Origin of the sequence: Stenotrophomonas veracruzanensis (assembly GCF_032911525.1) — a bacterium.
Lineage (GTDB): Bacteria > Pseudomonadota > Gammaproteobacteria > Xanthomonadales > Xanthomonadaceae > Stenotrophomonas > Stenotrophomonas africana.
Genome location: NZ_JAWJTI010000001.1, coordinates 1 through 56,576, shown reverse-complemented (window position 1 = coordinate 56,576; position 56,576 = coordinate 1). Strand labels below are relative to the sequence as shown.

The following is a 56,576-nucleotide window of genomic DNA, read 5'->3' as shown; positions in this document are numbered from 1 at the left end:
TTGATGTACTGCTGGGAATCGATCACGCCTGGCGACTCCGAGAGGAGGCGCAGCAGAAGGAGAGTGTCCGTGCCGTTGCGCACCCTCTGACCTGTATTCGCCACCCACAGTCGCTGTTCGAACTCGTCCAGGCCAGCCGGCATGTTAGTGACGATAGCGGCCTGCGGAACGACGATGCATTCGTGCAGGGCGCGAGCCTCCACCTGTGCGCTCGCAAGGTAGAGAAGGAGACCACTGGCGTGGAAGCAGTGCGTGCGTTTCATCATGTACAGCACGTTCGTGCGGATTCAGTTGCGCGAACGTCTGGAGGGGTGTGCCTGTTCGAAGGGGGATGCCTCCGGATCATGCACTCCCGTCCATGCATCAAGCTGCTCCAGAGACAATGGCTGGGCTCTCAGATGCTCTGACACCGTGGTCGGTGCCTCGCACTCTCCCGGCCATTGCAGTGGGCTTGCAGAGCGAAACGTTGCATCGACCTGGACCTCGATGCCGGAGTCTCCTGCGGAAACCACGGTAATCTGCCCTGCGACCGGCACTGCGTAGCAGCCCGTCTTTCCGGCAAACGCGCTGGACCCTCTGCTATGGAACATCCGTACTCGATCATTTGGGACAGAGAACCGGTCGCCTGCTTTCGCATCAGCGGGGAGCTGGATCGTGAGCTTGCTGAAGGTGGAACGGTCGGTCCTCCACGACGAGCGGAATCGTCTCAGCCCGATCACTCGGCTGTCCCCGGCAACGATCTGGTGACAAGCGAAGAGTCGCTGGCGCGGCTCGACCGTAAGGCAGGCGGGGCCGTGCATGGCAGCGTCTTCAACCACAAACGCACGGGCAGCCTCTGCATCGGTACCACAGAAAAGCAGAAACGCACCACAGCTGAAGGCATGTGAGCGCTTCATGTGCGAACCGATTCGTCGTCAAGCGAACGGCATCGCACTGTAACGGATCCTGGGTCATCCATCTGCATCCCTCCCTGGCTTGCAGGCCATCCGGCCAAGCGCAGATTGTTGCCGGTAAGCCGGGCAGCGGTCCAGCGTTCTAGAACAGACTTCCCTGCGGCGAATCCTTCTTCGGCGGCAGCGGCTTCAGGAACCGGCTGCAATCCAGCTTAGGCCAATGGCTGTTCTGTGCATTGAACCCGAGACGCTTTCGCGCCAGCTTGAAGCGGTTGTTCAACAGATCGGCATACACGCCCTGGCCACGCATGCGGGTGCCGAACTGGCTGTCGTAGTCCTTGCCGCCGCGCAACTGCTGGATGGTGCTCATCACGTGCGCAGCGCGATCGGGATGATGCGTATCCAGCCAGTCGCGGAACAGCGGTGCCACTTCCAACGGCAGGCGCAGCAGCACGTAGCCGGCGGTGCTCGCACCTGCGTCGTGCGCGGCCTCCAGCACGGCTTCCAGCTCGCTGTCGTTGATCCACGGAATCACCGGCGCCACCATCACACCGACCGGAATGCCAGCGTCATGCAGGCGCTTCATCGCGCGCAGCCGTGCATGTGGCGCTGATGCGCGCGGTTCCAGCTTCGCGGAGAGATGCGGATCCAGCGAGGTCACCGAGAAGTGCACGCTGACCAGGTTCTCCGCGGCCAGCGGCGCGAGCAGATCGATGTCGCGCTCGACCAGTGCGTTCTTGGTGATCAGCGAGAACGGATGCCGGGTCTCCAGCATCACTTCAATCAGCTGGCGGGTCAGCTTGAACTTGCGTTCGATCGGCTGGTACGCATCGGTGTTGATGCCCAGTGCGATCGGCTGCGGCACATAGCCCGGTTTCGACAGTTCCTTGCGTAGCAGCTGCGGCGCATTGGTCTTGGCGAACAGCTTGGTCTCGAAGTCCAGCCCCGGCGACAGGTTCAGATAGGCATGCGAAGGGCGGGCGAAGCAGTACGAGCAGCCGTGCTCGCAACCGCGATACGGATTCACCGATTGACTGAAGCTGACGTCCGGCGAGTTGTTGCGGGTGATGATGCTGCGCGCGGTTTCGGCGCGTACTTCGGTGCGCAGGCGCGGGGCGAGGAATTCTTCGCTTTCGTCGACCGCCCAGCCGTCGTCCACCGCCTCGCTGACGGTGCTTTCAAAGCGCCCGGCAAGGTGGGACGTGGAACCTCGGCCCTTGATCGCAATACCCATTGCGTCAAGGTACGCCAAGGCTGTCTCAATGGCTGCGACGGCCGCCTGAAGGGTTCAGGGCGGTGCTGAGCCGAGCATGGGCTCGGCTCTACAGTTGATGCAGAGACCTTGTAGAGCCGAGCCGACGCTCGGCTGCAATGCATCAAAGCAACGCCAGATACCCGCGCACCGTGGCATCCAGTCCGTCATACAGCGCCTCGCCGATCAGCGCGTGGCCGATCGACACCTCCAGCACCTCCGGCACGTGGGCCAGGAAATCGCGCAGGTTGTCCTGTGACAGGTCATGGCCGGCATTCACGCCCAGGCCAACGGCCTGCGCGCGGCGCGCGGCGGTGGCGAACAGCGCCAGCATCGCGTCGGCATCGCCCGCCGCATGCGCGTCTGCGTAAGGGCCGGTATAAAGCTCGATGCGGTCTGCTCCTACCTCGGCTGCCTGCTCCAGCAATGGGTTGCCCGCGTCGACAAACAGGCTGACGCGGCAGCCCAGTGCTTTCAGTTCCGCAACCACCGGGCGCAGTCGCTCGGCATCGCGCTCGAAGTCAAAACCGTGATCGGACGTGATCTGCCCATCGCCATCCGGCACCAGGGTGGCCTGCGCCGGGCGGGTCTGTTCGCACAGCGGCAGCAGGCCCGGGTAGCCCTCGCGGGGTGGCGCGAACGGGTTGCCTTCGATGTTGAACTCGACACCCCGCCCGCGGGTCAGCATGGACAGCGCCAGCACGTCCTCGGCGGTGATATGGCGGCGGTCCGGCCGCGGGTGCACGGTGATGCCATGCGCACCGGCATCCAGGCAGGCCTGGGCGGCACGCACCACGTCCGGTTCGGCACCGCCGCGCGAATTGCGCAGGACGGCGATCTTGTTGACGTTGACGCTGAGCTGGGTCATGGAACGGAACTACTTGGAAAGAGGGGACGGATCGTGATCGTTGGCGTCTTCGTTGCGGCGGGCCTGGGCCTGCTCGCGCAGGCGGCGCAGCTCCTCGGCATCGACCAGGGTGGCGGGGTCCCGCTGAAGGTCGCCGAAGCGGGCCACGTAGCGGCCGCGCACCCAGGCCAGCAGGAAGGCGAGGGCGGCCAGCAGGCACAGGCTCATCAGCCCCGCGCTGGGCGTCTTCAGGGCGAAGGCAAAGCAGCCCAGCGCCAGCAGCAGGTACAACCAGTACATAGTCGGGCTCCCCGGGTGATCGCCGCAGTGTAGCGCTGCGTCAGAGCAGCGGCGAGGCCAGCCGGGCGAAGGCCTCGGGCAGGCGGTGCAGCCACAACGAGCGGCCGGCCTGGTCGTGCACCCGCGTGGAACGGTCGAATTCGCCCTGCAGCAGTTCGGCCAGCGCGGCGACGCGGTCACGGTCGCTGATCATCATCGACAGCTCGAAGTTCAGCCGGAAGCTGCGGTGGTCGAAGTTGGCGCTGCCGACGATGCAGACATCGTCATCGGCGATGAAGGCCTTGGTATGCAGCATGCGTGGGCCGTACTCGTAGATCTTTACCCCGGCGTGCAGCAGCTCGTCGAAATAGGAGCGTGCGGCCTGGGTGACGAACCAGGAGTCGCTCATCTTCGGCACCAGCAGGCGCACGTCCAGGCCGCCCAGCGCGGCCGAAGTCAGGGCCATCCGCGCCGCTTCGCCGGGCACGAAGTAGGGCGTCACCAGCCACACGCGCTCGTGTGCTTCCTGGATGGCTGCCACGTGCAGGCGGTGGATGGTTTCCCAGCCCGAGTCCGGGCCGGATACCAGCACCTGGGCGTTGATCGCACCGTCGCCGCGCAGCGGCATGTCGGCTGGCCACAGGCGGGCGATGTCCATGCGCGAGGGATCCTGCCCGCTGGCGTAGAGCCAGTCCTCGGCAAATACCAGCTGCAGGCTGCGCACTACATGGCCGCGGATGCGCATGTGCAGGTCGCGGTAGGCGTCCGACTTGCGGCTTTCGTCCTCGTCGTCGGTGATGTTGATGCCACCGGTAAACGCCAGCCGGCCATCGACGATCACCAGCTTGCGGTGGGTGCGCAGGTTCAACCAGGGGCGCTTGAAGGGCTTCAGCAGCTGCCGCGGATGGAACCAGACCGCCTCGCCGCCGGCATCGATCAGGGGCTGCAGGAAGCGGCGGGGCAGGGCGGAAGACCCTACTGCATCCAGCAGCAGGCGCACCTGCACGCCGGCCTGTGCACGTTCCACCAGCGCGTCACGCAGGGCGGTGCCGGCATGGTCCGGGTTGAAGATGTAGTACTCCAGATGCACGTGGTCGCGCGCCTGCGCGACGGCTTCCAGCAAGGCCGCGTAGGTCGCGGCGCCGTCCACCAGCCAGGTCACCTCGGTGGCGCTGCTCGGCGCCAGTCCTGTCGTGGCCTGGGCGATCTTGGCCAGCTCGGTGCAGTCGGCATCGGGCGGGCAGACGTCGCTGTAGTGCTCCATGCCCGACCGCGCACGTCCACGGCGCAGGCGCTGCCGCTTCACCTTCTGCGGGCCCAGCAGGTAGTAGATGAAGAGACCCAGGTAGGGCAGCAGCGCCAGTGACAGGATCCAGCTCAGCGTGGCCACCGGTTCGCGCTTCTGCAGCATGATCCAGCCTGCCAGCGCGAACAGGTACAGCAGGTAGGCCACCGCCAGGATCGTGCCGAGATGGGCGATGCCGTCAAGCCAGTGGCGCAGGGAGTCGAAGAGGGCGAGCATCCGCCGATCATAGCGGCCCCGGCCATCCGGCATGAAAAAAAACGCCCCTGTTTCCAGGGGCGTCTGCAGTCGCGTCATGACTGTTGTGTTGCGGTGTAGCGATTACTGCTGCACAAAACCGATCTTCTTCATCTGAGCATTCTTCGCGGCGGCCAGAACCTTGGCCATCACGTCGTACTCGGAATCCGGGCTGGCGTCGATGCGCAGTTCCGGCTGGTTGGTCGGGTCCTTCTGGACCTCGTTCTCCATCCGCTGCTGCAGCTCGCTGGTATTGATCGGGCTGTTGTTCCACGAGACCTGGTTGCTGGCGTCGATCTTGAGTTCGATCGGCGGCGGCGGTTCGACCAGCTGCGGCGGTGGGTTGAGCACGCGCTGCGGCAGGTCCACGGCGATCGGGTACGTCATGATCGGCGCGGTCACGATGAAGATGATCAGCAGAACCAGCATCACGTCCACGAGGGGCGTGACGTTGATGTCTGCCATGGGGCCCTTGCCACCACCACTACTGAATGCCATGGCTTATTGCCCCTTTTCTTTGGTCGCGACGAAGCCGACGTCCAGCATGCCCTGCTCCTGCGCGACCTTGGTCAGGTCGTTGATGACGCGCATCTTGGTGGTGCGGTCACCACGCAGGTTCAGCGGCGGCTGCGGGGTCTGCTGGGCGGCGGTCGCCAAGCGCGACTCGAGAGTCTGCTTGTTGATTTCTTCGTCGTTCCAGTAGATCGAGCCGTCTTCCTTGACTGCCAGGGTGATCGGTCCGGAACGCTTTTCAGCGTCTTCCGGCTTCTGGATCAGGTTGGCTTCCGGCAGATCCACCTTGACCTTGTGGGACATCAGGGGCGCCGTGATGATGAAGATGATCAGCAGCACCAGCATCACGTCCACGAGGGGCGTAACGTTGATGTCGGCCATGGGGCCGCCGCTGTTACCACTACTGAAAGCCATAACGGGCTCCGTCTAGATCTTGGTGACTACTTACGTTCGTCGCAGGGTGACGCGCGCCGCAATTAGCGGACGCGCGAGCCGGTGGCGAAGAAGTCGTGCAGGTCGTGCGCGAAGGTATCGAACTTGCTGATGGTCGCGCTGTTGATCTTGCTGAAGAAGTTGAAGGCGAACACGGCCGGGATCGCGACGAACAGACCGATCGCGGTCATGATCAGCGCTTCACCCACCGGGCCGGCAACGGCGTCGATCGAAGCGGAGCCGGTGGCACCGATCTTGATCAGCGCGCCGTAGATGCCCCACACGGTACCCAGCAGACCGACGAACGGAGCGGTTGCACCGACGGTGGCCAGCAGGGTCATGCCCGACTGCAGCTTGTTGCTTTCGCGGGTCACGGCCTGACGCAGAGCGCGGTCGACGAACTCCGAACGGCTCAGGTTCTCACCCACGCCGCCGGTGGCGCCGCCTTCAGCGCGCTGGTGGTGGGCAGCAGCCTGGGCAGCGTCCAGAGCGATCTTGGAGAACGGCTCGGAAGCCGGCTGTTCTTCCATCGCACGGATGGCGTCCTGCGCGTTCGGGGTATCCCAGAACAGGCTGACGACGCGATCAGCGGCGCTCTTCAGGCGGGTGGCACGGAAGATGTTGATGACGGTCCAGTACCAGGACATGGCCGACATGGCGATCAGGGTCAGCAGCACGACCCAGGAAACCGCGAAATCACCCGGCTTGGTGGTCATTTCGTGGATCAGGTGCTCGAAGCCCATCTGCGACAGGGCGTTGGACGGATTGCCCCCGGCAGCAGCGGCGATGAAAATTTCCTGCAGCATGACGCTTACCTTTGTTGTGTGTGGTGATAAAGGGTGTAGCTAAGCTAAACAATCGAACCGGGAGCGGGGGTGGCCAGGCGGCCACCCGGACGCATCAGTTCAGCGCAAAGTTGACCGGGACGCGAACGCGACCTGCCGCCTTCTTACCGCCAGATTCAGCGGCGTTGAAGCGCCACTTGCGAGCCGCTTCCATCGCAGCACGGTCCAGGTCGCGGTTACGGCTGGACTTTTCCACCGTGACATTGGTGACGTTGCCGCTGGCATCGACATCAATGATCAGGATCACTTCGCCCTGGATACCAGCGCGGAAGGCTGCCGGCGGGTAGCGCGGCGGATTCATGGCCTTCGACGAGATGTCCACGCTGGCCTCGATCGAGGTCGCAGGTGCCGGCGGCGCGGGCGGCGACGGCGGGGTGACGATATCGCTCGGGCGCGGTTCCGGCACGTCCACGACCGGCGCCTGCGGCGGCGGCGGGACCGGCGACGGCTTCGGCGGCGACAGATTCTTCACCGGCGGCGGCGGAGTATCTGTCGGCGGCGGCGGCGGCGGCGGCGGGGGCGGCGGCGGCGGTGCGTCGACGATGGTCACCATGACGTTACGCTCCTTCTCAGCCACGGCCTTGGGGGCCACAGCGGGGATCAGGAGCATCATGAAGGCGGCCAGATGCAGGGCGATTACAAACGCGATGCCGACGATGCGAGGCCAGCTCAGCCCCTTGTCATCGGGTTGTTCGTACCGGTGAACGACTAGTTGTTCCGTCATGCGCCAAGAGCTCAATAGTGGGGCCGGGATGCCGGGGGCGGAATCCCTGATCAGCGGTGCATGACACCGCAGGAACCTCCAAGCTTATACCAATCCTGAGCGCCTGCGCATCAACTGGGCAGGCATTCAGGCGTTATTCCTACTTACTTCAGGTTGATGATTTTTTTGGCATCAGCCTGGTTCTTCACACCCTTCGCCAGCGCCTGCTGGGCGGCCTGCTTGGCCTCCGGGATGCGACCTTCGGCATGCAGGACGCGTGCCAGGTTCAGGTAGGTCTCACCGTCCTTGGACAGCGGGGCAGCCTTCTGCCACGCATCGATCGCCTGCGGCACCTGGTCGGAGTAGTAGTAGGACTGGGCCAGCGCCAGGTAGACCTGGTAGTCCGGCTTCAGGATGCCCTTCTGCAACCCTTCGTTGATGACCGCGATGACGTCCTTTTCCTTGTGTTCGGTGTTGGCATAGATCGAGTACAGCTGCTTGTACTCGCGCTCTTCGGTGAGCTGGCCGCTGCTGCGCAGCTTGTCCATCACCGCAGCCGCCTTGTCCATCTGGTCGGCCTGCATGTACATGCTGGCCAGGTTCAGCTGGGCCTTCTTGTCATTGGGGTTCTTGGCAGCCAGGGCCTCGGCTTCCTTGACCGCTTCACCGGACTGGCCGGCTTCGGACAGGGCCGCCATCAGCAGCTGGTTCCAGTTGTCCTTCGGTTCGGTCGAGCCAGCGATGGCCTGCTTCAGCACCGGGATCGCTTCCTGGTAGCGCTCCAGCTGGTACAGCGCCTGGCCCTTGGCGATCAGCTCTTCCGGCTTGGTCGACTTGCTCTCGGCGAAGTACTTGTCGAGAGTGGCCAGGCCTTCGGCGGTCTTGTCTTCCTGCAGTTCCAGCTGGCCCAGCATCAGCATCGACTGGAAGTGGCCGTTGTTGTCCAGGCCGTTGAACTGCAGGACCTGCTTCAGGTAGGCGATCGCCGCTGCGGTGTCGTCGGTCTGGTAGGCGGCCTGCGAGGCCAGCTGTGCGGCCAGCGACTTGTCGTACTCGTTCGCGGCGCTGTCAGCCAGGATGGCGTCGGCCTGCGTGCGGGTCTCCGGGAACTTTTCCTTGTTGTAGCTGTCGATCATTTTCTGCAGCTTGCTGCCCAGCTTGGCCGAAGCCTTGACCGTCGGCTCCTGGCGGGTCGCGTTCGGGTACAGCACCTCGGCCTTGGCCTGCTTGCCGCCGCGGTTGCCGCGCTCGGAGGAGCGCGAGGACTGCGCGAAGGCATCGGTGACCACGGCGCCGGTCAGGGCGGTCGCGACGAGGACGGAAAGCACAGCTTTGTGGTTACGGAAAATCATCGTTCACCTCGATCGAACCGCCGGTTAGCGGCAAAGTCGGACTGTCAGAAAAATCTGAGCCGCCAAACGTATCAGAAACAGATGGCGTGAGAAATCGTTTTATGTGCTGCAATACAGCATAAAACTGCGCACTCATCCGCACTTTGGCCGCAGTCCGGCCGCCTGCGCCTGCTGATAGACCGGCGTCAGAGCCGGTGCATCGCGCCGCAGTTCCTGGATCCGGTTGGCCGGGTCAGGGTGCGTGGAGAGCCATTGTGGGCTGCGACCGCCACTGGCGGCCATCATGTTCTGCCACAGATCGACCGCCTGGGCCGGGTTGAAGCCGGCCTGGGCCATCAGTCGCTGGCCGATCACATCGGCCTCGCTCTCCTGGGTGCGCGAGCCGGGCAGCAGGAAGGCGGTCTGCGCGCCCATCCCGCCAAGCTGGTTCACGGTGCTGGCGGCACCCTCGCCGTAGGCGGCCCCGGCGAGCGCGCCGAGCACGGCCAGGCCGGTCTGCGCGCCCATCTGCCGGGTGATGCGCTCTTCGTGGTGGCGAGCGATGACATGGCCGATTTCGTGGCCGATTACGGCAGCCAGCTGGTCCTGGTTCTTGGCGACGGTGAAGATGCCGGTGTTCACGCCCACCTTGCCGCCGGGGAGGGCGAAGGCATTGGGCTCCTTGTCGACGAACACCGCGGTCTCCCACCGTACGCCACGGTACTGGGCAGGCAGCTGCGCGACCAGCGCGTTGACCACACATTGCACGTAGCCGTTCTGGCGGCCGTCGGTGCTGATCTTTTCCTTCTGCTTGGTTTCGGCGAACGCCTGTGCACCCAGCTGGTCCAGCTGCGCCTGTGATACGCCGCCCACCATCTGCCGGCGCCCGGTCGGCGACGTCGTGGTCGCGCAGGCGCTGACCAGGGTGGTGATGACAAGGGCCAGCAGCAGTTGTTTCATGGAAGCTCCCCCGCGTTCATATGCGCAGTGTGTAGCGTAGCGGCTTAATCTTTCGTCAAGCGGACACGGCGTTACGTTGACCCCAGGAACACCATCGCGGCAAGCGCGACAGCATTGTTCAGCGCATGCGCGGTGATCGCCGCCCACAGCGTACCGGTGCGCTGGTAGAGCCAGCAGAACGCGGCGCCCATGCCGCCATAGACCAGCCACAACTGGGCCATCCCCAGCAGCGAATTCTTGCTCAGGCCGGGCACTTCATGCACCAGCGCGAAGGCCAGGCTGCTGAGGATGATGCCCAGCCAGGGGCGGCCCGCCTGCCACAGACGCCCGAACAACACGCGGCGGAACAGCAGCTCCTCGTAAGCCGGGGCGAGCACCACGGCAAACAGCACCAGGAACAGCGGGAAACGCGCGATCGCGTTCTGCATCAGTTCCACGTTGGTCGGCACCGGCTCGATGCCGAACTGCCTGGCCAGGAACGCGATGCCGTTGCTGCCGAGCACGATCAGCGTGGCCACCAGCAGTGTCCAGCCCCAGGTCGAGGGCCGCCGCAGTGCCTGGCGGGAGGCGAGGCGTTCGTCCGCATTGGCGGGACGGCGCCAGAAGTACAACAGCAGTGCGGCGCCTCCGGTGGCAATCAACGCCATCAGGATCTGCGCCAGCGCACCCGGCTGGCCAACCGCCGCGCCGATTGCATCAGGGGACAGCACGCCGCCATTGGCCTCCGCGTTGGCACGACTGACCATGATCGCGCGGTAGAACCCCCACAAAAGCCCGGTGATCATGCTCAGGCCGAACAGGGTGACGGCGGCAATGCCCAGGTCAATGAAGAAGCCCGCCAACGGGGAACCGGCACGCGGCGCGACCGAAGCCGGCGGAATCGGGGGCGGGGCGGAAACCGGGGCGGATGCGGACATCAGGTACCTGCGTTCAAGGGTCGAAGGCCGGCGCGCCTCCCCGCGCACCGGCCGTGTCCCGATTGTGTCAGATATCCAGGTTTGCGACCTTCAGCGCGTTGTCTTCGATGAAGTCGCGACGCGGTTCGACGACATCGCCCATCAGGGTGCTGAAGATCTGGTCGGCAGCGACAGCGTCTTCGATGCGTACCTGCAGCAGTCGACGGGTTTCCGGATTCACCGTGGTGTCCCACAGCTGCTCCGGGTTCATTTCACCCAGGCCCTTGAATCGCTGGATCTGGCGGCCGCGCTTGGCCTCCTCGAGCAGCCAGTTCTGCGCCTTGGCGAAGCTGTCGACTTCGATCGACTTGGCGCCGCGGGAAATGGTCGCGCCCTCGCGCACCAGACCGTGCAGCAGCTTCGACGCCTGGTGGATCGCGCGCAGTTCGCCGCTTTCGAAGGCCGACATCGGCAGCACCTGGATGTGCTGTTCGCCCATGTGGCGACGGGTCACCAGCACAGCGGCCGGGCGCTCATCGTTCGGTTCCTGCAGTTCCAGGCTGAAGCGCGGGCTGCCCAGGCTGCCTTGGTTGAGGCGCTTGGCCAAGGCATCCAGGCCTTCGCCTTCGCCGGCATTGCGCAGGCTGTCCAGATCCATCGGCACGAAATCGACCAGCGCTTCGAGCAGGTTGCGGTCGTAGCGATGCGCGTTGCGTTCGATCGAATCCAGCGCGGCGGCGTAGGTCAGCAACAGCTTTTCCAGGGCCAGGCCTTCAATGCCCGGCTCGCCGGTGGCCGGTACCAGCGCAGCGTTTTCCACTGCGCTGCTGGCCAGGTAGCTGTCCAGTGCCGGGTCGTCCTTCAGGTACAGCTCCTGCTTGCCCTGCTTGATCTTGTACAGCGGCGGCAGGCCGATGTAGACGTAACCCCGCTCGATCAGCTCCGGCATCTGACGGTAGAAGAACGTCAGCAGCAGGGTGCGGATGTGGGCGCCGTCGACGTCGGCGTCGGTCATGATGATGATCTTGTGGTAACGCAGCTTGTCCGGGTTGTACTCGTCACGGCCGATGCCGGTGCCCAGCGCGGTGATCAGCGTACCGACCTGGTCGGAGGACAGCATGCGGTCGAAACGTGCGCGTTCCACGTTGAGAATCTTGCCGCGCAGCGGCAGCACGGCCTGGTTCTTGCGGTTGCGGCCCTGCTTGGCCGAGCCACCTGCCGAGTCACCCTCGACGATGAACAGTTCGGACAGCGCCGGATCCTTTTCCTGGCAGTCGGCCAGCTTGCCCGGCAGGCCGGCGATATCCAGCGCGCCCTTGCGGCGGGTCAGGTCGCGGGCCTTGCGCGCCGCTTCACGTGCACGCGCGGCGTCAACGATCTTGCCGGCGATCGCCTTGGCTTCGTTCGGGTTCTCCTGCAGGAACTCTTCCAGGCGCGCACCGAAGGCGTTTTCCACCGCCGGGCGCACGTCGGAGCTGACCAGCTTTTCCTTGGTCTGGCTGGAGAAGCTCGGGTCCGGCACCTTCACCGACAGCACCGCGATCATGCCTTCGCGCATGTCATCGCCGGTGAGGTTGATCTTGGCCTGCTTGGCGATGCCGTTCTGCTCGATGTAGTTGTTGAGCACACGGGTCAGCGCACCGCGGAAACCGGCCAGGTGGGTACCACCGTCCTTCTGCGGAATGTTGTTGGTGAAGCAGTACATCGTCTCCTGGTAGGAGTCGGTCCACTGCAGCGCTACATCCACAACGATGCCGTTGTGCTCGCCGGTGACCGAGATGACGTTCGGGTGCAGCGGGGTCTTCAGCTGGGCCAGATGCTCCACGAAGCTGCGGATGCCGCCTTCGTAGTGGAAATCGTCGCGACGGCCTTCGCCGCGCTCATCGGCCAGCACGATCTTGACGCCGGAATTGAGGAAGGACAGTTCGCGCAGGCGGCGGGCGAGGATGTCGTAGTGGAATTCCACGTTGTCGTGGAAGGCGACGGTCGACGGCCAGAAGCGCACGGTGGTACCGCGCTTGGTGGTGGTTTCCAGCTTGGCCAGCGCGGTCACTGCGGCGCCGTTGCTGAATTCCTGCTGGTAGTGGAAGCCGTTCTGGAACACGTCCACCAGCAGCTTCTGCGACAGCGCGTTGACCACGCTGACGCCGACGCCGTGCAGGCCGCCCGAAACCTTGTAGCTGTTGTCGTCGAACTTGCCGCCCGCGTGCAGGACGGTCATGACGACTTCGGCTGCAGACACTTCGCGACCGAGCTTGGCACTCATCTGCTCGTGCTTGCCGGTCGGGATGCCACGGCCGTTGTCGGACACCGAGACCGAGCCATCGGCGTGGATCGTCACCGCGACGTGGTCGGCGTGGCCGGCCAGCGCTTCGTCGATCGAGTTGTCGACGACCTCGAACACCATGTGGTGCAGACCGGTGCCGTCATGCACGTCGCCGATGTACATGCCGGGACGCTTGCGGACAGCCTCCAGGCCTTCCAGGGCGGTAATGCTGTTGGCGTCGTAATTGCCGTTGTTTGCCGGGGTGTTCTGTTCGTCGCTCATTGCGCTTGCCGTAGGCTCCGCAGGTCGGCCACCGCGTGGAGCGATGTGCCGAGAATGAAAGGGTTCCAACCCGAATTATACCAGCCGGGGTCTAACGGCCCTGATGTACCCACTATGGCACAGCCACGATCTGTGCATGTTCCACGTGGAACCGGGCGATGTGGGTCAGGTCCTGCAGCGCCGCCGGAGTTTCAGTGGCGGTGATGAAGATCTGTGCCGGCCCACTGAGCAGGCGCTCCAGTACCCGCGCCTGGTGGGTGCGATCCAGCTCCGAGGCCAGATCGTCCAGAGCGATCACCGGCCATTCGCCGCGCTGTTCCGCATAGTCTTCGGCCTGTGCCAGCAGGCAAGCCAATGCCGTCAGCTTGGCCTGACCGCGGGACAGCGCATCACGTCCCGGAATGCTATGGAAATCCACACTCCAGTCCGCCCGATGTGGACCGACCGAGGTGTATCCGGCCTGCCGGTCACGTTCCCGGGCCAAAAGCAGGGCATCGGCCAAGGGAAGCTCATGCCGCCGCCAACCGGGGCTCAGTTCCAGTCCCTGGATGCCGAGTTGCGGAGCCAGGCTGGCGGCCAACGCCACCGTGCGCTGTTGAAGACGCTCCAGATAGTGCTGACGGCGGCTGGTCAACGGTTCTCCGGCCTCGGCCAACTCATGGTCCCAGGTATCGAGCATCCGCGACGGCCCGCCCTGCTTGAGCAGGGCATTGCGCTGCTTCAGCGCACGGGAGTAGCGGCGCCACAGCGATAGAAAATCCGGTTCCACGTGGAACAAGCCCCAATCGAGGAATCGGCGGCGGGGTTCTCCGCCCCCGCTGACCAGTGCGTGGCTCCCGGGCTCGAACGTCACCACCGCCAGCGCTGCGCAGAGATTACCCAGCTGCGCGACATCTTCGCCATCCAATCGCCCCTTCCAGTCCTGGCCGCTGTGGCGCAGCCCGGCCTTTCGGCGGTGGGGCGGGTGATCGGCACGCTGTTCGTCCCATTCCACGAAGATTTCCAGCGCTTCCTGACCTTGGCGCACCAGACCGTCGCGCACCCGGCCACGGAAGCTGCGCCCGTAGGCCATCAGGTGCAGGGCTTCGAGCACGCTGGTCTTTCCGGCACCGTTGTCGCCGGTCAGCAGGTTCAATCCCGGCTGGGGCGACAGGTCCACCGCACTGAAGCGACGCAGTTGGTGCAAGGCGAGGCGGCGGATAAGCATGGGGCGCGAAAGACCATCCGCACAAGGCGGTAGTGGGGCAGGGAATCCATCAGCTTACTGCATCGGTCAAGCCAGCCGTGGCGCGCCAGACATCGCCACTGTGCTGAAGCCTCCGCCTGGCAGCCCTACGCGTGTTCCACGTGGTGGCGCTCCCTCACCTGTGCTCGCCTGGGTCTGGATATGCCACGGAATCCTTGAATTCTGAGCGGCGGCGCAGGGTACAAGCCCTCAGATTTCAGTGATTTCAGCCTCATTCCGCAAGCATCGCCAGGTACCCCGACGGTGGGTTGCGCGAACACCGCGCAGATTTCTTGAAATCTACGATGCGATGCCGTGGAGGGTTCCACAGATTTCAAAGAATTCAGCCCATTCGTTTCACGCTGTCCACAGCGGGTCTGTATGACTTATACACAAGGTATGGGCAAACTGTGGATAAAAAAGCCCTTTTGCCCGACCTGCGAAACTATCCACAGGTTCCCCCCCAGCCTGAGGGGCCTCTATACAGGGGGTTTCAGCTGCATAAATCTCTTAAAAATCAATTGGATAATGCATTTTTCCACGAAATCTGGGCCTACCATCACCACCATGCTTTAGATTTATACCCAGATTTAGAAGCTAGGCCAACCCTGATCCGGCCCCAACCAGGCCTGTGGACAGTGACGTCTGCAGATGAAGCAACCACTGCGATAGCGGATGCGATCCGCTTCATCCATCCGACCAGATCGGGTCACCTGCGATCAGGCTGAAGACCCGGAACTGCTTACTCGATCGAAGTTGGCTGGGCAGCGCCCAGGTCAGCAACCTGGATTCCTACCGCGCAGGGCCGATTGCATCGGAGGGGCAACCAAGAACAATCGCCAAGCAGCAATCTCGAGCAAGGCATTCGCCCAGACCTAGAGATTCCGCGATCCCCGATGCTCCACGTGGAACGTGCAAAAAAAACGCCCGGGAAAATCCCGGGCGTCCTTCGGTTCCACGTGGAACAGGCTGCAGTCAGAGACGCAGCGGCATCACCACGTGGCGCGACTTCTCGCTGCTGGATTCACGCACCAGCGCCGAGGAGTTGGAGTCGCGCAGCTGGATGATCACTTCCTCGTCGCGCAGGGCGGAGAGGGCATCCAGCAGGTAGTTCACGTTGAAGCCAATGGCCAGATCGCTGACCGTGGTGTCGGCTTCGATCTCTTCCTGGGCTTCTTCCTGCTCCGGGTTGTGCGCGCTGATCTTCAGGTTGCCCGGCGAGACTTCCACGCGGATACCGCGGTACTTCTCGTTGGACAGGATCGCAGCACGCTGCAGCGAGGCACGCAGTGCTTCACGATCAACCTTCACTTCGCGGTCGGCACCGATCGGGATCACCGCTTCGTAATCCGGGAAACGGCCGTCGATCAGCTTCGAGGTAAAGGTGACATCGTCGCGCTTGACGCGGACATGGCTGCGGCCGACTTCCAGCTCGATCTCGCGATCACCGCTTTCCAGCAGGCGCTGCAGTTCGGTCACGCCCTTGCGCGGCACGATGATCTGGCGCTTGGAACCGCTGGGCTTGGCCAGGTCGGTTTCACAAAGAGCCAGGCGGTGGCCGTCGGTGGCAACGGTACGCAGTGCATCACCGCGCAGGTCGAACAGCAGACCGTTGAGGTAGTAGCGCACGTCCTGCTGGGCCATTGCGAACGCGGTGCGCTCGATCAGCTCCTTCAGGGTCGCTTCGCCGATGGCCACGCGCTCGGTGGCTTCCACTTCGTCAACCGACGGGAAGTCATTGGAGGGCAGGGTAGCCAGGGTGAAGCGGCTGCGGCCGGCCTGCACGGTGATCTTGTCACCAGTCTGCGAGACGGTGATCCGGCTGCCATCGGGCAGGGCGCGGATGATCTCGAACAGCTTGCGGGCGGGAATGGTGGTTTCGCCGTCCTGGGCATCTTCAACCGCGATCCGCGACACCATCTCCACTTCCAGGTCGGTACCGGTCAGCGACAGCTGGCCGTTCTGCACCTGGACCAGGAAATTGGCCAGAACCGGAAGGGTCTGGCGGCGTTCGACCACGTTGACGACCTGTGCCAACGGCTTGAGAAAGGCTTCGCGCTGCAGTGTGAAACGCATGTGGTTCCGTGCCCCTATGCTTTAAAAAATGTGGAATAAATCAAAAGCTTGGTGGTGCTGGTAGAGACAGAATCGCTGGAAAACAACGCTAAGTCTTTGTAAATAAAAGGATTTCAGACCTCGAAACCCTCTGTATTACCGACCCCCAGAGGGTGGGGAAAGCTGTGGATAAATCCGACGCGATTTCAGACGCCTTTTTTATCCACAACGTGTCCCGCGCTTGCTACCGGATTCTGCACCGTTTTGTGCGATGACGCCTCATCGGCATCCGTGCATCATTCGCTCAGCTTCCGGATCAGCTTGTCCCAGTCCTCGCGGAGCTTGCCGTCGGTTTCCATCAGGGTCCGGATCTGGCGGCAGGCATGCAGCACCGTGGTGTGATCGCGACCGGCAAAGGCGTCGCCGATCTCGGGCAGGCTGTGCTCGGTCAGTTCCTTGGTCAGGGCCATGGCGACCTGGCGGGGGCGGGCCAGCGAGCGGGTCCGACGCTTCGACAGCAGATCCTTGATCTGCAGGCCGTAGTAGTCGGCAACGGTTTTCTGGATGTTGGGAATGCTGATCGCCTGCTGCTGGGCGCGCAGCAGGTCGCGCAGGGTTTCCTGGGCGAATTCGGTGGTGATCGCGCGGCCGGTGAAGTTGGCGCGGGCGGTCAGGGTATTGAGCGCACCCTCGAGGTCGCGCACGTTGGAGCGCATCTTCTTGGCGATCAGGAACGCAACATCATCGGGAATCTCCGCACCACGTTCGCGTGCCTTGGCCAGCACGATCGCGGCGCGGGTCTCGAAGTCCGGCGGTTCGATCGCGACCGACAGGCCCCAGGCAAGACGCGACTTCAGGCGCGCTTCCAGACCTTCGACTTCGCGCGGATAGCGGTCGCAGGTCAGGATGATCTGCTGCTTGCCATCGAACAACGCGTTGAAGGTGTGGAAGAACTCTTCCTGCGTGCGGTCCTTGCCGGCGAAGAACTGGATGTCATCGATCAGCAGCGCGTCCACCTGCTGGAACTGGCGCTTGAACTGATCCATGGTCTTTTCCTGGAGGGCCCGGATCATCGCGCTGAAGAACTGTTCCGAACGCAGGTACAGCACCTTCGCGCCCGGATTGGCCTGGCGCATCGCGTTGCCGGCGGCGAACATCAGGTGGGTCTTGCCCAGGCCGGTGCCTCCGTACAGCAGCAGCGGGTTGTGCGCGCGGTCGCCCGGCTTCTGCGCTGCCTGGAAGGCGGCGGCCAAGCCCAGCTGGTTGCTGCGGCCTTCGACGAAGTTGGCGAACGTGTAGTGGTTGTCCAGGTTGCCGGCGAAGGGCACCTGCGGTTCGCTGGACACATGCGCCGACGGCGTGGAAACCGGCGCGATCTGCGCCTCCACAGGACGCGGGCGCGAGCCGATTTCAAGAAAAACGTCGCTGAAACCGGCGAAATGAGCCAGCAGTTCGCGGATCCGGGCCAGGTACAGCTCGCGGACCTGGTCGACGATGAAGGCATTCGGTGCATACAGCACCAGGCTGTCCACGCGCAGATCGGCCTGCAGCGGCTTCAACCAGGTATGAACGTCTTCCGGCGGGAACTCCGCTTCGAGGCGCTCGAGACTACGGGACCAAGCATCCATCAGCAATAATCGTCCGGTGGCCGGGGCATGGACGCGACAAGGCGCCCAAACACAGGCCGGAAAGGGGGGAAATGGATGGCTCAGACTACCACCGAGCGCCCGCCTTCGGAATGCTTGTCCCCTACTTATTCACAAAAACATCCACAGCTATTGCACAGCCCAGTGAATTCGCGTAGCTGACAGGGGTTGACTTGGGGCGGGGTACCTCTCTAGAATTTCCGGTTCTTTCCGTCCCATTCATACGAGAGGCCCCCAATGGCCACGAAGCGCACCTACCAGCCCAGCAACCTCAAGCGTAAGCGCGACCACGGCTTCCGTGCCCGTATGAAGACCGCTGACGGCCGCAAGATCCTGTCGCGTCGCCGCGCCAAGGGCCGCAAAGTCCTGAGCGCCTGATTGCCATGCCGCACCCTGCGGCAGACGCAATCCCTTCGACAGTGAATACTGCAGACCCGCGCAAGCGATTCCCTCGCTCTGCGCGGGTTCGCACGCGTGCCGAATACTCAACGGTCTTCAACGGCGCCCGCCGTGTGTCCGATCCGCTGATGACCCTGCACTGGCTGCCGGCTGACCGGCCGGCCAGGCTGGGTCTGGCGGTTTCCCGCAAGGTCGATCCGAACGCCGTTGGGCGTAACCGGATCAAGCGCGTCCTGCGCGACATCCTGCGTCAGACACGTACCGACATCCAGCCAGGCGACTTTGTCGTCGTGGCTCGTAGTGCTGCGCGTTCCGCCAGCAACGACGAGATCCGCCAGGCCTTCCTGCGCCTGCTGCGTCGCCTGCGTGCATTGCCCACGCCGGGCGTGGACGGCACAATGCCGCCGCCTGATGGCATCGCAACTCCTTCTTTGACCGAGCCGGCATCGCGTCCCGGCCCCGCCGAGCCTGTCCGCTGATGAACCAGACCCGCGTATTCCTCATTTTTGCCTGGCTGATGGTGGCCGTGCTGCTGTGGATGGAGTGGAGCCGTGAAAAGGCTGCTCCGACCCCGGCACCGACGACCACGTCGGCCCCGGCCGCCGCACAGAGCGTTCCGGGCGCAACCCCGGGCGCCATCCCCAGCGCCCAGGTTCCGGGTGCCCCCGGCCAGGCCGCCGTGCAGGCCCAGGCCAGTGCCACCCCGGCCAGCCAGCGCGTGACCGTCACCACCGACGTGCTGCGCCTGGTGCTCGATGGCGGCCGCGTGCTCGACGCCGAGCTGCTGCAGTTCCCGCAGACCAAGGACGAAGGCAGCCCGCCGGTCCGCCTGCTGACCGAAGACCCCGCGCACCCGTACAGCGCGATCAGTGGCTGGGCCAGCGAAGACAAGAACACTCCGGTCCCCGGCGCTGACGGCTTCAAGCTGGTCGGTGACACCAGGGACTTCGTGCTGGCCAAGGGCCAGAACGAACTGCAGATCCCGTTCGTGTGGACCGCCGACAACGGCGTGACCATCAAGCGCACCCTGACCGTCTCGCGCAACGAGTACGCCGTGCGCTTCAAGGACGAAGTCAGCAACGCCGGCGCCGCGCCGTGGAACGGTTACGTCTACCGCACCCTGGACCGCACCCCGACCATCCTGTCGCGGAGCATGACCAACCCGGATTCCTTCAGCTTCAACGGTGCCACCTGGTACGACAACGACAAGAAGTACCAGCGTCGTGCGTTCAAGGACTACCTGGAAGACGGCACGCTGAACCAGAACATCACCGGCGGCTGGCTGGCGATGCTGCAGCACCACTTCTTCACCGCCTGGATCCCGCAGAAGGACCAGACCGCGCACTACGTGCTGTCGCAGGTGGCCGGTCGTGACCTGATCGAAGCGCGTGGCCCGGCCTTCACCGTGGCCCCGGGCCAGTCCACCAGCACCGAAGCCCGCCTGTGGGTCGGCCCAAAGCTGGTCAACCTGATCGCCAAGGAAGACGTACCGGGCCTGGACCGCGTGGTCGACTACAGCCGCTTCTCGATGATGGCGGTGATCGGCCAGGGCCTGTTCTGGGTGCTGAACCAGGTGCACAAGCTGGTCGGCAACTGGGGCTGGGCGATCGTCGGCCTGGTGGTGCTGCTGAAGCTGGTGCTGTACCCGCTGTCGGCGACCCAGTACAAGAGCGGCGCCAAGATGCGTCGCTTCCAGCCGCGCATCGCGCAGCTGAAGGAACGCTATGGCGATGACCGCCAGAAGTTCCAGACCGCGATGATGGAGCTGTACAAGAAGGAAAAGATCAATCCGATGGGCGGCTGCCTGCCGATCCTCATCCAGATGCCGATCTTCTTTGCCCTGTACTGGGTGCTGGTGGAATCGGTCGAACTGCGCCAGGCGCCCTGGTTCGGCTGGATCCAGGACCTGACCGCACGCGACCCGTACTTCATCCTGCCGGTGATCAACGTGGCAGTGATGTGGTTCACCCAGAAGCTGACCCCGGCACCGGGCATGGACCCGATGCAGCAGAAAATGATGCAGTTCATGCCGCTGGTGTTCGGCGTCATGATGGCCTTCATGCCGTCCGGCCTGGTCCTGTACTGGGTGGTCAACGGTGGCCTGGGCCTGCTGCAGCAGTGGTGGATGACCAAGCGCCATGGCGGTGAGCCGGTTCCGGCCACCACCGCGCCGGCCCCGGTCAAAAAGAAATAATCCCGACTGGTAGAGTCGACTGTCAGTCGACTGGCGGATGGGCAGTCGACTGACAGTCGACTCTACCGCCCCGATCGACCCGAGAAGCCCGCCGCAAGGCGGGCTTTTCGCATGCGGCGTTAGAATCGCCTGCACACCGTTCCTCCATCCATCGAGTCCGTCATGCCGCGTGCGTCGTCGTTCCGCCTGTTCCTGCCCTCGCTGCTGTTGACCCTGGTCGTTGCCGGCTGCGGCGACAAGGACGCGAAGGCGCCGGCGACCACGGTCACCCAGCCGAGTGCGCAGGCCGCGGCCGCCGCCGATCCCGCTGCGGCCCCGTTGCTGGCCGCGCTGCAGAAGCAGCTCGACGGCTACCGCCGGATCATCGTGCTGCTGGCCGACGAGGAACAGCAGTCGGCCGCCGACCGCGGCACCTCTACGCGTGTGGGCCAGCAGTTGTTCCACGATGGCCTGGAACAGCGCACGGCCATCGCCGCACAGTTCGACTCGCTGCTGCGCGGCTCCAGTCCGCAGCGCTTCGCCACCCTCGGCACCGTGCTGGACTACATCGAGTCGGCGCCGGAACTGTTCGACGCCGACCGTCTGGCCTTCCGCGAAGTGCTGCGTGACCTGCATGAGCGGGTCGGCACCGATTCGTCGCTGCCGGCGGTGAAGCTGCACCAGCGCATCGGTGAGGACCTGGAAGCGCTTGATGAGATCGAGCGCAACTACAACCAGGAACTGACCCGCATCTTCAGCCGTTTCGAGCGCACCCGCGCCATCGAACTGAAGCGTGAGAAGTGGGACGACTACATCGCCCACCTGCACAAGGACTACAGCCGCGAAGCGATCCTGCGCGACTACGGCGTGATCGAACCGTACCCGATGTCGATGAAGGACAGCGACCGCGAGATCTTCGGCCGCGACCTGCCGGCCAAGACCGTGGTGCTGACCTTCGACGATGGCCCGCACAAGGCCTATACCGATGAAGTGGTGGCCATCCTCAAGCGCTACGACGTGCCGGGCGTGTTCTTCGAAGTAGGTCGCAACCTGGGCAAGGTCGAGGCCGATGGCAAGGTCAGCCTCGGGCCGATGGCGAAGATCAGCCGCAACCTGATGGAAGAGGGCTATGCGGTGGGCAATCACAGCCTGACCCATGCCCAGTTGTCGCGCACCACCGGTGACGCGCTGCGCCAGCAGGTGCTGGACACCGACACGCTGCTCAAGGACGTCGACAGCAAGCGCGCGCCGCTGTTCCGCTTCCCGTACGGCGCGCGCAATGCCGAAGGCCTGCAGCTGCTCAACGAAGCCGGACTGAAATCGATCATGTGGAACATCGACTCGATGGACTGGGCCGACCCGGTGCCGGAGTCGATCGTGCAGCGCGTGCTCGACCAGGTGAACAAGGAGCAGCGCGGCATCATTCTGTTCCACGACATCCACGACCGTGCGGTGAAGGCGCTGCCGCAGATCCTCGATCGTTTGATCGCCGATGGCTACCAGTTCGCCGGCTGGAACGGTCGCGACTTCACCGTCGCCCGCGCGCGCAAGGGCGATGCCGGTGCCGCCACCGTGACCACCGGCTACGAGAAGTCCTGGGCGATCGTGGTCGGCATCGACAACTACGCCAAGTGGCCGAAGCTGGAATACGCCAGCCATGACGCGCAGGCGGTGGCCGATACCCTGACCGGGCAGTTCGGCTTCCCGTCCTCGCAGGTGATCGTGCTGAAGAACGAGCAGGCCACCCGCAACAACATCCTGGCCGCCTTCCACGACCGCCTGGCCGACGACCGCACCGGAAAGAACGACCGCGTGTTCGTGTTCTTCGCCGGCCATGGCGCCACTCGCCAGCTCGCCTCCGGGCGCGACCTCGGCTACATCATTCCGGTCGATTCGGATCCGAAGGAATTCGCCACCGACGCGATCGCGATGACCGACATCCAGAACATCGCCGAGAGCATGCAGGCCAAGCACGTGATGTTCGTGATGGATGCCTGCTACAGCGGCCTGGGCCTGACCCGTGGCGGCCCGTCGTCGTCGTCGTTCCTGCGCGAGAATGCCCGCCGCAGCGCGCGGCAGATGCTGACCGCCGGCGGTGCCGACCAGCAGGTGGCCGATGCCGGCCCGAACGGCCACTCGGTGTTCACCTGGGTGCTGCTGCAGGCGCTGGCCGGCAAGGGCGACCTCAACGGCGATGGCCTGATCACCGGTACCGAGCTGGCCGCCTACGTGGCGCCGGCGGTATCGGCGGTCTCGCACCAGACCCCGGCCTTCGGCAGCCTGCCCGGTTCCCAGGGGGGCGAGTTCGTGTTCCAGGTGCCGGACAGCCAGGAATTCCTCAACGCTGATACGCGCCAGCTGACTGCCGATGCGATCGCGCTGAACAGCAAGGTGGATGCCGCCAGTGAAGCCAAGGGTGCCCAGGCGCCGGTAACCGTGGCCGATCTGCAGGGCGGAAAGGCCAAGCTGGTGGTGCCCACCGCCGGCCCGGCGTCCGACCGCCAGCGCGCACAGCAGGCCAACGACCGCGGCCTGCAGCTGTACCGCGAGAAGCAGTACGACGAGGCGGCCGCGCAGTTCACCGAGGCGCTGAAGCTGCGCCCGGACTTCGCCCAGGCCGCCAACAACCTCGGTTTCGTCTATTACCGTCAGCAGCGCTACGCCGAAGCGGCACGCTGGCTGGAGAACACGCTGAAGATCGACCCGTCGCGTGCGGTGGCCTATCTCAACCTGGGCGATGCCTACTTCAACGCCGGCGACAAGGCCAAGGCGAAGCAGGCCTACACCACCTACCTGGCGTTGCAGCCGCAGGGTAGTGGTGCCGCGCAGGCACGCGCGCAGCTGGAGAAACTCTGAACCATGAACGACGCGATCCGCACCGACACCATCGTGGCCATCGCCAGCGCGCCGGGCGCTGGCGGTGTCGGCCTGCTGCGCCTGTCCGGTCCGCGCGCAGCGGCCATCGCCAACGCGTTGGGTGCGCCTGCACTGCGCCCGCGCCATGCGCACTATGCGCGCCTGCGCGACGCCGATGGCGAAGTCATCGACGATGGCATCGTGCTGTGGTTCCCGGCGCCGAACAGCTTCACAGGCGAAGAGGTGGTTGAACTGCAGGGACACGGCAGCCCGGTGCTGCTGCAGCAACTGGTCGCGCGCTGCATTGCGCTCGGTGCGCGCCAGGCGCGACCGGGTGAGTTCAGCGAACGCGCGTTCCTCAACGGCAAGCTCGACCTGGCCCAGGCCGAGGCCATCGCCGACCTGATCGCGGCCGGCGACAGCCGCGCCGCGCGCGCTGCACGCCGTTCGCTGGACGGCGTGTTCTCGCGCCGTATCGACGCGGTGATCGAACAGCTGGTACTGCTGCGCATCCATGTGGAAGCGGCCATCGACTTCGCCGACGAACCACTGGACACCCTCGGTGGCGCGCAGGTGCGGCGTGGCCTGGAACAGGCGCGCAGCGACCTTGGCCTGCTGCGCCGCGACGCCGAACGCGGTCGTCGCCTGCGCGATGGCCTGCATGCGGTGCTGATCGGCCCGCCGAACGCCGGCAAGAGCTCACTGCTCAATGCATTGGCCGGTAGTGAACGCGCCATCGTCACCGACATCGCCGGCACCACCCGCGACACCTTGCGCGAGACCATCCGCCTGGATGGCCTGGAGCTGACCCTGGTCGACACCGCCGGCCTGCGCGACGGCGGTGACGCCATCGAACGCGAAGGCATGCGCCGCGCCCACGTGGAAATCGAGCGCACTGACCTGGCGCTGATCGTGCTGGATGCGCGCGATCCAGCGGCCGGCGAAGCCGCGCTGGGCGAGGCCGTAGCGGCGGTGCCGCACAAGGTCTACATCCACAACAAGTCGGACCTGCTGGAGACGTTGCCGGCACTGGACGATCCGGACCGCGTGTTCGTCTCGGCTGCGACTGGTGCCGGGCTCGACGATCTACACGCGCGCCTGCGCAGCATCGCCAGCGCCGGGGCAGGGGAGCAGGTGGATGGCGAGTTCTCCGCCCGCACCCGCCACGTGGATGCGATCGAGCGTGCGCAGGAACACGCGCAGCGTGCTGATGGCGAGCTGGTGCACGAGCACCTGGAACTGGCTGCCGAGGAACTGCGGCTGGCACATGACGCGCTGGGCGAGATCACCGGGCAGATGAGTGCGGATGATCTGCTGGGCAGGATTTTCTCAAGTTTCTGCATCGGGAAGTAACCCCTGGCTCTGGTAGATGCCAACCTTCGCTCTGGTAGGTGCCAACCTTGGTTGGCACAGGGCGTCCGGGGTCATGGACGCAGGCTGGCAGAGCGCCGACCAAGGTCGGCGACTACCGGATACATGGGGTCCCCCACCTGTCACATTGCCGCCTCATACTGACGCCCATCACATACCGCTTGGGGAAGTCGCAGTGAAGTCGTGGGGTTGTGCGTTGCTGTTGTCGCTGGCCGTGGCACCATCGGTGGCCATGAGTGCTGAATCCTCCACCCCGGCCGCGCACAAGGTGTCGGTCTATGGCCATCGCGGCGCAAGCGCGCTGCTGCCCGAGCACACCCTGGCGGCTTATGCGCAGGCCATTGCCGATGGCGCTGACTACATCGAACCGGACCTGGTGATGACCAGGGACGGGGTGATGGTGGCCCGCCATGAGAACGAGATCGGTGGCACCACCGATGTCGCCTCGCATCCGGAGTTCGCCAGCCGCCGCACCAGCAAGGTCATCGACGGGCAGAAGGTCGACGGCTGGTTCACCGAAGACTTCACCCTGGCCGAGCTGAAGACCCTGTACGCGCGCGAGCGCCTGCCGGAGCTGCGCAGCACCGCCTACGACGGTCAGTTCCGCATCGCCAGCCTGGACGAGATCCTGGCCTTCCTGGTCCAGCAGGCCGGGCGCGCCAACCGCGGCATCGGCCTGGTGCCGGAGATCAAGCACCCGACCTACTTCCAGTCGATCGGCCTGCCGATGGAAGACAAGCTCCTGACCGCGCTGCGCGGCAACGCCTACACCAACGTCGGCCCGGTCACCATCCAGTCGTTCGAGACCGCCAACCTGCGCTACCTGCGCGGCAAGATCCCGCGCGGCAGCAACTTCCGCCTGCTGCAGCTGCTGTGGAAGGGCGACACCCAGCCCGCCGACATCGCCAAGGCCGGTGGCACGCTGACCTACGCGCAGATGATGACCCCGGCCGGACTGAAGGACATCGCCAGCTACGCCGACAGCATCGGCCCGGAACTGCGCTCGATCATTCCGCTGGATGCCAAGGGCGCGCTGAGCACGCCGACCACGCTGGTACAGGACGCACATGCAGTGGGCCTGATGGTGATTCCGTACACCTTCCGTCCGGAGAACCACTTCCAGGCCAGCAACCTGCGCAAGGGTGCCGACAGCGCGCGCAATGCCGAGGGATCGATCGCCGAAATGCGTGCCTATCTGGCTACTGGCATCGATGCCTTCTTCACCGATGACCCGGCACTGGGCCGGCAGGCGGTGGATGGGATGAGCGCGGCGGGGAATGCGGCGAACTGACGGGTTCTGGTAGGTGCCAACCTTGGTTGGCACACAACAACCGTGCCGACCAAGGTCGGCCACTACCGGCTCATGAGGTTGCCGGCCAGCGGCCGGCACTACCATCGATCAACCGCGCGGCTCGCCCGGCCGGCGGAACGGGATCACCACATAGTCCTGGCCTTCGCGCGGCTGCCACAGCACCGGCACGCGCTGCGGTGACGGCGGCTCCAGCTCATCGTCGGCCAGCGGTTCGATGTCTTCTTCCTCGTCTTCCCAGCTGTAGCGCGGGCGCGGCGGCAGCGGGTCGGCATTGCGGAACAGCAGCGCGGCGATGATGCCGGCGAAGGCGCCGCCCATGTGCGACTGCCAGGACACGCCGTCGGCGTGCGGCAGGATGGTCATCAGCATGCCGCCGTAGAACAGCATGCCGATCAGGCCGGTGGCGATCGCCGCGCGATCGCGGCGCAGCAGGCCGAGGCTGGCCAGCAGGAACATCAGGCCGTGGGTTACGCCACTCGCGCCCAGGTGCACGCTGCCCGGATTGCCCAGCATCCACGCGCCGATGCCCGAGCCCAGCCACAGCAGGGGCAGGGCGCGCACGGTGGCTTTCGGGTAGACGCTGCCGGCCAGCGTGCCGAGGATCAGGATGGCGATGCTGTTGGCGACGATGTGCTCGACCGAGGCGTGCAGCATCGGGCCGCCGATCAGGCCAAGCAGGCCCTTGGCTTCCAGTGGCGCCACCGCCCACGGTCGCCAGTCGAACGTGCCCTGCAGGGCGAACACGGCCACCAGCACCAGCACGGCGGCCAGGCTGACATTGAACGCCCGCAGGATGCGCGCGCGGTCATTGCGGGGGGCCGGCACGTCGCCAGCGGGCAGGGGCGCGTTGTTGTTCATACCTCAGCAATGGCGGTGGTTGGTGCGAAACCAAGGCCACCGCGGCGGGAGAGTGGGTGCGGCCGGCGGGACAATCCCGCCGGCCGGCCGTGATCAGGCGTGGCCGGAGCCTTCCTTCGGCGGGTACTTCAGGCTCAGGACCACGGTGGCGGCGATGATCACCGCGACCACGCCCAGCGACACCGGGGTCGGGATCTTGAACAGGTCGATGATCATCATCTTGATGCCGATGAAGCCCAGCACCAGCGCCAGCCCGTACGGCAACAGGTGGAAGCGGTCGGCCATGCCGGCCAGCAGGAAGAACATCGCGCGCAGGCCCAGCACCGCGAACACGTTGGAGGTGAGCACGATGAACGGGTCGGTGGTGATCGCGAAGATCGCCGGGATGCTGTCCACCGCGAAGATCACGTCGGTGACCGCGATCAGGATCAGCACCGCGAACAGCGGGGTGAACCAGCGCACGCCATCGCGCTTCACGCTCAGCGCATTGCCGGCGTAATCCGGCAGCAGGCGCAGGTGCTTGCGCATCCAGCGCAGCGCCGGGTTGGCCTCCAGGTCCGGCTCCTGGCCAGCGGCGAACCACATCTTCCAGCCGGTGAACAGCAGGAAGGCACCGAACACATAGAGCAGCCAATGGAACTGGGTGATCAGCACGCTGCCGGCGAAGATCATGATCGTACGCAGCACGATCGCGCCCAGGATGCCGATGATCAGCACCTTCTGGCGCTGTTCCTCCGGCACCGCGAAGTAGCTCATGATCATCAGGAAGACAAAGATGTTGTCGACCGCCAGTGCCTTTTCGACCAGGTAGCCGGTCAGGAACTCGAGGCCGACCTTGTTGGCCACCACCTGGCCGGCGGTCTCATTCAGGTAGTACCAGAGGCCCGCATTGAACAGCAGGGCCAGCGCGACCCAGCCGATGGACCACCACAGGGCCTCCTTGAAGGTGACCTTGTGCGGTCCACCATGGCGCATCAACACGAGGTCGACCAGCAGGGCGATGACCACCACCGCTGCGAAGCCGCCCCACAACCACACGTTACCGATCGTCTGCATTGGGAATGTCCGTTGGAAAGATGAATGCCAGGCCGGACGGCGAGGATCTGCAACGGAGGATCGGGAGGGGGATCCAGGGACAGAGCTTCGCCAGTACGGCGAAGGTCTCGCTCGCAGTTCCAGTCGGCTGGAACTGCCGTTGCACCGGAGCCTGCGGGCTCGAAATGACGGCGACAACGTCTGGGAGCTACTCCCCTTCTGCCGCCGATTCTGCGGCCTGGCCGGGCCGCAGTCAAATGCCCCTGCACTGGGGTCGAGTCCCCAACGGGGCTCCGCTCCCCGCTCTGGTAGATGCCAACCTTGGTTGGCATACCCGCCGGGGTCAGAGCCCCTTCGGAGATCCGACCCCGGTGCCCGGTTTACAATAGGTGGATGAATACCCCCCTTCCGATTGTCCGCCTCAAGAATGCGTGGCGTTCCAGCCACCCGTGGATCTTCCAGAAACTGGTCGAGAAGCCGACCGTCCGGCCCAAGCCCGGTTCCATCGTCGACGTGGTCGGCATCGATGGTGAGTTCATCGGCCGCGGGTTCTACAACGGGCACTCGCGCATCGCCGTGCGCATCCTCGAAACCGACCAGAACGTGCCGGTCGATGCCGGCTGGTTCTCGCGCAAGATCGCCCAGGCGGTGTCGCTGCGCCGTGAGGTGCTCAAGCTCGACGCGGTGTCCGACGCCTGGCGCGTGGTGCACAGCGAAGGCGACGGCCTGTCCGGCCTGGTGGTCGACCGCTACGGCGACCTGGTGGTGGTCGAGTTCTTCGCCGCCGGCATGTTCCGTCACCGCGAGTGGATCTACGACGCCCTGCGCGAACAGTTCCCAGGCTGCCGTTTCCACAGCTTCGCCGATGAGCACGTGCAGAAGCAGGAAAGCTTCGACTTCCACGGCAATACCACCACCGAAGCGTCGGTGATCACCGAGTACGGCATCAAGTTCCGCGCCGACCCGGCCGGTGCGCACAAGACCGGCTTCTTCGCCGACCAGCGCGAGAACCGCGAGTGGTTGAGCCAGCAGGTGGAAGGCAAGAGCGTGCTGGACCTGTGCTGCAACACCGGCGGTTTTGCGGTATATGCGGCGGCGCGTGGTGCTTCGGAAGTGGTCGGCATCGATATCGATGAGGACGTCATCCAGATCGCCAAGGGCAATTCGCGCCTGAACAACGTGCGCCCGAAGTTCATCCAGTCCGACATCTTCCCGTGGCTGCGCGACGCCGCCAACCGCGGTGAGCAGTACGACGTGGTGATCCTGGACCCGGCGAAGATGACCCGCGACCGCGACCAGGTCATCACCGCGCTGAAGAAGTACCTGGACATGAACAAGCTGGCGCTGGGCGTGGTGAAGCCGGGCGGCCTGTTCGCCACCTTCTCGTGCACCGGCCTGGTGGCCGAGGACCAGTTCCTCGACATGCTGCGCCGCGCGGCCTATTTCTCCGGTCGCACGATCCAGATCCTGAAGGTGGCCGGCGCCGGTCCGGACCATCCGTTCATGGCCCACGTGCAGGAATCGCGTTACCTGAAGGCCGTGTTCTGCCGCGTGGTGGACTGATTCCAACCTGTAGAGTCGAGCCATGCTCGACTCGCGCGGTCCTTGATCAGATCAGTCGAGCATGGCTCGACTCTACAAATCAATGGGCCCCGGGCCTGCAGCGCCAGGGAATGGTCCATGCGCAAGGCCATTGTCCTGCCCGGTTGAGCACCGGCGGCGCGCACCTCAGGGGGGCGCGCCCGCCTGTGCCGGTGGCGCCTGCAACTGCTGCAGCAGGCCGTTGATCACCCGGGCCCGGCCGCGCACGTGGTAGCCCAGCGTGGTCAGGCCGATGCCAGCGATGACCAGCAGCAGCAGCGACCAGGCGATCGCCGTGCCGATGAAGTGCAGCGCGCCCATGCGCAGCCAATGGTCATGCAGCCACGCTTGGCTGCGCACCGAATAGGGAACCTTGGCTTTGGCTTCAAAACGCGCACGGATGACATCGGGCACCGCGATACCGATGTCCTCGCCACGGGCGACGGCCTGGCCGACGTCGTTCAAGGGGATGCTGGGCCTTCCCAGCGAGCGCTGCGCCTGCAGGTAGCCCTGCCATTGCGGGCTGAGCGTCGCGAAACCCGGGCTGTCGATGAGCTTGCCGAGCTGGCTGCTGTCGAGCTTCCTGCCATCGCCGGTGTCAGCCCGGCTGAAGTCGGGACTGACGATTCCGCTGCCGAACAGCAGGCCGACCAGCACCGGACCACCAATCACGAACGAGAAGGTGAAGTGGCGCACGCCGCGGTTGAGCAGCACCCTGCGCAGGCCGAATCCCATCCAGAACAGCAGCCCGCCAAAGAGGATCAGGTTGGCCAGCAGCAGCAGGGCAGATGTGCCGGGATCAGTGCCGTAGCCGGCCGGCACGTGTGCCGAGGGTGGACTGCCGGTCAGCCCCTGCAGGAAGATCATGGACAGCAGCGCTGTGGCCGGCAGCACCGCCAGACACGCCAGACCCAGGGTGCGTGCGAACGAACCCCGGCGATACAGCGCGCGCAGTCCGGGAACCGCTTCGACCCGCGGCTGCAGTTCCGCCGGTACCTTCAGTGGGTCGGGCCGGGACGTGATCATGCCGGTTCTCCGGAAGTGCGCAGCAGCTGCTGCAGGGCCTGTTTCAACTGGTCCTGTGCCTGCGAGGCGCGGTAGACCAACTGCGGGCTGGCGTTGTCGCTGTTGTGCAGGGCGAGGACGGTCTGGCGCCAGATCGGCAGCAGGATCTGCACCGTCTCGCTGTAGCGGTCCAGCAGTTCGATGGCGTGGTTGCGTGCCAGCTGCACCTGGATGCGGCTCATCGAATGGCTGGCCAGCAGTGCGGTCAGGTTGGCGATGCGGCGCTGCAGGCGCTCCACAGGGCGATCCAGCACCATCGGGTCATCGCTGGCAGCACTTCCCGGGGGCAGTTCCTGCAGGAACTGCACGCCCGCATCGATGTAGATCTGCAAGTGTGCGCCCTGCACGTCATGCAGCTCCAGCTGAGCGTTCAACCGATCAACGCTGCTGCGTACCGCAACCGCCTGGCGCTCGATCTCGGCCAGCACGTCACCGTTTCCCCCCAGCGCAATGCGTCGGCGCAGGCGCTGCTCGATGTCGGCACCGGTGAACCGGTCCCACCAGCCAGCGCGTTCCAGCAGTGCATTGGGGTCATGCTCGGAGAGGCGGCTGACCAGTTCAGCCAGCGCCTTGGCCAACGCCTTGGCGCTGCCGTCCTGCCAGGCCGGTTCCGCACTGGCGCTGGCCAGTTCGGCCGGGCCATAGCGACCGATGTCGATGCGCCCGGCGAACAGGACCGGCAGCACATCGCGCTTGAGCTGTTCGACGCTCGGCGCGCAGGGAAGCGGTGGAGGAACAGGGGGCGGCATCGGGATTCCGTCTCAGGGGGCGACGCAGCGCGGGGCTGCCAAGGCTGTTAGCGGCTGCCGCCGAGTGTAATGGAGCACGCGCGCTGTCGTCCGGCACTACCCCCGGTCACCCTCACGGCGCTATGGTCGGCGTCTCCCAACATCGGTGGATGCCCATGCCTTCGTTGCGCCGTCTGTCCGTCGTGCTCGCCCTGGCGCTGTGTGCGCCGCTGTCGGCCCATGCCATCGAATTCAGTGCGCAGGAACTTGCCCGCGCCAAGGTCCTGCAGCAGCGCCTGGTCACTCTGGACAGCCATCTGGATACGCCGGCCAACTTCGGCCGAACCGGCTTCGATATCGAACAGCGCCACGACCGCAACGCGCTTTCGCAGGTCGACTACCCGCGCATGGTCGAAGGCGCGCTGGATGGTGGCTTCTGGGCGATCTACACCGATCAGGGCGACCGCAGCCCCGCCGCGCACCTGGCCGAGCGTGACCATGGCCTGCAGCGGTTGCTGGAGATCCGCGAGATGCTGGCGGCCAATTCCGAGCGTTTCGCGCTGGCATTGACCGCCGATGACGCGGCGCGTATCAAGGCCGCCGGCAAGCGCGTGGTCTACATCAGCATGGAAAACGCCAGCCCGCTGGTGGAAGACCCCAGCCTGCTCTCGTTCTACCACCGTGCCGGCCTGCGCCTGCTCAGTACCGTGCACTTTGCCAACAACGAGTTCGCCGATTCGGCCACCGACCCCAAGGGGACGGAGTGGAAAGGCCTGAGCCCGGCCGGCAAGAACCTGGTGCGGCAGGCAGTGAAGCTGGGCATCGTGATCGACCAGTCGCATGCCTCGGACGCGGTGTTCGATGACCTGCTGGCGATGATGCCGGTGCCGTTCGTGCTGTCGCACAGCTCGGCCAAGGCCGTGTATGACCACCCGCGCAATCTGGATGACGCGCGCCTGCGCAAGTTGGCCAAGGCCGGTGGCGTGATCCAGGTGAACGCCTACGGTGGCTACCTGATCGACACCGCAAAGACGCCCGAGCGCAAGCAGGCCGAAGAAGCGTTGAGCAAACAGCTCGGTGGCTGGGAAGGAATGAACATCGAGCAGGGCGTGCAGCTGCTGAAGGCCGAGCAGGCGTTGGACCACGAGCACCCAGTGCGCCATGCCAGCCTGGACGACTTCTTCGCCCACTTCGAGCACATCCTCAAGGTGGTCGGCCCCGAGCACGTGGGCATCGGCCTGGACTGGGATGGCGGCGGTGGCCTGAGCGATCTGCCCGATGTCAGCCAGCTGCCGAAGATCACCGCGTGGCTGCTGCGCAAGGGCTATACCGAGCAGCAGATTGCCGGCATCTGGGGCGGCAACCTGTTGCGGGTGATGCGCCAGGCGCAGGATTACGCCGCAAAGCAGGGCGGTTGAAACGACCTGCGGTAGTGCCGGCCGCTGGCCGGCATTGCCCCTATCAACAGGATGCGGGTTGCCGGCCAGCGGCCGGCACTACCGGTGATCCGGTTATTTCGCGATCAGCGCGTGGCGACGGCTGTACAGGAAGTACAGCACCAGGCCGGCCAGGTTCCACAGCAGGAAGTACAGCTGGGTGCTGTGCGGCAGGCTGAGGAACAGGTAGATGCAGCCCAGCGCGGCCAGCGGGCCGACCACGAAGGCCAGCGGGGTGCGGAAGGTACGTTCGCGGTTGGGCTCGCGCAGGCGCAGCACCACCAGGCAGATGCCCACGGCGGTGAACGCGGCCAGGGTACCGGCGTTGGCCAGCGCGGCAATCTCGTCCAGGCGCGCAACGCCGGCCAGCGCCGACACCACCACCGCGGTGAACAGCGTGGTCGCCACCGGCGTGCCGGTACGTGCATTGACCTTGGACAGGCTGCGCGGCAGCAGGCCATCGCGGCTCATCACGAAGAAGATGCGGCTCTGGCCGTACAGGAAGGCCAGCAGCACGGTCGGCAGCGCGATGATCGCGATCACGCCGATCACCATCGCCGCCGTCGGATGACCGAGCTGGCGCATGATCAGGGCCAGCGGCTCGGCGCTGTGGCCGAACACCGCGTAGCTCATTGCACCGACCGCGGCCAGCGCCACCAGCACGTAGACGATGGTGCAGCCGATCATCGAACCGATGATGCCGATCGACAGGTCGCGGCCCGGGTTCTTGGTTTCCTCGGCGGCGGTGGAGATCGCATCGAAGCCGTAGAACGCGAAGAAGATGATCGCCGCTGCCGCCATCACGCCGTGTTCGACGCCATCGGGTCCGATCGACTTGGCGAAGCCGTACGGCATGAACGGCTGCAGGTTGGCGCTGTCGAACGCGGGCAGCGCCACGGCCACGAAGATGGCCAGCGCGATCAGCTTGAACACCACCAGGATGGCGTTGAGGGTGGCGCTTTCCTTGGTGCCGGCCATCAGCATGCCGGCCACCAGCCAGGTGATGATGATCGCCGGCAGGTTGATCATGCCGCCTTCCACGTGCGGGCCGGCCGCCAGCCAGGCCGGCAGGTGCACGTTCCAGCCGAACTGGGTGTGGATCCATTCGAGGAAGCCGACGAAGTAGCCGGACCAGCCTACCGCCACCGTACTCACCACCAGCGAGTACTCCAGGATCAGGCTCCAGCCCACCACCCAGGCAAACACTTCGCCCAGCGCGCTGTAGCTGTAGGTGTAGGCACTGCCGGCGGCCGGCATCATCGTCGACAGCTCGGCGTAGGACAGCGCCGCGCAGGCACAGACCGCACCGGCGATGGCGAAGGAGATCAGCACGGCCGGGCCGGCCAGGTTGGCACCGACGCCGATCAGCGTGTAGATGCCGGTACCGACGATGGCGCCAATACCCAGCGCGATCAGGTGCGGCCAGCTGAGCGTCGGGATCAGACGCCTGCCGGCTTCGTGGACGGTGACGGAATCTAGGGACTTGCGCCGGAACAGGGACATGCAGGCCTCGGAAGGGGTGACTAAGAACGACAAGTTCCCGAGTGTGACCGAACGCAGCGCAGCATTGCCACTGACGGGGGTCATGCAGGGCGGGGCGCGCGCTGCGCCCCAGCCATGCTGCCGGAATCGGCACAATCCGGCGGCAGCCACCGGTGTCCGTTCGTCCCGGCCGCTGCTACGACTCGATGTTGGCCATACCGCTGTCCGAATAGCGGTCACCGGCCGCGGCGTGCAGCGGGAAGGCCGCATCCAGTGCGACCAGCGTGGCCGCCTCCAGTTCCACCTGCAGCGCACCGAGGTTCTCGTCCAGCCGTGCCTGCCGCGTCGTGCCCGGGATCGGCACGATGTGCTCGCCACGCGACAGCACCCAGGCCAGCGCCAGCTGCGAGGCGGCGATGCCGCGCTCGGCGGCCAGCGCCTGCACGGTATCCACCAGTGCCAGGTTGCGCTGGAAGTTTTCGCCTTCGAAGCGGGGCGAGGTGCGCCGGTAATCGTCGGCGTCGAAGTCATCCGGGCTGCGGATGGCGCCGGTCAGGAAGCCACGGCCCAGCGGCGAATACGGCACGAAGCCGATGCCCAGTTCCGCCGTGGTGGCCAGCACTCCGTTCTGCTCCGGCTCGCGCGACCACAGCGAATACTCGCTCTGCACCGCAGTGATCGGGTGTACCGCATGGGCGCGGCGGAGGGTGGCCGCCGAGGCCTCGGACAGGCCCAGCCAGCGCACCTTGCCCTGTTCCACCAGGCGTGCCATCGCACTCACGGTGTCCTCGATCGGCACGGTCGGGTCGACGCGGTGCTGGTAGTACAGGTCGATGTGGTCCACGCCCAGCCGGCGCAGGCTGGCCTCGCAGGCGGTCTGCACATAGTCCGGGTGGCCGTTGATCTGCCGTCCCTGCGGGTCGGAAGGATCCAGGCCGATGCCGAACTTGCTGGCCAGGAACACCTGGTTGCGGCGCCCGGCAATCGCGCGGCCAACCAGCACCTCGTTGGTGTGCGGGCCATACACATCGGCGGTGTCGAGCAGGGTCACGCCACGGTCCAGCGCGTGCCGGATGACGGCAATGCCGTCATCGTCACTGCCGCGGCCGCCGTAGTAGGCGCTCATGCCCATGCAGCCGAGGCCGAGGGCGGACACGGTGGGGCCGGCGGGGCCGAGAGTACGGGTCTTCATGCGGATCTCCTTGGGGAAGGCGCCACGCCTGGAGGGGCAGCGGCGAGGGGCACAGCATCCTCCACGCCATCATGTGGATAAACTGCGTGCCACCGGACTTACCTTGAAGACTGGCTTCACAATGGATGCTTCCGCCCCCCTCACCGCTGTGGTCGCATTCGTCCACGTGGCCGAGCATGCCAGCTTTACCCGCGCCGCCGATTCCCTGGGCGTGTCCACCTCGGCGCTGTCGCAGAGCGTGCGCGCGCTGGAAGCGCGGATGGGCGTGCGGCTGCTGCAGCGGACCACACGGCGGGTCAGCCTGACCGAACACGGCGCGCGTTTCCTGCAGCGCGTGCGTGGCGGCCTGGACCAGATCGACCAGGCCTTTGCCGAACTGGACAGCGCGCGCTCGGTGCCTGCCGGGCGGCTGCGGGTGACCCTGCCGCGCATCGTCGCCGATCGCATGGTGCTGCCGCGGCTGCCCGATTTCCTTGCGCGCTACCCGCAGGTGCAGGTGGAACTGTGCGTCGACCCGGCGCTGACCGATCTGGTGGCCGAGGGCTTCGACGCCGGCATCCGCCTCGGCGAATCACTCGCACAGGGCATGATCGCGGTGCCGGTCGGGCCGCCCGAGCGGCAGGTGGTAGTGGCCACGCCGGCCTATTTCGAACGCCATGGCGTGCCGCAGACCCCGCATGACCTGCAGAGCCACGCCTGCATCGTGCACCGCCTGGCCAATGGCCGGCTGATGCCCTGGGAGTTCAGCCGCGAAGGCCACGACCTGGACGTGGAAGTGAACGGGCGGCTGGTGTTCAACGATGCCGGCGTCGCCCATCGCGCCGTGCTGGCGGGGCTGGGCATGGCGCAGGGCTTCGCCTCGTTGATGGCCGACGATATCGCCGCTGGGCGACTGCAGAGCGTGCTGCAGGACTGGCAGCCGCCGTTCCCCGGCTTCCACCTGTACTACCCCGCGCGCGAGCAGATGGCGCCCAAGCTGCGGGTGTTCATCGACCACCTGCGCGCGGAGATGCACGACCGGTAGATGCCAACCTTGGTTGGCATGCTTCAATCGACCACGCGTGCCGCTACGCCTCCCGGCCAATGGCAGCCATCCTCCTGCCACGCCTCGCTGTCATCGTGGAAGGTGGTGCGACGGCCATCACGGGCGCGTTCGTAGCTCAGGTCCAGCACCAGCGCGCCCTGCGTGCTCAGGTGGTAGCGGCCGTTGAGACGCCCGTCGATGCGTTCTTCCCAGACGCTGTCGAACTGGTACGGGCGGTCTTCGTCCAGCACCGTCGTTTCCTGCGACACCTGTTGCACCTGCAGGCGGCCGCGCTGCCCGGCGTACTGCACGTCGGCGCTGCCATTATCCAACCAGCGCCACAGCAGGTGAATGCCGTCGTTGCGGCCCCCGGTGAGGCAGCGATGGTCCTGCGCGCTGGCCGCTGCGGTGTCGGCCAGAAGCCCGATCAACGCCAGCACCAGCAGCCGCCGGATCATCCGTTCAGCCCCAACCGGACGCCGAACCCCACCAGGAACAGGCCGGCCACCCGACGCAGCGCATCGCTGATCCGCGGGTGCTGGATCAACCGGCGACGGGCCAGGTTGCCCACGCCGATCAACATTGAGCAGTAACCGATGCTGACCACCAGGATGATCCCGGCCAGGGCGGCGAAGGTGGCGATGCCCTGGTGTGCCTTCGGATCGATGAACAACGGCAGGAAGGCCATGTAGAACAGGATCGCCTTCGGGTTGAGCAGGCTCACCAGGATCGCCTGCTGGAAGTAGCGGCCCGGCTGCATGCGGATCGGGCCGGCGTCACCGCCCTCGTGCTTCGGCGTGCGCAGCAGGCTGATGCCCACCCACACCAGGTAGGCCGCACCCAGGTACTGCACGGCGTGGAACACCAGCGGGTTGGCCTTCAGCAGCGCGGCCACACCGGCCAGCGCCAGCCACATCAGGATCTGATCGCCGACCAGCAGGCCGGCCAGTGCGGTGTAGCCGCCACGCACGCCGCCACGGCCGGTGGCGGTCAGCAGGGTGAAGGTGCCGGGGCCGGGCAGGGCGAGAAACACCAGCACAGCGACCAGAAACGTCCACAGGTCCTGGATGCCCATCCACGGCATGGCGGCGTTCTCTCTTACGGGGGGCCGCCATTGTCGGTCAGCGCCGGGATCGGCGACAGGGGGCCGGTGGCCCCATCCGGCATGCCAGACAGCAGCGGTTGCAGGTGCTGGCGCAGCTGTGCATGCAGTTGTCGTACCGCGGGCGAGAACTGCTTGCGGTGCGGGCATACCAGCTGCAACGGAATGCTGCTGCCAACACCGTCCAGCAGCAGCTGCAGGCGTCCGGCCAGCACGTCCTCGCGCAGGTCCAGCCAGGACTTGTAGGTGATGCCTTCGCCGGCCACCGCCCAGCGTCGCACTACATCGGCGTCGTCGCAGACCAGCGGACCACGTACCGGAATCACGCTGCGGCGCCCTTCGACGTCGAATGACCAGCGATCGTAGGCGCGGCCACTGAGCTGGTAGACCAGGCAGTCGTGCTCGCGCAGTTCGTCCAGGCGCGTGGGCGTACCGCGCCGCTGCAGGTAGTCGGGCGAGGCCGCGAGTACGCGCCGATTGCCTTCCAGCAGGGGCAGGGCGACGTAGCTGGCGTCGTCGAAGTGGCCGATGCGGATGGCCACGTCGACCGGTTCGCGGAACACATCAGCCACTTCGTCGGACAAGCGCAGGTGCAGGCGCAGCCGCGGGTGCGCGGCGCGGAAGGCGCTCAGCCAGGGCAGCAGCAGGTTGCGGCCGAAGTCCGAAGGAGCCGAGAGCTGCAGGGTGCCGTGCAGCTCGGTGTCCTCGCCCTGCACGCGCGCCTGACCCTCGCGCAGGGTGGCGAGCACCTCCTGCGCATACGGCAGGTACAGCGCGCCTTCGCCGGTCAGGCGCAGGCTGCGGGTGGTGCGCACGAACAGCCGAAGGTCCAGCTCGCGTTCCAGCCGCGCCACCGCCGCGGCGACCTGCCCCGGCAGCAGGTCGGCCTCGCGGGCCGCCTGCGAGAAGCTGCCCAGCGCGGCAGTGCGGACGAACAGCTGCAGATCGTCGAAGCGGATCATTTTCATTGCCGGAGTGAAAGTGCTGCCCGATTCTGCGCCTTTCTGCGGCAGCGCGCGCGGCGCAACCTGTCGCCTCCTTCCCCACTGGACCGCTGCCATGCGCGCCATTGCCTACACCCAAGCCGGCCTGCCGATCGATGATGCCCGGGCCCTGATCGACATCGAACTGGAGCTGCCGCAGCCCGGCCCGCGTGACCTGCGCGTGGCAGTACGCGCGGTGGCGGTGAACCCGGTCGACACCAAGGTCCGCCGCGGCGTGGCCACCGATGGCCCACGCGTGCTGGGCTGGGATGCAGTCGGCATCGTCGACGCGGTGGGCAGCGAGGTGACCCTGTTCCAGCCTGGCGATGCGGTCTACTACGCCGGCGTCATTGACCGCCCGGGCAGCAATGCCGAGTACCAGCTGGTGGACGAGCGCAGCGTCGGGCGCAAGCCGGCCAGCCTTGATGATGCGGCCGCCGCCGCGTTGCCGCTGACCGCAATCACTGCCTGGGAGCTGCTGTTCGACCGCCTGCGCATTGCCGAGGGCGGCAGCGAAGGCCAGACCCTGTTGGTGATCGGTGCGGCCGGCGGTGTCGGTTCGATCCTGGTGCAGCTGGCGCGTAAGCTGACCAAGCTGACCGTGATCGGCACCGCCTCGCGTCCGGACACCCAGGACTGGGCGTACGCAATGGGCGCACACCACGTGATCGACCACAGCCTGCCGCTGGCCGAAGGCCTGGCGCGGCTGGGCATCAGCGAGGTGCAGCACGTGGCCAGCCTGACCCATTCCGACCAGCACTACACGCAGATCGTCGAGCTGCTGGCGCCGCAGGGCCAGTTCGGCCTGATCGATGATCCCGGCCAGGTCGATGTGATGGCGCTCAAGCGCAAGGCGTTGTCACTGCACTGGGAATCGATGTTCACCCGGCCGCTGTACCGCACCGCCGACATGCAGCGCCAGCATGACCTGCTGAACCGGGTGGCCGAGCTGATCGACGCGGGCGTGCTGCAGACCACCCTGGGCGAGCACTTCGGACGCATCGACGCGGCCAACCTGCGCCGTGCCCATGCGCTGCTGGAGAGCCACCGCGCCAAGGGCAAGATCGTGCTGGAAGGCTGGTAGGAGCAGACGCTGTCTGTAGAGCCGAGCCCACGCTCGGCTGCCGTTCGCGCGTGGGCGTCAGCCGAGCATAGGCCCGGCTCTACAGCGCTTCATCCACGCATGGGGTGAATCTGCCGTGTCGACCAAGGTCGACACCTGCCAACAGCTGCGGGAGCCACTGCTCAGGCCACGCCGTTGTCGACGTGGTCGGCGAAACCCGGCTGCTGCCGCAGGCGTTCGAACCATGCTGCGAGGTGTGGCAGCGCCGGTTTGCTGCCGGGTGTGCCGCGCCAGCGTTGGGTCGACAGCCCCAGCACGATGTCGGCAAGGGTGAAGGTGCTGCCCGCCACATAGCCATCGGTAGCGGCCAGCTGTTCATCAAGCACACCCATCAGCCGGTTCCACTGCGCCAGGCTGGCCTCGGCGCGGGCATCGTCCAGATAGTCCGGGTGCTGCCGTACGCGCGCCATGAATACATGGCGCCAGGCACTGTTGAGATCGCTGGCCTGCCAGTCCATCCATTGCTCCACCTGCGCACGCCCGTGCAGCGTGGTGGGCAGCAGATCGTCACGGCCTGTGCGCGCGGCCAGGTAGCGGCAGATGCTGTTGGATTCCCACAGGACGAAGTCGCCATCGCGCAGCACCGGCACCTGCCGGTTGGGGTTCAGCGCGGCCAGCAGCTCCGGTGGGGGTGCCGGTTCGTGGTGCAGCGGCAGATCCAGGCCGGCGCACAGCCACAGCACCTTGCGCACGTTGATGGAGGTGGGCTTTCCGTACAGAGCGAGCATGGTCCTGACGCAGCAGCTGAGACTCGGCCAGCCTACACTTGCCCCATGCAAACCGAATATCTGCTCATTGGCGGCCTTCTATTGGCCGTGCTCATCCTGCAGCTGGTCGCCCTGCTGCGCCGCCCGCCGCATGACCGCCTGGAACAGGCAGTCCGCGAGGAGGCGCGCGCCGGGCGCAGCGAGCTGCGCGAACAGCTCGATGGCTTCGCCCGCGCGCTGACCGATCTGTCCACCCGCACCGATCAGCGCCTGGATCTGCTGCGCGAAGCACTGGGCGAAGATGCCCGCAAGGCGCGCGCCGAAGTGGCCGAGAGCCAGCAGCGGGGGGCTGCGTTGATGGGGCAGCGGCTGCAGGAACTGCGCGGCCAGCTGGAGACCTTCGGGCAGCAGCAGGAAGCCCGCATCCATGCGTTTGGCCAGCAGCTGCAGGAGCTCACCGGGCGTACCGATACCCAGCTCGGCGCGCTGCGCCAGACCCTGGTGGACGATGCACGCAAGGGCCGCGAGGAGGGCGCGCAGTCGCAGCAGCGGCTGACCGAAAGCCTTGGCCTGCGCCTGCAGGAACTGACCCAGCGCAACGAGCAGCGCATCGCCGAGATGCGCACGACGCTGGAAGAACAGCTGCGCGCGCTGCAGAGCGACAATGCGCAGAAGCTGGAGCAGATGCGCCACACCGTGGACGAGAAGCTGCAGTCGACGCTGGAAACGCGGCTGGGCAATTCCTTCAAGCTGGTCTCCGAGCGCCTGGAGCAGGTGCAGCGTGGCCTCGGCGAAATGCAGCAGCTGGCCACCGGCGTCGGCGACCTCAAGCGCGTGCTGACCAATGTCAAGAACCGCGGCAGCTGGGGTGAAGTGCAGCTGGAGAACATCCTCGAGCAGACGCTCACCCAGGAGCAGTACGCGCGTGCGGTGAAGGTGCGCCCGGAGAGTGGCGAGATGGTCGATATCGCCGTGCGCCTGCCGGGCCGCAGCAACGACGACACGCCGGTGTGGCTGCCGATCGACTCCAAGTTCCCGCGCGAGGACTACGAGCGCCTGCTGGACGCGCAGGAACAGGGTGACGCCGAGGGTGTGCGCCTGCAGGGCATCCAGCTTGAACGCGCGGTACGCGTGCAGGCCAAGTCGATCTGCGACAAGTACATCGTGCCGCCGCACACCACCGACTTCGCGGTGATGTTCCTGCCCACCGAGGGCCTGTATGCGGAGGTGATCCGGCGCCCGGGCCTGGTCGACCTGCTGCAGCGGGAGCACCGCGTGGTGGTGGCCGGCCCGACCACGGTCACCGCGCTGCTCAACAGCCTGCAGATGGGCTTCCGCACGCTGGCCATCGAGCAGCGTTCCAGCGAGGTGTGGAGCCTGCTGGGTGCGGTGAAGAGCGAGTTCGGCAAGTTCGCCGGCATCCTGGAAAAGGCCGAGAAGCAGATCACCACGGTGGGTCGAAGCATCGGCGAGGCCAGCCGCAAGACCCGCACCATCGAACGGCGCCTGCGTGGCGTGGAGTCGCTGGCGTCCGAACAGGCGCAGTCGCTGCTCGGCGACCTGGCTGAGGGTGACGCGGCGGGCGAGGACGAAGGCAGTGAAGGCGACCGGGACGAGACCTGAGCAACGCTGACACGCCGCCTGCATCGCCGATGCGTATGCTGGCGGCCTGTCCGCTTCGATCAGGTATCGTCATGCGCCTGCGCCGCTTCACCAGCCTTGTCCTGACCGCGCTGCTTGCCGCCTGCAGCAGCGCACCACCGGCCGCCGATACGGCGGCGGCACCTGCTGCAGCTACCAGCCCTGAAGCAGCCGAGGCGTACCGCGAAGCGCGTGACGTCGACTGCCAGGCAGCCGGCGGCACCCTGCAGCGGCTTGGCCGGCTGCAGCGCGAGCAGTGCGTGATTCCCTATGCCGACGCCGGCAAGGTCTGCAGCCGCAGGAGTGACTGCAGCGGCCAATGCCTGGCCACGGGCGAGGTGGCTGCCGGCAGCCCCGCTACAGGTACCTGCCAACGCGATGCCAGCCAGACCTTCGGCTGCCGCCAGCGCATTGATGACGGCAAGGCGCAGGGCACGATCTGCGTTGACTGAAGATGTCCTGTAGAGCCGAGCCCATGCTCGGCGCTACAACAGCGCGCGCGGCGCTATGCTGGTCGGCCATTCCCCGCTGTTGCCGGAGCCCCGCGTGAGCACCTCGATCCAGGACATTTCCCTCACCACCATCGACGGCCAGCCGTCCTCGCTTGCCGACTACCAGGGCAAGGTGCTGCTGCTGGTCAACGTCGCCTCCAAATGCGGCCTGACCCCGCAGTACGAAGGCCTGCAGGCGCTGTATGCGGAAAAGCACGCGCAGGGCCTGGAAGTGCTGGGCTTCCCCGCCAACAACTTCCTCGGCCAGGAGCCGGGCAGCGAGGCGGAGATCCAGCAGTTCTGCCAGCTCACCTATGACGTCAGCTTCCCGATGTTCTCCAAGATCAGCGTGGCTGGTGAAGACACCCATCCGCTGTACCAGCAGCTGACCGCCGCCCAGCCGCAGTCGATCGGTGAAGGCCCGCTGCGTGAGCGCCTGGCGAGCAAGGAGATCCCGATCCACGCAGCGCCGGCGGTGCTGTGGAACTTCGAGAAGTTCCTGGTTGGCCGCGACGGCAAGGTCATCGCGCGCTTTGCCCCGGACGTGGCTGCCGATGACGCGCGCCTGCGCGAAGCCATCGAGGCCGCGCTGGCGGCCTGAGCAAAGCGTGCCAACCCGGGTTGGCACCTACCGGAAAAGAAAAACCCCGCCGAGGCGGGGTTTTTCATGTGTCGCCGAAAGGACTCAGTGCGTCCACTGCGGCATCGGCATCGCATCGACCGGGATCGGCGAATTGGCGTCGTCGTGGCCACGGTCACGCTTGCTGCGCAGATCGTTCTCGATCTGGTAGTTGCGGCGCTGCATCCACGCATCGCGGACCAGCGAGTACTCGTCCACGGCGGTGTCGCGCAGGTCGTCGATCGCCAGCAGCTGTGCGCGGGTATCGACCAGCTGCAGGCCCTGCAGGCCGATGCGGACCTTGTCCTCTTCGATGCGGCGGATCGGCGACAGTGGAATGTCACCGGCCAGGCCGAACACATCGCGCACGGTACGCGGGCCGAAGAACGGCAGTTCCACATAGCGCGAACGTCGCCAACCCCAGACGCCCAGCGTCTGGCCGAAGTCTTCGTTGCGACGCGGCACCATCGCCTTGCTGGCCGGATCGAACAGGCCGCCAATACCCAGCGTGCTGTTCATCAGGAAGCGGCCCAGGCTGTCCCACGCATCGGCACCACGGCCCTGCAGCAGCTGGTTGGTGATGGTCACCGGCGCTCGCAGGTTGCTGAAGAAGTTGCTGACGCCGGTACGCGCGAAGCGCGGCACCACGTGGGTATAGGCCGTAGCCAGCGGACGGGCGATACCGCGGTCGACCGCGTTGTTGAACGTGTGCACCTTGCGGTTGAACGGTTCCCACGGATCGTAGGCCGCCGCGCTGCCGGTGTTGCCGGCACCGCCATAGAGGGCATCGAAGTCATCATCACCACCGGGGGCGGTCGCCGCTGCGGCCCTGGCCGCATCGGTGTCGGCGCTGCGGGCCGGTGCCGATGGCGGCGTGGCCGGCGCAGGTGCGGCAACCACGGCCGCTGCCGGTGCGGTATCGACCGTAGCGGAATCGGCGGTGGGGGCGGAGGCCTCGGCGATGGTACTGGCCGGGACCACGGTGCTGGCCGCCGGCGCATCGCTGCGTGCGGGCTTGCCGGCGCAGGCGGTCAGGGCGGTGGCCAGGACGATCAGGGGGAGAGTGCGTACGACGTTCATGTCAGCTCGCAGCAGAAGTAGCGTTGAAATCCAGGTCGGGCGACAGCCGGTAGGCCGCGCTCAGCTCGTTGTAACCCGCCGGTGCACCAGAGATCGCCAGCGGATGGCCGGCCTTGCGCGCACGTGCGGCCAGCTCGGCCAGCAGGGCCAGGCCGGCGCTGTCCACGCGCTCGACCTCGCCCAGTTCCAGGCGTGCCAGCTGGGCCGGCAGCGACTGCAGCTGTGGCCACAGCGCAATCACCGCAGCACGGTCGAGCACCCCGCGCAGGCGCAGGGTGTCGCCTTCCAGCAGCGCCAGTGCGTTACTTGCCATTGCCCGCGGGTCCGGCCTGCATGCTGCCGCTGTGCAGCTCGGTGGCCACCTGCTTGATGCCCTTCTGACGCAGCGGGGTGTCGAACTGGTTGCGGAAGGTCTGCACGTAGGAGATGCCTTCGATGTTGACGTCGAAGATCTTCCACTGGCCGTTCACGTTGCGCATCCAGTACTCGACCGGGGTCGGCTCGTTGCCGGCGCGCACCAGCTCGGTGCTCACGCGCACGCCGCGGTTGCCCGGCAGCGGGCTCTCGCCCTTCAGGCGGAAGCTCGGCTTGCCCTGGATGTTGAGCAGGGTCGAGCCGTAGCGCTGCATCAGGCTGTCGGCCATGGCATCGGCGAACAGCTTGATGTCGGCGTCGGAGGCGCCGCGGGCGTGCGGGCCCAGCACCAGGCGCGCGGCATAGTCGCGGTCGAAGGTGCGGGTCAGCTCGCTGTCGATGTAGCTGCGCAGGCTGGCCGGGTTGCTGGTGAACTCGCTCTTGCGCTGCTGCAGCGTGGACAGGATGCGGCTGCTGGCATCGATCACCACCTTGCCGGCCTGGCCCTGCGTCGCGGCAGCGGCGGGAGCGGCGGCCTGTGCCTGGGCGAGGAACGGAGTGGCCGCCAGCAGCGCCGAGGCGAGCAGGGCCGGGATCAGTTTCATCTTCATGGTTGCGGTTCCGTTGCAGGCGCCTGCGCGCCATCGTTGGGCTTCTGAGCAGCGCCGCCACCGGCACCGCCACTGAACATGTACTTGCCGACCAGCTGGATCAGATCCACTGCCGGCTGGGTGAAGACGATCTCGTCGCCGGCCTTCAGCACGTCCGGATCACCGCCCGGCTGCAGACCGATATAGCTCTCGCCGAGCAAACCACTGGTGAAGATGCCGGCCGAGGTGTCTGCCGGCAGGTCCTTGACCTTGCTGTCCATGCGCAGGGTCACGATCGATTCGAACTTCACCGGGTCCAGGTCGATGGAGGCGACCTGGCCGACGGTGACGCCGCCGATCTTCACCGGCGCCTGCTTGCGCAGCTGGCCGACCTGGGAGAAGCGCGCTTTCAGGTCATAGCCTTCACTGCCCCAGCTCCAGCGCTGGTTGGTCGAGGCCACGGCCAGCACCATCAGCGAGGCCAGGGCCAGCAGCAGGAAAGCGCCGACGGAGAATTCGAGTCTGGGACCGCGGATGGCCATGTGGATTACCTGATCGAGTCGTTGTGGCCGCGCGCGCCTGCGCACCGCCGGTGGAGGGGTTAGGTGAACAACATTGCCGACAGCACGAAGTTGAACATCAGTACCAGCAGCGAGGCGTTGACCACCGCACGGGTGGTCGCCACCGACGTGCCTTCAATGGTCGGCTCGGCATGGAAACCAACGTAGGCGGCGACCAGCGCGGCAGTGCCGCCGAAGATCGCCGACTTCAGCATTGCCACGCCGAAGTCGTCCCAGAAGTCCACGCTGTTGCGCAGCGCCGACCAGAACACGCCGTTGTCCAGGCCCAGCACGTGCACGGCTTCGAAGTAGCTGGCGCTGATCGCCAGCGAACAGAAGATGCCGGTCAGCAACGGCACGGTCAGCACCGCCGCCCAGAAACGTGGCGCCACCGCCTTGGCTACCGGATCGATCGCCATCAGCTCCAGCGCCTTGATCTGGTCGGTGGCACGCATCAGCCCCAGTTCGGCGGCGATTGAGCTGCCGGCGCGGCCGATGAACAGCAGCGCGGTCAGCACCGGTGCCAGTTCGCGGTACAGCGACAGGCCGAGGAGGGTCGACAGCGCGTCGGCCGCGCCGAAGGTGGTCAGCGTGCGGTAGCCCTGCAGGGTCAGCACCAGGCCGACGAAGGCACCACCGACGGCGATGATCGGCAGCGAGCGCGCGCCGATCTTGTAGATCTCGCGGGTCAGCTCGGCCAGGAAGTCACGCGTAGGCAGAGAACCGCGCAGCACGGTCAGCGAGAACAGGCCGGCGCGGCCAAGCGAGCGGGTGGCTTGGACGAACGGCATCAGGCAACCCTCGCGCGTGGTGCGGCATCGAACGGAATCGGGCCATCGGGCTGGCCGTGCAGGAACTGCCGCAACAGCGGGTTCTGGCTGGACTGCAGTGCCTCGGGCGTGCCCTGGAACACGATGCCGCCATTGGCGATTGCGATCACCTGGTCGCAGATCGGCAGGGTCTCGTGCACGTGGTGGCTGACGATGATGCTGGTCAGGCCCAGGCTGTGGTTGAGGCGCTGGATCAGGCTCATGATCACGCCCGAGGCGATCGGGTCCAGCCCGGTCAGCGGCTCGTCGTAGATCATCAGCGGCGGGTCCAGCGCCAGTGCACGGGCCAGCGCCACGCGGCGCGCCATGCCACCGGACAGCTCGCGCGGCCAGGCATCGGCGGCGGCCAGCAGGCCCACCGCATGCAGCTTCATCTGCACCAGGCGGCGCAGCACGGCGGTGGGCAGGCGGGTGTGCGTGCGCAGCGGCAGGGCGACGTTCTCGGCCACGGTGAGGTCAGTCAGCAGGCCGTTGCCCTGCAGCAGCACGCCCACGCTCTTGCGCATTTCCAGCAGCGCGCCGCTGTCGTGCGGGATCGGCTTGCCGAACAGGGTGACCTCGCCGGCGACCGGGCGCAGTTCGCCGGTCAGCGCCGCCAGCAGGGTCGACTTGCCGCTGCCGGACGGACCGAGCACAGCGGTGATGCTGCCCTTGGGCACCTGCAGCGACACGTCGCGCAGGATCGTGCGCCCGCTCCGGTCGATGCGGACGTTGGATAACTGCACCAGACTGGAGGCGGAAGCCGACATGGGCACCATTAACGTTTTTTAGACATCGAAGGATCGGGCCCGCCGGCTGAACATAAGCAGACTGGACGGTCCAGTATTGTTGCACGGCAAGGCCTCGCGTAGGCCGGGACAATCGGCCGGAAGCCCGGAACAATCCGTACCGGCGATGGGTTGACCATTGAATACTGCCTGCCGTCCTGCACACTGTGCATGATGAGTGACCCAGGCAGCGATTTCCGCCTCTACCATTCCAACTCCCTGGACGTGCTGGCCGCGCTGCTGGCACGCAACGTGCGTGCGCCGGTTTCGGGCCAGCCGCTGCTGGCGCCGGAAGTGGTGCTGATCCCGCAGGTGGCGATGCGGCGCTGGCTGCAAGCGACACTGGCCGCGGAGTTCGGCGTCGCCGCCAACCTCGAATTCCTGACTCCAGGCGAGTTCGTGGCCCGGGCGCTGAAGGCCAACGTCAGCGGTGAGCAGGACGATCTGGACGCGGCCGGCCTGCACTGGAAGCTGTACCAGGCCCTGCGCGACCCGACCTTGCTGGCGCAGCCACCGATGCGCGCGCTGCAGTCCTATCTTGCCGGCGGTGACGCATTGAAGCCCTGGGCGCTGGCCGGCGAGCTGGCCTCGGTATTCGAGAAGTATCAGGCGTGGCGCCGCGACTGGCTGCTGCGCTGGGCAGCCGGTGCCGATCCGGCCGACCCGCAGGCGATCCTGTGGCGCACCATCACCCATGGCCACGATTACCGCGCCCGCCGCATCCAGGAGTACCTGGACCGCTTCGAAGGCGCCGGTCAGCCGCTGCCGCAGGGCTTGCCGCCGCGCATGTCTGCGTTCGCGACGCTCAACATCTCGCCCGACGTGCTGCGGGTGATGGCCACCCAGGCGCGGGTAGGCGAGCTGCATTTCTATATGCCTACCCCGGTGCAGTCGTACTGGGGCGACCTGCAGACGCTGGCCGAACGCCTGCGCAGCGGCGCGCCCGATCCCTTCGGTGAAGCGGCCGGCGAGAACCGCCTGCTGGAAGCCTGGGGTGCGGCCGGGCGCGACTTCATGGCGGTGCTGGGGAGTTACGAGGTAGTGCATCCTGCCGGCGAGATCGCCGCCTATTCCGATCCGGAGGAGGACACCCGGCCGACGCTGGACGAAGGCGGCCTGTCCGACAGCCTGCTGCATCGCCTGCAGCGTGACCTGTTCCACCGTCGCGCATTGCCCTCGGGTGAGCTGCGCGAGGCTCTGCGCAGCGACGATCCCAGCTTGCAGGTGCATGCCTGCCATACCCGCCTGCGCGAGCTGCAGGTACTGCACGACCAGCTGCGCAGCCTGCTGCAGGACCCGCGCTTCGACCCGCCGCTGCAGGCGCGCGAGATCGCGGTGCTGGCGCCGGACATCGATCCCTATGTGCCGTACCTGGAAGCGGTGTTCGGCGGCCGTGGCGGCGAGGAGGAACACATTCCGTATGCGCTGGCCGACAGCAGTCCACTGGCAGGCGAGCCGTTGGCCGATGTGTTCGTGCACCTGCTGGGCCTGCCGGTCTCGCGCTTTGGCTTGAACGAAGTGCTGGACCTGCTGGCCAGCGCGCCGCTGGCCGAAGCGGCCGGGCTGGAAGCGGTGGATTTCGACCGCCTGCATGGCTGGCTGCAGCAGGCCGGCGCACGCTGGGGCCTGGATGCGAAACACCGCAACCAGCACCAAGCACCGGCCGACGACGCCTACACCTGGCAGTTCGCCCTGGATCGCCTGGTACTCGGCCATGCCACCGGCAGCGAGGCCGACCTGGCCGGGGTGGCGCCGTGGATCGAACTGGAAGGCGGCGCGTTGGATGCGCTGGACCGGCTGCTGCGCCTGCTGCGCGTGCTGGCCATCTACCAGCGCCGCCTGGGCGAACTGCTGACCCCGGCGCAGTGGCGGCAACGCCTGCTGTCGCTGCTGGATGCGCTGCTGCCAACCGCGCCCACCTCGCCCAACAGCCAGCGCGCGCTGGAGCGGCTGCGCAAGCTGCTCAACCAGTTCGCCGACGATGCCGCCAAGGCCGGTTTCGAAGACGGCGTGCCGCCGGAGGTGGTGCGTTCGCACTTCGCCGGCGCGCTGGGCGAGGCCGATACACGCGCACCGCTGCTGACCGGTGGCATCAGCTTCGGCCGCATGGTGCCGATGCGCCTGCTGCCGTTCCGGGTGATCTGCGTGCTGGGCCTCAATGATGGCGATTTCCCGCGCCGCGACCCGGCGGCCGGTCTCAACCAGCTCACCGCCGAGCTGGACACGCCGCGCCGCCGTCCGGGCGACCGCTCCACCCGCGAGGATGATCGCTTCCTGTTCCTGCAGCTGTTTGCCGCCGCGCAGGAGGTGTTCTATCTCAGCTATCTCGGCGCCGATCCGCGCGATGGCAGCGTGCGCGAACCGTCGGTGCTGGTCAGCGAACTGATCGATGCCGCCGCCGCGTATCACCTCGATCCGCCTGCAGCGGCCCGTGACTTCACCGTGCGTCATGCCCTGCAGCCGTTCTCACCGGCGGCGTTCGGCGATGGTGATCCACGCCGTTTCAGCTATCGCCGCCAGTGGCATCCGGCCGCCGGTCGCCTCACCGGCCAGCGCGGTGGCCTGCAGCCGTGGTTCGATGCTCCATTGCCGCCGCCGCTCGACGATGCGGTGGAAGAGGAGGTCGCGCTCGATACCCTGCGCCGCTTCCTGTGCGACCCGGCCGGGCAGTTCCTCGCACAGTCGCTGGGCCTGCGCCTGGCCGACGACGTCGAGGAAGTCGATGACCTGGAACCGCTGGTGCTGTCCTCGCGCGGGCCGGAAAAGCGCAGCGTGCAGGCCGCGGTGGTACGTGCCACGCTCAGCGGCGATACCGAGCCGTTGTACCCGCGGCTGCGCGCACGCGGCCTGCTGCCGTCCGGCCCATTGGGCGAGCGCCAGTTCGAGGTGGAACAATTGAAGACCCGCCCGTATGCCAGCGCATTGCTGGGCTGGATGCAGGGCGAACCACTGGAAAGCCGTCGCTACGAAGTGGAGATTGATGGCGTGCGCCTGCATGGCCGCGTCGCCGATCGGCATCCGGAAGGGCTGGTGCGCCTGCGTGCGGGCACGCTCAATGGCAATGCAGTGATCCGCCACGGCCTGGACTGGCTGCTGGCGAACGCTGCGGGCGATGCGCTGCCGCTTGTGCAGTTCCACGATGGCGGCGACGCCGGTCCCGGCCCGCATGTACTGCCGGCACTGAGCGTTCCCGCTGCACGTGCGGCGCTGCGTGCGCTGCTGCAGCTGCGCCAGCGTGGCCTGCGCGAGCCGCTGCGCTTTGCCCCGTACACCGGCTGGGTGCTGTACAACGCGCCGGCAGAAAAGCAGCGCAGCGAAGGCTGGAAGCAGTGGCACGGCAGCGACCGCACCTGGGGTGAATCCAGCAGCGACGCCTGGCAGCTGCTGCTGCGGGGTGCCGACCCGTTCGCTACCGATGCCAGCTACGCCGACCTGCTGCGCAACAGCCAGGTGGTCTTCAGCGCGGTGCGCGAAGGCCGCGCTCTCGGCACCGAAGCACGCCAGGAGGGCAGCGCATGAACACCGCCATCACCGAAGACGGCAGCGAATCCCTCAGCCGCGATCCCTATCTGGCGCTGCCGCTGGAGGGCATCCGGCTGATCGAAGCCAGCGCCGGCACCGGCAAGACCTTCACCCTGGCCACGTTGTTCACCCGCCTGGTGGTGGAGCAGGGCCTGCGCATCGGCCAGATCCTGGCGGTGACCTTCACCGATGCCGCCACCCAGGAACTGCGCAAGCGCATCCGCGAGCGCCTGGCGCTGGCCGCGCGCCTGGTCGACCTGGAGCCGGCCGACGGTGAAGCACCGGATGTGCAATTGACCCGCGAAGTGCTGCAGCGCCATCTGCACGGTGGCACCGAGAGCGCCGCTGCGCTGAAACGCCGCCTGCAGGTGGCCGCCGATGAGATCGACCTGGCGTCCATCTTCACCATCCACGGCTTCTGCACCCGGGTGCTGCGCGAGCATGCGCTGGAAAGCGGCCACACCTTTGATCCGCCGGAACTGCTGGCCAGCGATCGTGAGTTGCTGGAGGAGCTGGCCGCTGATCTGTGGCGCGTGCATGCCAACGACCCGGCCACGCTGGAGCCGCTGACCTGGCTGTGGTCCAACCCCGACGCGCTGGCCGCCGATCTGCGCGCGCTGCTGGGTACGCCGCCGCTGCATCCACTGCCACAGCCGGTGGCGCTGGCCGATCCACACCCGGCATTGCAGCGCGCGGCGGAAGCACTGTCCGCAAGCGTGCGCGAGCATGGCGAGCAGTTCTTCATCGACCTCTGCGATGCCGTCGACAACAAGTGGATCAACGGCGTGTCCTACAAGCTGGGCTGGCTGCACCCGCTGGGCCGGCAGCTGCTGGCCTGGGCCGAGCGCGGCGACCCGCGCGAGCTGCTGGCCAGCGAACGCCTGCCGGCACTGTTGCCGGAGGTGCTGGCCGACAAGACCAACAAGAAATTCCTGGATCGCACGCCGTCCTCGCCATTGCAGGCGCCGTTGTCGCGCTATGTCGCGCTGCTGGCCGAACGCGATGCCTGGTTGCGTGGTACCGCGCTGAATTTCCTGCACACGCTTCGCGCCGAAGCCACGCAGCGCCTGCAGGCGCTGAAGCGTACACGCCGGGTACAGACCTACGACGATCTGATCGATGGCGTAGCGCTCGCCCTGGAAGGCCCGCAGCGACTGACGCTGGTCAGGCAGCTGCGCGCGCAGTACCGCATCGCGCTGGTCGATGAGTTCCAGGATACCGACGACCGCCAGTGGGGCATCTTCCACACCGTGTTCGGTGATTCGCCGGAGGTGCGCGAGCTGGGCCTGGCGCCGGCGCTGTTCCTGATCGGTGACCCCAAGCAGGCGATCTACGGTTTCCGCGGCGGTGATATCCACACCTACCTGAAGGCCAAGCAGGTGGCGCAGCAGGCGCCGGTGCTGGACCAGAACTTCCGCTCGCGACCGTCTGTGCTGCGCGCGTTGCAGACGCTGTATGGCAACGGTGGCGAAGACGCCTTCCTCGAACGCGACATCCAGTTCGAGCCGGTGCGGCCCGGTGGCGTGCGTAGCGATGCGGACTACCTGCGCGACGGCCAGGCCGCCAAGGCACTCACCCTGCGCGTGCTGCGCAGTGGCGGCGACAAGGTAATGAGCGCCGATGCCTCGCGCGATGCAGCGACCCAGGCCTGCGTGGCCGCGATTCACCAGATCCTGGTCGAGGCGCGTGCGGGCAATGCCGTGTTGCGTGGGCGCCCGGTGCAACCCGGTGATATCGCGGTGCTGGTGCGCTCGCATCGGGAGGCCACCCTGGTACAGCGCGCGCTGGCCGCGGTGGGCATTCCGGCAGTGGCAGCCGGCAAGCAGAGCCTGTTCTCCACCCCGGAAGCGCGTGACCTCCGTGCGCTGCTGTTGGCACTGTTGCAACCGGCCGACGAAGGCCGCCTGCGTGCAGCGCTGGCCACGGTACTGCTCGGCCAGCGCGCAAGTGCGATCGCCGCGATGGAGCGCGAGGGCGACCTGCAACGCGGGTTCCAGGCGCAGCTGCTGCACTGGCGCGAGCGCTGGCAGCGCGGTGGGCCGTTCGCGGTGATCGCCGATGTCTGTGCCGCGCAGGGCGAACGCCTGCTGGCGCTGATTGACGGCGAGCGCCGCCTGACCAACTACCTGCAGCTGGGTGAACTGCTGCAGGAAGCTTCGGCGCAGGCGTTGGGCATGCATGGCCTGCTGGACTGGCTGCAGGGGCAGATGGCCAGCGCCGACCAGGATGACGAGCAGCAGCTGCTGCGCCTGGAATCGGATGCGCGCCGCGTGCAGATCATCACCCTGCACAAGAGCAAGGGCCTGGAGTATCCGCTGGTGTTCCTGCCGTTCGTCGGGATCGACGGCGGTGCGCTGAACGCCGCCTCGCACTGTACGGTGCATGTGGGCGGCCAGCGCCAGCTGCACTGGAAGCTGGGCAAGGACGAGGCCTGGGAAGCGGCCAGCAGCCAACGTGAGCGCGAGCAGCGCGCCGAGGACGCGCGCCTGCTGTATGTGGGACTGACCCGCGCCGAGCATGCGCTGTGGATCGCCGTGGGTGATCTGGCCGGGCTCGGCAAGACACGTCTGGCGCCGCTGCTGGGTGACCTGCAGGCGCTGCGCGTGCACGCCGATGTGCACATCGATGACAGTGAGGCACCGACCGCGCTGCCGCAGTTGGCCGCCGAAGTGGAAGGTGATCTACCGGCGGTACGTGCACTGACCCGGCGCGTGCCGCACGACTGGTGGGTCTACAGCTTCACCCAGCTGGCCCATGCCGATGCTGGCGCTGGCGACGACATCGAAGCGGCGGCCACCGAACTGCCAGCACCGGCGGCTGATGAACCAGCCGGCCCGGAACTGCCGCTGGAACCGGCGCTGCCCGAACCCGCCGCTGCCGCCGAAGACAGCGCGCCGATCGATCCGCGCTTCATGGGCAGCCGTTTCGGCAACGTGCTGCACGAGGCGATGGAGAACGTCGACTTCGCCGCATGGGGTGACTGGCAGCCGGGCATGGAAGCCCCTGAGGGGCAGGCCGAGATACTGCGCAAGGCGCTGCACGACGAAGGCTATGCCGATGTCGACCTGGACGATGGCGTGGCCGTGCTGGTGCCGCTGGTCGGCCACACGCTCACCGTGCCGCTGCCCGAAGGCGGTGCGCTGCACAGCCTCGGCGAAGGTGAACGCCGCGCGGAAATCGACTTCCATTTCGCCATCGAGCCGACCACGGTGCCGGCGCTGCTGCAGGTGCTGCATGCGCATGGCGTTTCCAGTGGTCGTCGAGGCTTCGGCCAGCGCCGTCGGCTGGAAGGGCTGATGACCGGCATGATCGACCTGACCTACGTGCGCGACGGGCGCTGGTACGTGCTCGACTACAAGTCCAACCGCCTGCCGGGCTACAGCCCGGATCTGCTGGCCATTGCCATGCGCCACAGCGAGTACGACCTGCAGGCGCTGATCTACACCGTGGCCCTGCACCGCTGGCTGCGCTTCCGCCTGGGCGCGGCCTACGACTACGACCGTGACATGGGCGGCATCCGCTACCTGTTCTGCCGCGGCCTGGATGCCGCTGGCAACGGCGTGCATGTGGATCGTTTCCCGTTGGCGCTGGTCGATGCGCTGGACGCACTGTTCGCCGGTGGCGAACAGGCCCAGGCCGAACTGGCCGCGCGTGCCCGTGGAGCCAGCGCATGAGCCTGTTGAAGGAACTGCACCAGAAGGGCCAGCTGCGCACCCTCGACCATGCGTTGGCGACCAGCCTGATGCGGCTGCGCGACGACACGCCGGAAAGCGTGGCGCTGGCGGCGGCGCTGGCCTCGCTGGCGGTGTCGCAGGGCCACGCCGCGTTCGACCCTGCGCAACCACAGCGGTTGCTGGAAGGCGTGCCCGAGTGGCCTGCCGCGCAGGACTGGTTGGCACAGTTGTGTGCATCGCCGTGGGTAGCGACGCCGGAGCACGCCGAGGCCATCGCCGAGGATGCACCGCTGGTGCTGGAAAACGGCCTGCTCTACCTGCGCCGCTACCGCGAGTACGAGCGTCAGTTGGCGGCCGGTCTGCAGCGCATCGGCCGGCATCCGCTGCCGGCGCCGGACATGACGGCGCTGGCACCGCTGTTCGCGCGCCTGTTCCCACAGGCGTTGGACAGCGAAGATCACCAGGCCCGTGCCGCCGGCGTGACCCTGCGCCATCCGCTGGCGCTGGTCACCGGCGGCCCTGGCACCGGCAAGACCACCACCATCGCCCGCCTGCTGCTGCTATTGGCAGCGCAGGCCCGTCACGCTGGCCAGCCGTTGCCCGAAGTGGCGCTGGCCGCGCCGACCGGGCGCGCCGCCGAGCGCATGGCCGAGAGCCTGCGCCTTGCCGTGCAGAGGCTGCAGGAGAACGGCGTGGACCCGGCGCTGTGCGCGGCATTGCCCAGTACCGGCACCACCCTGCATCGCCTGCTCGGCGTGATCCCGGATTCGCCGCGCTTCCGCCACCACGCCGACAACCCGTTGCCGGTGGACGTGGTGGTGGTCGACGAAGCCTCGATGATCGATCTGCCGATGATGGCCAAGCTGGTCGACGCGATCGCCAGCGGCACCCGGTTGATCCTGCTTGGCGACCCCGATCAGTTGCCCTCGGTCGAGGCCGGCGACGTGCTCAGCGCGATCCTGCGCGCCAGCGGTGATGGCATCGGCACCCGCGCCGACGATGCGCAGGCACTGCAGGGTCTGCTGCTTCCGGCTACGCTGCAACCACAGGCCACGCCGCGCGCCTTTGCAGGCCGTCGCGTGCAGCTGCAGCGAGGTTACCGGCAGAGCGACGCGCTGGACCTGGCACCGCTGGCCCATGCCGTGCGCGAGGGCGACAGCGGTACCGCGCTGCAGCTCCTGCGCAGTGGTGAACTGGCCGGCGTGCATTTCCACGAAGGCGAAGCCGATCCATTGCGTGGCCAGCGTGAGCACCTGCTCGGCCATTGGCGCGCGTTGGCCGACGCGGCCGATCCAGTGCTCGCCCTGCAGCAGGCCGGGCGCCTGCGCGTGCTGACCGCGTTGCGTGAAGGCCCGCAGGGTGCGCGCGGCCTCAACAGCCGCATCGAACAATTGCTGGCCGGCAACACCCCGGGCTACTTCCAGGGGCGCCTGCTGCTGGTCACCGAGAACAGCTACCGCCACCGCCTGTTCAACGGCGATATCGGCATCTGCCTGCGCGATGGCAGCGGCGCGATGGTGGCCTGGTTCCCCGGCGACACCGTTGAACAACCACGTGCCTTCCACCCGGCCGCACTGCCTGCGCACGAAAGCGCCTTCGCGATGACCGTGCACAAGGCACAGGGCTCGGAGTTCGATGAAGTGTGGCTGCAGCTGCCACGCCAGGACAGCCGCGTGCTGTCGCGCGAACTGGTCTACACCGGCCTGACCCGCGCCCGCCAGGTGCTGCATGTGGCGGGCAGCGCAGAGGTGCTGCAGGCCGCATTGAAACGCCACGCCAGCCGGTTGGGTGGCCTGGCCTGGCGGCTGGGTGCGGAAGAGGTGGTTGAAGCAGCAACGCGCGTCGAACAGCCCACGGTGCAGGGCCAGCTGTTCTGACCTCAGTCCTTCCAATTCCTCCAATCACAACGCGCACCCTCATCCACGCATGGCGTGGATCTACGTGTCGACCAAGGTCGACACCTACCAAGAGCAGGCCATGCCATCCAGACAGATTGTGGAGATCTGTCGAAGGCGGGGTGGGTCCGGTTGAGGGGGCGTGAGCCGCATGGATGCGG

General features: G+C 66.5%; 49 protein-coding genes (1 of these 49 running past the window's edge). 17 read left to right on the top strand and 32 right to left on the bottom strand.

Annotation, left to right across the window (positions count from 1 at the left end):
- Positions 1–263: the 5' end (the start) of a hypothetical protein gene (locus R1H25_RS00245; protein WP_317222286.1), read on the bottom strand. 331 nt of this gene lie to the left of the window's left edge; 263 of the gene's 594 nt are visible here — the first part of the coding sequence; it begins with the start codon at positions 261–263; the stop codon falls past the left edge of the window.
- Between the two features lie 318 nt (positions 264–581).
- Between R1H25_RS00245 and R1H25_RS00240 the strand changes: the two genes are divergently transcribed.
- Complete coding sequence (locus R1H25_RS00240; RefSeq protein ID WP_317222285.1) at positions 582–887, top strand: hypothetical protein; 306 nt, start codon at positions 582–584, stop codon at positions 885–887.
- Positions 888–1,035: 148 nt separating this feature from the next.
- Here the strand turns inward: R1H25_RS00240 and R1H25_RS00235 are convergent, their stop codons facing one another.
- From R1H25_RS00235 to dnaA, 15 genes are all read right to left on the bottom strand, one after another.
- Entirely contained in the window at positions 1,036–2,127 is a 1,092-nt protein-coding gene (locus tag R1H25_RS00235; protein WP_317222461.1) for a PA0069 family radical SAM protein, read from the bottom strand.
- A gap of 142 nt (positions 2,128–2,269) precedes the next feature.
- On the bottom strand, positions 2,270–3,013 hold the full coding sequence (locus tag R1H25_RS00230; RefSeq protein ID WP_317222284.1) for a pyridoxine 5'-phosphate synthase: 744 nt from the start codon (positions 3,011–3,013) through the stop codon (positions 2,270–2,272).
- Between the two features lie 9 nt (positions 3,014–3,022).
- On the bottom strand, positions 3,023–3,292 hold the full coding sequence (locus R1H25_RS00225; RefSeq protein WP_049447425.1) for a hypothetical protein: 270 nt from the start codon (positions 3,290–3,292) through the stop codon (positions 3,023–3,025).
- Positions 3,293–3,332: 40 nt separating this feature from the next.
- The gene (gene cls / locus R1H25_RS00220) at positions 3,333–4,793 is read right to left on the bottom strand and encodes a cardiolipin synthase (protein ID WP_317222283.1); all 1,461 of its coding nucleotides are present in this window, start codon (positions 4,791–4,793) and stop codon (positions 3,333–3,335) included.
- Between the two features lie 102 nt (positions 4,794–4,895).
- Positions 4,896–5,309, bottom strand: coding sequence for a biopolymer transporter ExbD (locus R1H25_RS00215; protein WP_317222282.1), 414 nt, complete (start codon positions 5,307–5,309; stop codon positions 4,896–4,898).
- A 3-nt stretch (positions 5,310–5,312) separates the two neighbouring features.
- Positions 5,313–5,738, bottom strand: coding sequence for a biopolymer transporter ExbD (locus R1H25_RS00210; RefSeq protein ID WP_005411739.1), 426 nt, complete (start codon positions 5,736–5,738; stop codon positions 5,313–5,315).
- Between the two features lie 62 nt (positions 5,739–5,800).
- Positions 5,801–6,562 (bottom strand): TonB-system energizer ExbB, encoded by a 762-nt coding sequence (gene exbB / locus R1H25_RS00205; RefSeq protein WP_005411738.1) that lies wholly within the window; start codon positions 6,560–6,562, stop codon positions 5,801–5,803.
- A 94-nt stretch (positions 6,563–6,656) separates the two neighbouring features.
- Entirely contained in the window at positions 6,657–7,214 is a 558-nt protein-coding gene (locus R1H25_RS00200; RefSeq protein ID WP_170272480.1) for an energy transducer TonB, read from the bottom strand.
- A 254-nt stretch (positions 7,215–7,468) separates the two neighbouring features.
- Positions 7,469–8,656, bottom strand: a complete 1,188-nt coding sequence (locus tag R1H25_RS00195; protein WP_049447424.1) for a lipopolysaccharide assembly protein LapB — start codon at positions 8,654–8,656, stop codon at positions 7,469–7,471.
- Between the two features lie 132 nt (positions 8,657–8,788).
- Complete coding sequence (locus tag R1H25_RS00190; RefSeq protein WP_006479406.1) at positions 8,789–9,595, bottom strand: M48 family metallopeptidase; 807 nt, start codon at positions 9,593–9,595, stop codon at positions 8,789–8,791.
- A 71-nt stretch (positions 9,596–9,666) separates the two neighbouring features.
- Positions 9,667–10,512 carry a CPBP family intramembrane glutamic endopeptidase gene (locus R1H25_RS00185; protein ID WP_049447423.1) on the bottom strand — a complete coding sequence of 282 codons (846 nt, stop codon included), beginning with the start codon at positions 10,510–10,512 and terminating at the stop codon, positions 9,667–9,669.
- Between the two features lie 67 nt (positions 10,513–10,579).
- Entirely contained in the window at positions 10,580–13,039 is a 2,460-nt protein-coding gene (gene gyrB / locus R1H25_RS00180) for a DNA topoisomerase (ATP-hydrolyzing) subunit B (protein ID WP_049447422.1), read from the bottom strand.
- A gap of 112 nt (positions 13,040–13,151) precedes the next feature.
- The gene (recF, locus tag R1H25_RS00175) at positions 13,152–14,246 is read right to left on the bottom strand and encodes a DNA replication/repair protein RecF (protein ID WP_099588657.1); all 1,095 of its coding nucleotides are present in this window, start codon (positions 14,244–14,246) and stop codon (positions 13,152–13,154) included.
- A gap of 993 nt (positions 14,247–15,239) precedes the next feature.
- Positions 15,240–16,340 carry a DNA polymerase III subunit beta gene (dnaN, locus tag R1H25_RS00170; RefSeq protein ID WP_005411731.1) on the bottom strand — a complete coding sequence of 367 codons (1,101 nt, stop codon included), beginning with the start codon at positions 16,338–16,340 and terminating at the stop codon, positions 15,240–15,242.
- 275 nt (positions 16,341–16,615) lie between these two features.
- A complete protein-coding gene (gene dnaA, locus R1H25_RS00165) occupies positions 16,616–17,947 on the bottom strand; it encodes a chromosomal replication initiator protein DnaA (RefSeq protein ID WP_049447420.1) in 1,332 nt (443 codons plus the stop codon).
- Between the two features lie 255 nt (positions 17,948–18,202).
- Between dnaA and rpmH the strand changes: the two genes are divergently transcribed.
- From rpmH to R1H25_RS00135, 6 genes are all read left to right on the top strand, one after another.
- Complete coding sequence (gene rpmH, locus R1H25_RS00160) at positions 18,203–18,343, top strand: 50S ribosomal protein L34 (protein ID WP_005411729.1); 141 nt, start codon at positions 18,203–18,205, stop codon at positions 18,341–18,343.
- A 5-nt stretch (positions 18,344–18,348) separates the two neighbouring features.
- Positions 18,349–18,843: a ribonuclease P protein component gene (gene rnpA / locus R1H25_RS00155; RefSeq protein WP_005411728.1), complete on the top strand. Its 495-nt coding sequence runs from the start codon at positions 18,349–18,351 to the stop codon at positions 18,841–18,843.
- A complete protein-coding gene (gene yidC / locus R1H25_RS00150; protein ID WP_049447419.1) occupies positions 18,843–20,558 on the top strand; it encodes a membrane protein insertase YidC in 1,716 nt (571 codons plus the stop codon). The genes rnpA and yidC overlap by 1 nt, the downstream gene beginning before the upstream one ends.
- 162 nt (positions 20,559–20,720) lie before the next feature.
- Positions 20,721–23,393: a polysaccharide deacetylase family protein gene (locus tag R1H25_RS00145; RefSeq protein ID WP_317222281.1), complete on the top strand. Its 2,673-nt coding sequence runs from the start codon at positions 20,721–20,723 to the stop codon at positions 23,391–23,393.
- Between the two features lie 3 nt (positions 23,394–23,396).
- The gene (gene mnmE, locus R1H25_RS00140) at positions 23,397–24,746 is read left to right on the top strand and encodes a tRNA uridine-5-carboxymethylaminomethyl(34) synthesis GTPase MnmE (protein WP_241881315.1); all 1,350 of its coding nucleotides are present in this window, start codon (positions 23,397–23,399) and stop codon (positions 24,744–24,746) included.
- A 193-nt stretch (positions 24,747–24,939) separates the two neighbouring features.
- The gene (locus tag R1H25_RS00135) at positions 24,940–26,055 is read left to right on the top strand and encodes a glycerophosphodiester phosphodiesterase (protein ID WP_317222280.1); all 1,116 of its coding nucleotides are present in this window, start codon (positions 24,940–24,942) and stop codon (positions 26,053–26,055) included.
- A gap of 108 nt (positions 26,056–26,163) precedes the next feature.
- On the opposite strand, the gene R1H25_RS00130 is transcribed toward R1H25_RS00135, so the two are convergent.
- Together R1H25_RS00130 and R1H25_RS00125 are read right to left on the bottom strand one after the other, a co-directional pair.
- Positions 26,164–26,934: a rhomboid family intramembrane serine protease gene (locus R1H25_RS00130; RefSeq protein ID WP_317222279.1), complete on the bottom strand. Its 771-nt coding sequence runs from the start codon at positions 26,932–26,934 to the stop codon at positions 26,164–26,166.
- Positions 26,935–27,027: 93 nt separating this feature from the next.
- Positions 27,028–27,990: a TerC family protein gene (locus tag R1H25_RS00125; protein WP_057501602.1), complete on the bottom strand. Its 963-nt coding sequence runs from the start codon at positions 27,988–27,990 to the stop codon at positions 27,028–27,030.
- A gap of 372 nt (positions 27,991–28,362) precedes the next feature.
- On the opposite strand from R1H25_RS00125, the gene R1H25_RS00120 reads away from it, so the two are divergent.
- Positions 28,363–29,532 carry a class I SAM-dependent rRNA methyltransferase gene (locus R1H25_RS00120; protein WP_005411721.1) on the top strand — a complete coding sequence of 390 codons (1,170 nt, stop codon included), beginning with the start codon at positions 28,363–28,365 and terminating at the stop codon, positions 29,530–29,532.
- Positions 29,533–29,697: 165 nt separating this feature from the next.
- Here the strand turns inward: R1H25_RS00120 and R1H25_RS00115 are convergent, their stop codons facing one another.
- Both R1H25_RS00115 and R1H25_RS00110 read right to left on the bottom strand, forming a co-directional pair.
- Positions 29,698–30,576: a hypothetical protein gene (locus R1H25_RS00115; protein WP_317222278.1), complete on the bottom strand. Its 879-nt coding sequence runs from the start codon at positions 30,574–30,576 to the stop codon at positions 29,698–29,700.
- Positions 30,573–31,364 (bottom strand): protein klaA, encoded by a 792-nt coding sequence (locus R1H25_RS00110; RefSeq protein ID WP_317222277.1) that lies wholly within the window; start codon positions 31,362–31,364, stop codon positions 30,573–30,575. Before R1H25_RS00110 ends, R1H25_RS00115 begins: the two co-directional genes overlap by 4 nt.
- A 155-nt stretch (positions 31,365–31,519) precedes the next feature.
- Here R1H25_RS00110 and R1H25_RS00105 point away from each other — a divergent pair, with 155 nt between their 5' ends.
- Positions 31,520–32,761 carry a dipeptidase gene (locus tag R1H25_RS00105; RefSeq protein ID WP_317222276.1) on the top strand — a complete coding sequence of 414 codons (1,242 nt, stop codon included), beginning with the start codon at positions 31,520–31,522 and terminating at the stop codon, positions 32,759–32,761.
- Between the two features lie 93 nt (positions 32,762–32,854).
- On the opposite strand, the gene R1H25_RS00100 is transcribed toward R1H25_RS00105, so the two are convergent.
- Positions 32,855–34,282: an amino acid permease gene (locus tag R1H25_RS00100; RefSeq protein WP_049447410.1), complete on the bottom strand. Its 1,428-nt coding sequence runs from the start codon at positions 34,280–34,282 to the stop codon at positions 32,855–32,857.
- Positions 34,283–34,457: 175 nt separating this feature from the next.
- Positions 34,458–35,453 (bottom strand): aldo/keto reductase, encoded by a 996-nt coding sequence (locus R1H25_RS00095; protein ID WP_317222275.1) that lies wholly within the window; start codon positions 35,451–35,453, stop codon positions 34,458–34,460.
- Positions 35,454–35,574: 121 nt separating this feature from the next.
- Here R1H25_RS00095 and R1H25_RS00090 point away from each other — a divergent pair, with 121 nt between their 5' ends.
- Positions 35,575–36,477: a LysR family transcriptional regulator gene (locus R1H25_RS00090; RefSeq protein ID WP_317222274.1), complete on the top strand. Its 903-nt coding sequence runs from the start codon at positions 35,575–35,577 to the stop codon at positions 36,475–36,477.
- Positions 36,478–36,500: 23 nt separating this feature from the next.
- Here the strand turns inward: R1H25_RS00090 and R1H25_RS00085 are convergent, their stop codons facing one another.
- From R1H25_RS00085 to R1H25_RS00075, 3 genes are read right to left on the bottom strand one after another with little or no spacing between them, the layout of a single operon-like run.
- Positions 36,501–36,935 (bottom strand): hypothetical protein, encoded by a 435-nt coding sequence (locus R1H25_RS00085; protein ID WP_317222273.1) that lies wholly within the window; start codon positions 36,933–36,935, stop codon positions 36,501–36,503.
- Positions 36,932–37,561 (bottom strand): leucine efflux protein LeuE, encoded by a 630-nt coding sequence (gene leuE / locus R1H25_RS00080; RefSeq protein WP_317222272.1) that lies wholly within the window; start codon positions 37,559–37,561, stop codon positions 36,932–36,934. The genes R1H25_RS00085 and leuE overlap by 4 nt, the downstream gene beginning before the upstream one ends.
- 14 nt (positions 37,562–37,575) lie before the next feature.
- Positions 37,576–38,547 carry a LysR family transcriptional regulator gene (locus R1H25_RS00075; RefSeq protein ID WP_317222271.1) on the bottom strand — a complete coding sequence of 324 codons (972 nt, stop codon included), beginning with the start codon at positions 38,545–38,547 and terminating at the stop codon, positions 37,576–37,578.
- Positions 38,548–38,638: 91 nt separating this feature from the next.
- On the opposite strand from R1H25_RS00075, the gene R1H25_RS00070 reads away from it, so the two are divergent.
- Positions 38,639–39,646: a zinc-binding alcohol dehydrogenase family protein gene (locus R1H25_RS00070; protein WP_317222270.1), complete on the top strand. Its 1,008-nt coding sequence runs from the start codon at positions 38,639–38,641 to the stop codon at positions 39,644–39,646.
- Between the two features lie 161 nt (positions 39,647–39,807).
- On the opposite strand, the gene R1H25_RS00065 is transcribed toward R1H25_RS00070, so the two are convergent.
- Complete coding sequence (locus R1H25_RS00065; RefSeq protein ID WP_317222269.1) at positions 39,808–40,413, bottom strand: glutathione S-transferase N-terminal domain-containing protein; 606 nt, start codon at positions 40,411–40,413, stop codon at positions 39,808–39,810.
- A 45-nt stretch (positions 40,414–40,458) separates the two neighbouring features.
- On the opposite strand from R1H25_RS00065, the gene rmuC reads away from it, so the two are divergent.
- The 3 genes from rmuC (at position 40,459) to R1H25_RS00050 (ending at position 43,125) form a co-directional block, all read left to right on the top strand.
- Positions 40,459–42,015: a DNA recombination protein RmuC gene (gene rmuC / locus R1H25_RS00060; RefSeq protein WP_049447403.1), complete on the top strand. Its 1,557-nt coding sequence runs from the start codon at positions 40,459–40,461 to the stop codon at positions 42,013–42,015.
- A 71-nt stretch (positions 42,016–42,086) separates the two neighbouring features.
- Complete coding sequence (locus R1H25_RS00055; RefSeq protein ID WP_129550609.1) at positions 42,087–42,485, top strand: hypothetical protein; 399 nt, start codon at positions 42,087–42,089, stop codon at positions 42,483–42,485.
- Between the two features lie 94 nt (positions 42,486–42,579).
- Entirely contained in the window at positions 42,580–43,125 is a 546-nt protein-coding gene (locus R1H25_RS00050) for a glutathione peroxidase (RefSeq protein WP_049447401.1), read from the top strand.
- Between the two features lie 84 nt (positions 43,126–43,209).
- Here R1H25_RS00050 and R1H25_RS00045 read toward each other — a convergent pair whose 3' ends face one another.
- The 6 genes from R1H25_RS00045 to R1H25_RS00020 are packed head-to-tail and all read right to left on the bottom strand — an operon-like array spanning position 43,210 to position 47,306.
- Complete coding sequence (locus R1H25_RS00045) at positions 43,210–44,223, bottom strand: VacJ family lipoprotein (RefSeq protein ID WP_129550610.1); 1,014 nt, start codon at positions 44,221–44,223, stop codon at positions 43,210–43,212.
- Position 44,224: 1 nt separating this feature from the next.
- Entirely contained in the window at positions 44,225–44,536 is a 312-nt protein-coding gene (locus tag R1H25_RS00040) for a lipid asymmetry maintenance protein MlaB (protein WP_154349898.1), read from the bottom strand.
- On the bottom strand, positions 44,526–45,188 hold the full coding sequence (locus tag R1H25_RS00035; protein WP_088028135.1) for a phospholipid-binding protein MlaC: 663 nt from the start codon (positions 45,186–45,188) through the stop codon (positions 44,526–44,528). Before R1H25_RS00035 ends, R1H25_RS00040 begins: the two co-directional genes overlap by 11 nt.
- Positions 45,185–45,709 carry an outer membrane lipid asymmetry maintenance protein MlaD gene (gene mlaD, locus R1H25_RS00030; RefSeq protein ID WP_010487482.1) on the bottom strand — a complete coding sequence of 175 codons (525 nt, stop codon included), beginning with the start codon at positions 45,707–45,709 and terminating at the stop codon, positions 45,185–45,187. The genes R1H25_RS00035 and mlaD overlap by 4 nt, the downstream gene beginning before the upstream one ends.
- A 59-nt stretch (positions 45,710–45,768) precedes the next feature.
- Entirely contained in the window at positions 45,769–46,518 is a 750-nt protein-coding gene (locus R1H25_RS00025; RefSeq protein WP_005414955.1) for an MlaE family lipid ABC transporter permease subunit, read from the bottom strand.
- Positions 46,518–47,306 (bottom strand): ATP-binding cassette domain-containing protein, encoded by a 789-nt coding sequence (locus tag R1H25_RS00020; RefSeq protein ID WP_317222268.1) that lies wholly within the window; start codon positions 47,304–47,306, stop codon positions 46,518–46,520. Before R1H25_RS00020 ends, R1H25_RS00025 begins: the two co-directional genes overlap by 1 nt.
- Positions 47,307–47,495: 189 nt before the next feature.
- Between R1H25_RS00020 and recC the strand changes: the two genes are divergently transcribed.
- Genes recC through recD form a run of 3 tightly spaced genes read left to right on the top strand, consistent with a single transcriptional unit; the run spans position 47,496 to position 56,397 of the window.
- Complete coding sequence (gene recC, locus R1H25_RS00015; RefSeq protein WP_317222267.1) at positions 47,496–50,843, top strand: exodeoxyribonuclease V subunit gamma; 3,348 nt, start codon at positions 47,496–47,498, stop codon at positions 50,841–50,843.
- Entirely contained in the window at positions 50,840–54,520 is a 3,681-nt protein-coding gene (gene recB / locus R1H25_RS00010; protein WP_317222266.1) for an exodeoxyribonuclease V subunit beta, read from the top strand. Before recC ends, recB begins: the two co-directional genes overlap by 4 nt.
- Positions 54,517–56,397, top strand: a complete 1,881-nt coding sequence (recD, locus tag R1H25_RS00005; RefSeq protein WP_317222265.1) for an exodeoxyribonuclease V subunit alpha — start codon at positions 54,517–54,519, stop codon at positions 56,395–56,397. Before recB ends, recD begins: the two co-directional genes overlap by 4 nt.
- Positions 56,398–56,576: the final 179 nt, after the last annotated feature.

What these genes read in the sequence shown, in the direction of transcription:
- R1H25_RS00240 (WP_317222285.1), top strand. Translation starts at nt 582, where the DNA reads ATGGAACATCCGTACTCGATCATTTGGGACAGAGAACCGGTCGCCTGC.
- R1H25_RS00235 (WP_317222461.1), bottom strand. Translation starts at nt 2,127, where the DNA reads ATGGGTATTGCGATCAAGGGCCGAGGTTCCACGTCCCACCTTGCCGGG.
- R1H25_RS00230 (WP_317222284.1), bottom strand. Translation starts at nt 3,013, where the DNA reads ATGACCCAGCTCAGCGTCAACGTCAACAAGATCGCCGTCCTGCGCAAT.
- R1H25_RS00225 (WP_049447425.1), bottom strand. Translation starts at nt 3,292, where the DNA reads ATGTACTGGTTGTACCTGCTGCTGGCGCTGGGCTGCTTTGCCTTCGCC.
- cls (WP_317222283.1), bottom strand. Translation starts at nt 4,793, where the DNA reads ATGCTCGCCCTCTTCGACTCCCTGCGCCACTGGCTTGACGGCATCGCC.
- R1H25_RS00215 (WP_317222282.1), bottom strand. Translation starts at nt 5,309, where the DNA reads ATGGCATTCAGTAGTGGTGGTGGCAAGGGCCCCATGGCAGACATCAAC.
- R1H25_RS00210 (WP_005411739.1), bottom strand. Translation starts at nt 5,738, where the DNA reads ATGGCTTTCAGTAGTGGTAACAGCGGCGGCCCCATGGCCGACATCAAC.
- exbB (WP_005411738.1), bottom strand. Translation starts at nt 6,562, where the DNA reads ATGCTGCAGGAAATTTTCATCGCCGCTGCTGCCGGGGGCAATCCGTCC.
- R1H25_RS00200 (WP_170272480.1), bottom strand. Translation starts at nt 7,214, where the DNA reads ATGATGCTCCTGATCCCCGCTGTGGCCCCCAAGGCCGTGGCTGAGAAG.
- R1H25_RS00195 (WP_049447424.1), bottom strand. Translation starts at nt 8,656, where the DNA reads ATGATTTTCCGTAACCACAAAGCTGTGCTTTCCGTCCTCGTCGCGACC.
- R1H25_RS00190 (WP_006479406.1), bottom strand. Translation starts at nt 9,595, where the DNA reads ATGAAACAACTGCTGCTGGCCCTTGTCATCACCACCCTGGTCAGCGCC.
- R1H25_RS00185 (WP_049447423.1), bottom strand. Translation starts at nt 10,512, where the DNA reads ATGTCCGCATCCGCCCCGGTTTCCGCCCCGCCCCCGATTCCGCCGGCT.
- gyrB (WP_049447422.1), bottom strand. Translation starts at nt 13,039, where the DNA reads ATGAGCGACGAACAGAACACCCCGGCAAACAACGGCAATTACGACGCC.
- recF (WP_099588657.1), bottom strand. Translation starts at nt 14,246, where the DNA reads ATGCTTATCCGCCGCCTCGCCTTGCACCAACTGCGTCGCTTCAGTGCG.
- dnaN (WP_005411731.1), bottom strand. Translation starts at nt 16,340, where the DNA reads ATGCGTTTCACACTGCAGCGCGAAGCCTTTCTCAAGCCGTTGGCACAG.
- dnaA (WP_049447420.1), bottom strand. Translation starts at nt 17,947, where the DNA reads ATGGATGCTTGGTCCCGTAGTCTCGAGCGCCTCGAAGCGGAGTTCCCG.
- rpmH (WP_005411729.1), top strand. Translation starts at nt 18,203, where the DNA reads ATGGCCACGAAGCGCACCTACCAGCCCAGCAACCTCAAGCGTAAGCGC.
- rnpA (WP_005411728.1), top strand. Translation starts at nt 18,349, where the DNA reads ATGCCGCACCCTGCGGCAGACGCAATCCCTTCGACAGTGAATACTGCA.
- yidC (WP_049447419.1), top strand. Translation starts at nt 18,843, where the DNA reads ATGAACCAGACCCGCGTATTCCTCATTTTTGCCTGGCTGATGGTGGCC.
- R1H25_RS00145 (WP_317222281.1), top strand. Translation starts at nt 20,721, where the DNA reads ATGCCGCGTGCGTCGTCGTTCCGCCTGTTCCTGCCCTCGCTGCTGTTG.
- mnmE (WP_241881315.1), top strand. Translation starts at nt 23,397, where the DNA reads ATGAACGACGCGATCCGCACCGACACCATCGTGGCCATCGCCAGCGCG.
- R1H25_RS00130 (WP_317222279.1), bottom strand. Translation starts at nt 26,934, where the DNA reads ATGAACAACAACGCGCCCCTGCCCGCTGGCGACGTGCCGGCCCCCCGC.
- R1H25_RS00125 (WP_057501602.1), bottom strand. Translation starts at nt 27,990, where the DNA reads ATGCAGACGATCGGTAACGTGTGGTTGTGGGGCGGCTTCGCAGCGGTG.
- R1H25_RS00120 (WP_005411721.1), top strand. Translation starts at nt 28,363, where the DNA reads ATGAATACCCCCCTTCCGATTGTCCGCCTCAAGAATGCGTGGCGTTCC.
- R1H25_RS00115 (WP_317222278.1), bottom strand. Translation starts at nt 30,576, where the DNA reads ATGATCACGTCCCGGCCCGACCCACTGAAGGTACCGGCGGAACTGCAG.
- R1H25_RS00110 (WP_317222277.1), bottom strand. Translation starts at nt 31,364, where the DNA reads ATGCCGCCCCCTGTTCCTCCACCGCTTCCCTGCGCGCCGAGCGTCGAA.
- R1H25_RS00105 (WP_317222276.1), top strand. Translation starts at nt 31,520, where the DNA reads ATGCCTTCGTTGCGCCGTCTGTCCGTCGTGCTCGCCCTGGCGCTGTGT.
- R1H25_RS00100 (WP_049447410.1), bottom strand. Translation starts at nt 34,282, where the DNA reads ATGTCCCTGTTCCGGCGCAAGTCCCTAGATTCCGTCACCGTCCACGAA.
- R1H25_RS00095 (WP_317222275.1), bottom strand. Translation starts at nt 35,453, where the DNA reads ATGAAGACCCGTACTCTCGGCCCCGCCGGCCCCACCGTGTCCGCCCTC.
- R1H25_RS00090 (WP_317222274.1), top strand. Translation starts at nt 35,575, where the DNA reads ATGGATGCTTCCGCCCCCCTCACCGCTGTGGTCGCATTCGTCCACGTG.
- R1H25_RS00085 (WP_317222273.1), bottom strand. Translation starts at nt 36,935, where the DNA reads ATGATCCGGCGGCTGCTGGTGCTGGCGTTGATCGGGCTTCTGGCCGAC.
- leuE (WP_317222272.1), bottom strand. Translation starts at nt 37,561, where the DNA reads ATGCCGTGGATGGGCATCCAGGACCTGTGGACGTTTCTGGTCGCTGTG.
- R1H25_RS00075 (WP_317222271.1), bottom strand. Translation starts at nt 38,547, where the DNA reads ATGAAAATGATCCGCTTCGACGATCTGCAGCTGTTCGTCCGCACTGCC.
- R1H25_RS00070 (WP_317222270.1), top strand. Translation starts at nt 38,639, where the DNA reads ATGCGCGCCATTGCCTACACCCAAGCCGGCCTGCCGATCGATGATGCC.
- R1H25_RS00065 (WP_317222269.1), bottom strand. Translation starts at nt 40,413, where the DNA reads ATGCTCGCTCTGTACGGAAAGCCCACCTCCATCAACGTGCGCAAGGTG.
- rmuC (WP_049447403.1), top strand. Translation starts at nt 40,459, where the DNA reads ATGCAAACCGAATATCTGCTCATTGGCGGCCTTCTATTGGCCGTGCTC.
- R1H25_RS00055 (WP_129550609.1), top strand. Translation starts at nt 42,087, where the DNA reads ATGCGCCTGCGCCGCTTCACCAGCCTTGTCCTGACCGCGCTGCTTGCC.
- R1H25_RS00045 (WP_129550610.1), bottom strand. Translation starts at nt 44,223, where the DNA reads ATGAACGTCGTACGCACTCTCCCCCTGATCGTCCTGGCCACCGCCCTG.
- R1H25_RS00040 (WP_154349898.1), bottom strand. Translation starts at nt 44,536, where the DNA reads ATGGCAAGTAACGCACTGGCGCTGCTGGAAGGCGACACCCTGCGCCTG.
- R1H25_RS00035 (WP_088028135.1), bottom strand. Translation starts at nt 45,188, where the DNA reads ATGAAGATGAAACTGATCCCGGCCCTGCTCGCCTCGGCGCTGCTGGCG.
- mlaD (WP_010487482.1), bottom strand. Translation starts at nt 45,709, where the DNA reads ATGGCCATCCGCGGTCCCAGACTCGAATTCTCCGTCGGCGCTTTCCTG.
- R1H25_RS00025 (WP_005414955.1), bottom strand. Translation starts at nt 46,518, where the DNA reads ATGCCGTTCGTCCAAGCCACCCGCTCGCTTGGCCGCGCCGGCCTGTTC.
- R1H25_RS00020 (WP_317222268.1), bottom strand. Translation starts at nt 47,306, where the DNA reads ATGTCGGCTTCCGCCTCCAGTCTGGTGCAGTTATCCAACGTCCGCATC.
- recC (WP_317222267.1), top strand. Translation starts at nt 47,496, where the DNA reads ATGATGAGTGACCCAGGCAGCGATTTCCGCCTCTACCATTCCAACTCC.
- recB (WP_317222266.1), top strand. Translation starts at nt 50,840, where the DNA reads ATGAACACCGCCATCACCGAAGACGGCAGCGAATCCCTCAGCCGCGAT.
- recD (WP_317222265.1), top strand. Translation starts at nt 54,517, where the DNA reads ATGAGCCTGTTGAAGGAACTGCACCAGAAGGGCCAGCTGCGCACCCTC.